Source organism: Streptomyces phyllanthi, from assembly GCF_009377205.1.
GTDB lineage: Bacteria > Actinomycetota > Actinomycetes > Streptomycetales > Streptomycetaceae > Streptomyces > Streptomyces phyllanthi.
The window spans coordinates 1-42,932 of the sequence record NZ_VJZE01000024.1 but is presented as its reverse complement, the minus strand read 5'-3'; the positions used below and the strand labels follow the sequence as shown (position 1 = coordinate 42,932).

The 42,932-nt window shown below is 69.0% G+C and carries 39 protein-coding genes; 30 read left to right on the top strand and 9 right to left on the bottom strand.

Annotated elements, in window-relative coordinates:
* From FNH04_RS06375 to rho, 6 genes are all read left to right on the top strand, one after another.
* Nucleotides 1–242, top strand: a 242-nt coding sequence (locus tag FNH04_RS06375; protein ID WP_265580008.1) for a DALR anticodon-binding domain-containing protein, incomplete at its 5' end; no start/stop codon positions are given.
* Between the two features lie 18 nt (nucleotides 243–260).
* On the top strand, nucleotides 261–1,652 hold the full coding sequence (gene lysA / locus FNH04_RS06370; protein ID WP_152781157.1) for a diaminopimelate decarboxylase: 1,392 nt from the start codon (nucleotides 261–263) through the stop codon (nucleotides 1,650–1,652).
* A gap of 176 nt (nucleotides 1,653–1,828) precedes the next feature.
* On the top strand, nucleotides 1,829–3,127 hold the full coding sequence (locus FNH04_RS06365) for a homoserine dehydrogenase (RefSeq protein WP_152781178.1): 1,299 nt from the start codon (nucleotides 1,829–1,831) through the stop codon (nucleotides 3,125–3,127).
* A 6-nt stretch (nucleotides 3,128–3,133) separates the two neighbouring features.
* Nucleotides 3,134–4,192, top strand: a complete 1,059-nt coding sequence (gene thrC / locus FNH04_RS06360; RefSeq protein ID WP_152781155.1) for a threonine synthase — start codon at nucleotides 3,134–3,136, stop codon at nucleotides 4,190–4,192.
* Nucleotides 4,193–4,629: 437 nt separating this feature from the next.
* Nucleotides 4,630–5,559 carry a homoserine kinase gene (gene thrB / locus FNH04_RS06355; RefSeq protein WP_152781153.1) on the top strand — a complete coding sequence of 310 codons (930 nt, stop codon included), beginning with the start codon at nucleotides 4,630–4,632 and terminating at the stop codon, nucleotides 5,557–5,559.
* 405 nt (nucleotides 5,560–5,964) lie between these two features.
* Nucleotides 5,965–7,977: a transcription termination factor Rho gene (rho, locus tag FNH04_RS06350; RefSeq protein WP_322722655.1), complete on the top strand. Its 2,013-nt coding sequence runs from the start codon at nucleotides 5,965–5,967 to the stop codon at nucleotides 7,975–7,977.
* Nucleotides 7,978–8,088: 111 nt separating this feature from the next.
* Here rho and FNH04_RS06345 read toward each other — a convergent pair whose 3' ends face one another.
* Complete coding sequence (locus tag FNH04_RS06345) at nucleotides 8,089–8,589, bottom strand: hypothetical protein (RefSeq protein ID WP_152781151.1); 501 nt, start codon at nucleotides 8,587–8,589, stop codon at nucleotides 8,089–8,091.
* A gap of 16 nt (nucleotides 8,590–8,605) precedes the next feature.
* Entirely contained in the window at nucleotides 8,606–10,810 is a 2,205-nt protein-coding gene (locus tag FNH04_RS06340; RefSeq protein ID WP_152781149.1) for a hypothetical protein, read from the bottom strand.
* Nucleotides 10,811–11,643: 833 nt separating this feature from the next.
* Between FNH04_RS06340 and FNH04_RS06335 the strand changes: the two genes are divergently transcribed.
* From FNH04_RS06335 to FNH04_RS06245, 19 genes are all read left to right on the top strand, one after another.
* Nucleotides 11,644–13,365, top strand: coding sequence for a trypsin-like serine protease (locus FNH04_RS06335; protein ID WP_152781174.1), 1,722 nt, complete (start codon nucleotides 11,644–11,646; stop codon nucleotides 13,363–13,365).
* A gap of 158 nt (nucleotides 13,366–13,523) precedes the next feature.
* Nucleotides 13,524–14,663: an LCP family protein gene (locus FNH04_RS06330; RefSeq protein ID WP_152781147.1), complete on the top strand. Its 1,140-nt coding sequence runs from the start codon at nucleotides 13,524–13,526 to the stop codon at nucleotides 14,661–14,663.
* Between the two features lie 295 nt (nucleotides 14,664–14,958).
* Nucleotides 14,959–15,180, top strand: coding sequence for a 50S ribosomal protein L31 (gene rpmE / locus FNH04_RS06325; RefSeq protein WP_152781145.1), 222 nt, complete (start codon nucleotides 14,959–14,961; stop codon nucleotides 15,178–15,180).
* A 159-nt stretch (nucleotides 15,181–15,339) separates the two neighbouring features.
* Nucleotides 15,340–16,413 carry a peptide chain release factor 1 gene (gene prfA / locus FNH04_RS06320; RefSeq protein ID WP_152781143.1) on the top strand — a complete coding sequence of 358 codons (1,074 nt, stop codon included), beginning with the start codon at nucleotides 15,340–15,342 and terminating at the stop codon, nucleotides 16,411–16,413.
* A gap of 150 nt (nucleotides 16,414–16,563) precedes the next feature.
* Complete coding sequence (gene prmC, locus FNH04_RS06315; RefSeq protein WP_322722654.1) at nucleotides 16,564–17,403, top strand: peptide chain release factor N(5)-glutamine methyltransferase; 840 nt, start codon at nucleotides 16,564–16,566, stop codon at nucleotides 17,401–17,403.
* Between the two features lie 104 nt (nucleotides 17,404–17,507).
* Nucleotides 17,508–18,155: an L-threonylcarbamoyladenylate synthase gene (locus FNH04_RS06310; protein WP_152781141.1), complete on the top strand. Its 648-nt coding sequence runs from the start codon at nucleotides 17,508–17,510 to the stop codon at nucleotides 18,153–18,155.
* Nucleotides 18,152–18,823 carry an arsenate reductase/protein-tyrosine-phosphatase family protein gene (locus FNH04_RS06305; protein ID WP_152781139.1) on the top strand — a complete coding sequence of 224 codons (672 nt, stop codon included), beginning with the start codon at nucleotides 18,152–18,154 and terminating at the stop codon, nucleotides 18,821–18,823. Before FNH04_RS06310 ends, FNH04_RS06305 begins: the two co-directional genes overlap by 4 nt.
* A gap of 122 nt (nucleotides 18,824–18,945) precedes the next feature.
* Complete coding sequence (locus FNH04_RS06300) at nucleotides 18,946–20,184, top strand: serine hydroxymethyltransferase (RefSeq protein WP_152781137.1); 1,239 nt, start codon at nucleotides 18,946–18,948, stop codon at nucleotides 20,182–20,184.
* A 185-nt stretch (nucleotides 20,185–20,369) separates the two neighbouring features.
* Nucleotides 20,370–21,740 carry an MraY family glycosyltransferase gene (locus tag FNH04_RS06295; protein ID WP_322722653.1) on the top strand — a complete coding sequence of 457 codons (1,371 nt, stop codon included), beginning with the start codon at nucleotides 20,370–20,372 and terminating at the stop codon, nucleotides 21,738–21,740.
* A 295-nt stretch (nucleotides 21,741–22,035) separates the two neighbouring features.
* Entirely contained in the window at nucleotides 22,036–22,473 is a 438-nt protein-coding gene (locus FNH04_RS06290; protein ID WP_152781135.1) for a hypothetical protein, read from the top strand.
* 273 nt (nucleotides 22,474–22,746) lie between these two features.
* Nucleotides 22,747–23,517 (top strand): F0F1 ATP synthase subunit A, encoded by a 771-nt coding sequence (atpB, locus tag FNH04_RS06285; protein ID WP_152781168.1) that lies wholly within the window; start codon nucleotides 22,747–22,749, stop codon nucleotides 23,515–23,517.
* 77 nt (nucleotides 23,518–23,594) lie between these two features.
* Nucleotides 23,595–23,828 (top strand): ATP synthase F0 subunit C, encoded by a 234-nt coding sequence (gene atpE / locus FNH04_RS06280; protein ID WP_143636214.1) that lies wholly within the window; start codon nucleotides 23,595–23,597, stop codon nucleotides 23,826–23,828.
* A gap of 40 nt (nucleotides 23,829–23,868) precedes the next feature.
* Nucleotides 23,869–24,417, top strand: coding sequence for a F0F1 ATP synthase subunit B (locus FNH04_RS06275; RefSeq protein WP_322722652.1), 549 nt, complete (start codon nucleotides 23,869–23,871; stop codon nucleotides 24,415–24,417).
* Nucleotides 24,414–25,229 (top strand): F0F1 ATP synthase subunit delta, encoded by an 816-nt coding sequence (locus FNH04_RS06270; RefSeq protein WP_152781133.1) that lies wholly within the window; start codon nucleotides 24,414–24,416, stop codon nucleotides 25,227–25,229. Before FNH04_RS06275 ends, FNH04_RS06270 begins: the two co-directional genes overlap by 4 nt.
* Nucleotides 25,230–25,352: 123 nt before the next feature.
* Nucleotides 25,353–26,960 carry a F0F1 ATP synthase subunit alpha gene (gene atpA, locus FNH04_RS06265; RefSeq protein WP_152781131.1) on the top strand — a complete coding sequence of 536 codons (1,608 nt, stop codon included), beginning with the start codon at nucleotides 25,353–25,355 and terminating at the stop codon, nucleotides 26,958–26,960.
* A gap of 21 nt (nucleotides 26,961–26,981) precedes the next feature.
* Complete coding sequence (locus FNH04_RS06260) at nucleotides 26,982–27,899, top strand: F0F1 ATP synthase subunit gamma (protein WP_152781129.1); 918 nt, start codon at nucleotides 26,982–26,984, stop codon at nucleotides 27,897–27,899.
* The gene (gene atpD / locus FNH04_RS06255; RefSeq protein WP_152781127.1) at nucleotides 27,899–29,335 is read left to right on the top strand and encodes a F0F1 ATP synthase subunit beta; all 1,437 of its coding nucleotides are present in this window, start codon (nucleotides 27,899–27,901) and stop codon (nucleotides 29,333–29,335) included. The genes FNH04_RS06260 and atpD overlap by 1 nt, the downstream gene beginning before the upstream one ends.
* A gap of 128 nt (nucleotides 29,336–29,463) precedes the next feature.
* The gene (locus FNH04_RS06250; RefSeq protein WP_152781125.1) at nucleotides 29,464–29,838 is read left to right on the top strand and encodes a F0F1 ATP synthase subunit epsilon; all 375 of its coding nucleotides are present in this window, start codon (nucleotides 29,464–29,466) and stop codon (nucleotides 29,836–29,838) included.
* Nucleotides 29,839–29,967: 129 nt separating this feature from the next.
* On the top strand, nucleotides 29,968–30,423 hold the full coding sequence (locus FNH04_RS06245) for a DUF2550 domain-containing protein (RefSeq protein ID WP_152781123.1): 456 nt from the start codon (nucleotides 29,968–29,970) through the stop codon (nucleotides 30,421–30,423).
* A gap of 77 nt (nucleotides 30,424–30,500) precedes the next feature.
* Here the strand turns inward: FNH04_RS06245 and FNH04_RS06240 are convergent, their stop codons facing one another.
* The 3 genes from FNH04_RS06240 to FNH04_RS06230 all read right to left on the bottom strand — a co-directional run bounded on the left by FNH04_RS06240 (nucleotide 30,501) and on the right by FNH04_RS06230 (nucleotide 34,304).
* Nucleotides 30,501–32,336: a glycoside hydrolase family 18 chitinase gene (locus tag FNH04_RS06240; protein ID WP_152781121.1), complete on the bottom strand. Its 1,836-nt coding sequence runs from the start codon at nucleotides 32,334–32,336 to the stop codon at nucleotides 30,501–30,503.
* Nucleotides 32,337–32,460: 124 nt separating this feature from the next.
* Nucleotides 32,461–33,102, bottom strand: coding sequence for a response regulator (locus tag FNH04_RS06235; RefSeq protein ID WP_152781119.1), 642 nt, complete (start codon nucleotides 33,100–33,102; stop codon nucleotides 32,461–32,463).
* Complete coding sequence (locus tag FNH04_RS06230) at nucleotides 33,099–34,304, bottom strand: sensor histidine kinase (protein WP_152781117.1); 1,206 nt, start codon at nucleotides 34,302–34,304, stop codon at nucleotides 33,099–33,101. The genes FNH04_RS06235 and FNH04_RS06230 overlap by 4 nt, the downstream gene beginning before the upstream one ends.
* 149 nt (nucleotides 34,305–34,453) lie before the next feature.
* Between FNH04_RS06230 and FNH04_RS06225 the strand changes: the two genes are divergently transcribed.
* Nucleotides 34,454–35,002, top strand: coding sequence for a hypothetical protein (locus FNH04_RS06225; protein WP_322722651.1), 549 nt, complete (start codon nucleotides 34,454–34,456; stop codon nucleotides 35,000–35,002).
* Between the two features lie 13 nt (nucleotides 35,003–35,015).
* On the opposite strand, the gene FNH04_RS06220 is transcribed toward FNH04_RS06225, so the two are convergent.
* The 3 genes from FNH04_RS06220 to FNH04_RS06210 are packed head-to-tail and all read right to left on the bottom strand — an operon-like array spanning nucleotide 35,016 to nucleotide 37,165.
* Nucleotides 35,016–35,588: a cob(I)yrinic acid a,c-diamide adenosyltransferase gene (locus FNH04_RS06220; RefSeq protein WP_152781115.1), complete on the bottom strand. Its 573-nt coding sequence runs from the start codon at nucleotides 35,586–35,588 to the stop codon at nucleotides 35,016–35,018.
* A gap of 13 nt (nucleotides 35,589–35,601) precedes the next feature.
* Nucleotides 35,602–36,351: an ABC transporter permease gene (locus FNH04_RS06215; protein ID WP_152781113.1), complete on the bottom strand. Its 750-nt coding sequence runs from the start codon at nucleotides 36,349–36,351 to the stop codon at nucleotides 35,602–35,604.
* Nucleotides 36,352–36,382: 31 nt separating this feature from the next.
* A complete protein-coding gene (locus FNH04_RS06210) occupies nucleotides 36,383–37,165 on the bottom strand; it encodes an ABC transporter ATP-binding protein (protein ID WP_152781111.1) in 783 nt (260 codons plus the stop codon).
* Nucleotides 37,166–37,252: 87 nt separating this feature from the next.
* On the opposite strand from FNH04_RS06210, the gene FNH04_RS06205 reads away from it, so the two are divergent.
* Complete coding sequence (locus FNH04_RS06205; protein ID WP_152781109.1) at nucleotides 37,253–37,894, top strand: TetR/AcrR family transcriptional regulator; 642 nt, start codon at nucleotides 37,253–37,255, stop codon at nucleotides 37,892–37,894.
* A 19-nt stretch (nucleotides 37,895–37,913) separates the two neighbouring features.
* Here the strand turns inward: FNH04_RS06205 and FNH04_RS06200 are convergent, their stop codons facing one another.
* Nucleotides 37,914–38,528 carry a dihydrofolate reductase family protein gene (locus tag FNH04_RS06200; protein ID WP_322722650.1) on the bottom strand — a complete coding sequence of 205 codons (615 nt, stop codon included), beginning with the start codon at nucleotides 38,526–38,528 and terminating at the stop codon, nucleotides 37,914–37,916.
* Nucleotides 38,529–38,877: 349 nt separating this feature from the next.
* Between FNH04_RS06200 and FNH04_RS06195 the strand changes: the two genes are divergently transcribed.
* The 3 genes from FNH04_RS06195 to FNH04_RS06185 all read left to right on the top strand — a co-directional run.
* Nucleotides 38,878–39,726 carry a 3-hydroxyacyl-CoA dehydrogenase family protein gene (locus FNH04_RS06195; RefSeq protein ID WP_322722649.1) on the top strand — a complete coding sequence of 283 codons (849 nt, stop codon included), beginning with the start codon at nucleotides 38,878–38,880 and terminating at the stop codon, nucleotides 39,724–39,726.
* Between the two features lie 165 nt (nucleotides 39,727–39,891).
* Nucleotides 39,892–40,215: an STAS domain-containing protein gene (locus tag FNH04_RS06190; protein ID WP_152781107.1), complete on the top strand. Its 324-nt coding sequence runs from the start codon at nucleotides 39,892–39,894 to the stop codon at nucleotides 40,213–40,215.
* A 345-nt stretch (nucleotides 40,216–40,560) separates the two neighbouring features.
* The coding region (locus FNH04_RS06185) for an ATP-binding protein (protein WP_152781105.1) at nucleotides 40,561–42,932 on the top strand (2,372 nt) is incomplete at its 3' end.

Below are 42,932 nucleotides of genomic sequence, written 5' to 3'. Positions count from 1 at the left end.
CCCTCGCCGAATACCCCCGCGCCCTCACCCAGGCCGCCGCGCACCGCGCCCCCGACCGGGTCGCCCGGCAGCTTGTCAGCGTCGCCGATGCCCTGCTCCTCTTCCAGCACACCGTGCTCCCGCGCGGCGACGAGAAACCCTCGGCCGCCCACCGGGCCCGGCTGGCTCTCGCCGAAGCCGCCGGGACGGTGCTGGTCGGCGGCCTGTCCCTGCTCGGCATCGACGCACCCGAACACCTCTGAGAGAGCACAGAACACGCCATGAGCCGTTCCGCACACCCCGCCGGGCCCCGTCACGCCGACGTCCTCCCCGAGGGCCACTACTCCGCGCCGCCCGCCGACCTCAACGCCCTCGACCCCAAGGTGTGGGCCCAGACCGTGAGCCGTACGCAGGACGGCGTCGTCAGTGTCGGCGGGCTGGATGTGAAGGCGCTCGCCGAGGAGTTCGGCACCCCGGCCTACTTCATCGACGAGGCCGACTTCCGGGCCCGGGCGCGGGCCTGGCGTACCGCCTTCGGGCACGACGCCGACGTCTTCTACGCCGGGAAGGCCTTCCTCTCCCGGGCCGTCGTGCAGTGGCTGCACGAGGAGGGGCTCAACCTCGACGTGTGCTCCGGCGGCGAGCTGGCCACCGCCCTCTCCGCCGGCATGCCCGCCGACCGCATCGCCTACCACGGCAACAACAAGTCCACGGACGAGATCCGTACGGCCGTCGAGGCGGGTGTCGGGCGGATCGTGCTCGACTCCTTCCAGGAGATCGCGCGGGTCGCCCACATCGCCCAGGAGCTCGGGACGCGCCAGCGCGTGCAGATCAGGGTGACGGTCGGCGTCGAAGCGCACACGCACGAGTTCATCGCCACCGCCCACGAGGACCAGAAGTTCGGGATCCCGCTCGCCGGAGGGCAGGCCGCCGAGGCCGTACGGCGGGCCCTGCAGCTCGACGGGCTCGAACTCGTCGGTATCCACAGCCACATCGGGTCGCAGATCTTCGACACGTCCGGGTTCGAGGTGGCCGCCCACCGGGTCGTGGGTCTGCTGAAGGAGATCCGGGACGAGCACGGTGTCGAACTGCCCGAGATCGACCTCGGTGGCGGCCTCGGTATCGCGTACACCAGTGACGACGATCCGCGCGAGCCGCACGAGATCGCCAAGGCGCTCACCGAGATCGTCAACCGCGAGTGCGAGGGCGCCAAGCTGCGCGCACCCCGTATCTCCGTCGAGCCCGGACGGGCCATCGTCGGGCCGACGGCCTTCACGCTGTACGAGGTCGGGACCATCAAGCCGCTCGCCGGGCTGCGTACGTACGTCTCCGTCGACGGCGGCATGTCCGACAACATCCGGACCGCGCTGTACGACGCCGAGTACAGCGTCGCCCTCGTCTCCCGTACGAGCGACGCGGAGCCCATGCTCGTCCGCGTGGTCGGCAAGCACTGCGAGAGCGGGGACATCGTGGTGCGGGACGCGTTCCTGCCCGCCGACCTGGCACCGGGTGACCTGATCGCCGTACCGGCCACCGGTGCGTACTGCCGCTCGATGGCCAGCAACTACAACCACGCGCTCCGCCCGCCGGTCGTCGCCGTGCACGAGGGCCGGGCCCGGGTCATCGTCCGCCGTGAGACGGAGGAGGACCTCCTGCGCCTCGACGTCGGGTGAACCAAAGGGCGTCCCGTGAACACGGGGCGCCCGCAAACCGGGTGGAAGATCTCCTGTCTCCACCCCTCAGCGAAATGAAATAGATATCTCACGATCCGGACGAGGGGCAGAAACTCCCGTCCGGTGAGTGAGACTGTTCCCACCGTATTCGGTATGTGAGGAAACGAGGTCGGATGATGCGTACGCGTCCGCTGAAGGTGGCGCTGCTGGGCTGTGGGGTTGTCGGCTCAGAGGTGGCGCGCATCATGACGACGCACGCCGACGACCTCGCCGCCAGGATCGGGGCACCAGTGGAGCTGGCCGGGGTTGCCGTACGGCGGCCCTCCAAGGTGCGTGAGGGCATTCCCGCCGAACTCATCACCACCGACGCCACCGCGCTCGTCAAACGCGGGGACATCGACGTCATCGTCGAGGTCATCGGAGGGATCGAGCCGGCCCGGTCCCTCATCACCACCGCCTTCGAGCACGGCGCCTCCGTGGTCTCCGCGAACAAGGCGCTCCTCGCCCAGGACGGCGCCGACCTGCACGCCGCCGCCGAGGAGCACGGTCGGGACCTGTACTACGAGGCGGCCGTCGCCGGTGCGATCCCGCTGATCCGGCCGTTGCGCGAGTCGCTCGCCGGCGACAAGGTCAACCGGGTGCTGGGCATCGTCAACGGAACCACCAACTTCATCCTCGACAAGATGGATTCGACCGGCGCCGGGTACCAGGAGGCCCTCGACGAGGCCACCGCGCTCGGGTACGCGGAAGCCGATCCCACCGCCGACGTCGAGGGCTTCGACGCCGCCGCCAAGGCCGCGATCCTCGCAGGGATCGCCTTCCACACGCGGGTACGGCTCGACGACGTGTACCGCGAGGGCATGACCGAGGTCACCGCCGCCGACTTCGCCTCCGCCAAGGAGATGGGCTGCACCATCAAGCTGCTCGCCATCTGCGAGCGGGCCGAGGACGGGGCGTCCGTCACCGCGCGCGTGCACCCCGCGATGATTCCGCTGAGCCACCCGCTCGCCTCCGTGCGCGGCGCGTACAACGCCGTGTTCGTGGAGTCGGACGCCTCCGGGCAGCTCATGTTCTACGGGCCGGGCGCGGGCGGCGCCCCCACGGCCTCCGCCGTCCTCGGTGACCTCGTCGCGGTCTGCCGCAACCGGCTCAACGGAGCGACCGGACCCGGTGAGTCCGCGTACGCCGCCCTGCCCGTGTCGGGTATGGGAGACGTCGTCACGCGCTACCACATCAGCCTCGATGTCGCCGACAAACCGGGCGTTCTCGCCCAGGTCGCCACCGTGTTCGCCGAGCACGGGGTGTCCATCGATACGGTGCGCCAGCAAGGACGGCAGGACGGCGGCGGAGAGGCCTCCCTCGTCGTCGTCACCCATCGCGCGTCCGACGCCGCCCTGGGCGGGACCGTCGAGGCGCTGCGCAAGCTCGACACCGTGCGGGGTGTCGCCAGCATCATGCGGGTTGAAGGAGAGTAACCAGCAATGACCCACCAGTGGCGCGGAATCATCGAGGAGTACCGGGACCGGCTGCCCGTCTCCGACACCACGCAGGTCGTGACGCTCCGCGAGGGCGGTACGCCTCTCGTGCCCGCGCAGGTGCTCTCCGAGCGCACGGGCTGTGACGTTCACCTCAAGGTGGAGGGTGCGAACCCGACGGGGTCCTTCAAGGACCGCGGTATGACCATGGCCATCACCCGGGCCAAGGAGGAGGGCGCGAAGGCGGTCATCTGTGCCTCCACGGGCAACACCTCCGCCTCCGCGGCCGCGTATGCCGTACGCGCGGGCATGGTGTCGGCCGTGCTCGTGCCGCAGGGCAAGATCGCGCTCGGCAAGATGGGCCAGGCCCTCGTGCACGGCGCGAAGATCCTCCAGGTCGACGGCAACTTCGACGACTGCCTCACCCTCGCGCGTGAACTGTCCGACAACTACCCGGTGGCACTGGTCAATTCGGTCAATCCGGTGCGTATCGAAGGCCAGAAGACGGCCTCGTTCGAGATCGTGGACATGCTCGGCGAGGCGCCAGACATCCATGTGCTCCCGGTGGGCAACGCGGGCAACATCACGGCCTATTGGAAGGGCTACAAGGAGTACGCCGCCGACAGGATCGCCGGCCGGACCCCTCGGATGTGGGGCTTCCAGGCCTCCGGCGCCGCCCCGATCGTGCGCGGCGAGGTCGTCAAGGACCCGTCGACCATCGCCACCGCGATCCGTATCGGCAACCCCGCGTCATGGAAGTACGCCCTGGCGGCCAAGGAGGAGTCGGGCGGTCTCATCGACGAGGTGACGGACCGTGAGATCCTGCGCGCCTACCGGATGTTGGCCGCTCAGGAGGGCGTTTTTGTCGAGCCCGCGTCCGCCGCGTCCGTGGCCGGTCTGCTGAAGGCGGCCGAGCAGGGCAAGGTCGACCCCGGGCAGACCATCGTGTGCACGGTCACCGGCAACGGCCTCAAGGACCCCGACTGGGCCGTCGCCGGCGCCCCCCAGCCGGTCACGGTCCCGGTCGACGCGGCGACGGCGGCCGAGCGGCTCGGTCTTGCGTAGGCCCGCGCACGGCGCCTCCCGCTCGCGCGGAGGCGCCACCGGTCGCGGGAAGTGCCCACCTCGTACGGAGGTGACCGTCTGTCGCCCAGAAGTGCTCGTATCCCGTTCGGAGACCGGGCAGGGCGCCGCGCTCCGGCGTAAGGAGGGCACTCCTGGGGGATAACCCCGCATGGCACCCGACACGGGTTGCACGGGGGGCTTACGACACGCATCGTGCGCCTCCTGTGCGCCCTATGTCGCCACTGAACCTTCCTTCGATAGGCTGTACTGAACCCGCCCGCCGCATATGCCGCGGTGTCGTGTCGTCGACAGTGGTCCCCGGATCCCGTCGACTGCGGCCTTCGGGTCTCCCGTCACCATCGAACGTCAATCGAATGTCATGAATGCCAACCGAATGGCATTCGGCAATCTCGCAGCTCAAGGAGAGTCATCGAGCGATGGCCGGTCCAGCGTTCCGCGCCGCCGCCGTCAGGGTGCGCGTCCCCGCCACCAGCGCCAACCTCGGCCCGGGCTTCGACGCCCTCGGCCTGTCGCTTGGCCTGTACGACGACGTGGTCGTCCGCGTGGCCGACTCCGGCCTGCACATCGACATCGCGGGTGAGGGCAGCGAGACACTCCCGCGTGACGAGAGCCACCTCCTCGTCCGTTCCCTGCGCACCGCCTTCGATCTGCTCGGCGGGCAGCCCCGCGGCCTGGAGATCGTCTGCGCCAACCGCATCCCGCACGGCCGCGGCCTCGGCTCCTCCTCCGCCGCCATCTGCGCCGGCATCGTCGCCGCGCGCGCCGTGACCATAGGCGGCGACTCCCGGCTCGACGACGCCGCGCTGCTCGGACTGGCCACCGAGATCGAGGGCCACCCCGACAATGTCGCGGCCTGCCTGCTGGGCGGCTTCACGCTCTCCTGGATGGAGCGCGGTACCGCGCGGGCCATCAGGATGGAGCCCGCCGATTCCATCGTTCCGGTGGTTTTCGTACCGGGGAAGCCGGTGCTGACGGAGACGGCCCGCGGACTGCTGCCGCGCGCTGTCCCGCATGTCGACGCCGCCGCCAACGCGGGCCGTGCGGCCCTGCTCGTCGAGGCCCTGACCAGGCGCCCCGAGCTGCTGCTGCCCGCCACCGAGGACCGGCTGCACCAGGAGTACCGCGCCCCGGCCATGCCGGACAGCGCCGCCCTGGTGGAGCGGCTGCGGGCCGACGGAATCCCCGCAGTGATCTCCGGCGCGGGACCCACGGTCCTCGCGCTGGCCGACGGCGAGAGCGCCGACAAGGTGGCCGACCTGGCGGGCGCGGGCTGGGCCGCCAACCGGCTGGAGCTCGACGCCCAGGGAGCGAGCGTGTTGCCGCTCGCCACCTCGGGCGTCGACTGAACGCGCACGGTTGCCGGATTTCGAGAGGGGGAATGTTTGTTGGATCCGGTAGTGTTAACCTCAAGTCTGCACCCGACCCCACCATGGCGAGGTGCTTCGTGTCCCCGTCCGGGACAACCTTTCTTCCGGGAGCCTCCCAAATCGCACCGTGTTTCGTACGTCACGCAGTACGCCGTACGCAGGCACTGAGCGATCTGTCGAGCACGCTCCGGAACCGGCGTGACCGAGCCGCGTGACACCGACACTCAGTGCCACGGCTCAGGGAAGCGCCGAATCACCAGTCACCTCCGCCGCCTTTGGCGGACCACCGCCCCGGCGCGGTCCACACAGCAAGGACCGAAGCCGGACAGCACAACCGGTCGCCGAGCCAGACAGGCCGACGTCCGCTCCAGGGAAGGACCCTTCGTGAGCGACACCACCGATCTGATGGGCGCACGTGTCGAGGAGACCGCTGCCGCGCCCGCCACGGACGCCTCCGCGCCTGCCACCGGTGCCGGGTCCCGGCGGCGCCGCGGTACCGGCCTCGAGGGCATGGTGCTGGCCGAGCTGCAGCAGGTCGCATCCGGCCTCGGCATCAGGGGCACCGCGCGTATGCGCAAGAGCCAGCTGATCGAGGTCATCAAGGAGGCGCAGGCGGCCGGGGGCGCCCCGGCGAAGGCCGAAGCCGCCACCGAGACCAAGCCGAAGCGCCGGACCACCTCACGGGCGCGTACGGGCGAGGAGGCCGCTCCCGCCGCCGACGCGGAGGCCCCCGCCGAGAAGAAGGCCACGAAGGCCGCGAAGGCCAAGGCCGAGGCCCCCGCCGAGAAGGCCGTGGCCCAGCAGCAGATCGAGATCCCCGGCCAGCCGCAGCCCGCGAGCGAGGACGCGCCCACCGAGCGCCGCCGTCGCCGGGCCACCGCCGAGGCCGGCAGCCCCGAGACGGTCGCCGCCGAGGCCAAGAGCGAGCCGAAGGCCGAGACCCCGGCGCAGGCGCAGGGCGACGCCGGTGACCAGGGCGGCGAGGGCCGCCGTGACCGCCGTGACCGCCGCGAGCGCGGCCGTGACCGCGACCGCCGGGGCAAGGGCGACGACCAGCAGGGCGGCCAGCAGCAGCGCGGCCAGCAGCAGGGCGGCGGCCAGCAGCAGGGCGGCGGCCGTCAGGACCGCCAGGACCGTCAGGACGACGGTTACGACGACGACGGCGGCGGCCGCCGTGGCCGTCGCGGGCGCTACCGCGACCGACGTGGCCGCCGTGGCCGCGACGAGATCGGCAGCGAGCCGCAGATCGCCGAGGACGACGTCCTGATCCCGGTCGCGGGCATCCTGGACATCCTCGACAACTACGCCTTCATCCGCACCTCCGGCTACCTGCCGGGCCCGAACGACGTGTACGTCTCCCTCGCCCAGGTCCGCAAGAACGGCCTGCGCAAGGGCGACCACGTCACCGGTGCGGTCCGTCAGCCGAAGGAGGGCGAGCGCCGCGAGAAGTTCAACGCGCTGGTCCGCCTGGACTCCGTCAACGGCATGGCGCCCGAACACGGCCGTGGCCGCCCGGAGTTCAACAAGCTGACGCCGCTCTACCCGCAGGACCGCCTCCGCCTGGAGACGGACCCGGGTGTGCTCACCACCCGCATCATCGACCTCGTCTCGCCCATCGGTAAGGGCCAGCGTGGTCTGATCGTGGCCCCGCCGAAGACCGGTAAGACCATGATCATGCAGGCGATCGCCAACGCGATCACCCACAACAACCCCGAGTGCCACCTGATGGTCGTCCTCGTCGACGAGCGTCCGGAAGAGGTCACCGACATGCAGCGGTCGGTCAAGGGCGAGGTCATCTCCTCGACCTTCGACCGCCCGGCCGAGGACCACACCACGGTCGCCGAGCTCGCCATCGAGCGCGCCAAGCGCCTGGTGGAGCTGGGCCACGACGTCGTCGTCCTGCTTGACTCGATCACGCGTCTGGGCCGTGCGTACAACCTCGCGGCGCCTGCCTCCGGCCGCATCCTGTCCGGTGGTGTCGACTCGACGGCCCTCTACCCGCCGAAGCGCTTCTTCGGTGCGGCCCGCAACATCGAGGACGGCGGCTCGCTCACCATCCTCGCCACCGCTCTGGTGGACACCGGGTCCCGCATGGACGAGGTGATTTTCGAGGAGTTCAAGGGCACCGGCAACATGGAGCTCAAGCTCGACCGGAAGCTCGCCGACAAGCGCATCTTCCCGGCGGTGGACGTGGACGCGTCCGGTACCCGCAAGGAGGAGATCCTGCTCGGCAACGAGGAGCTCGCCGTCGTCTGGAAGCTGCGCCGGGTGCTGCACGCGCTCGACCAGCAGCAGGCGATCGAACTGCTCCTCGACAAGATGAAGCAGACCAAGTCGAACGTCGAGTTCCTGATGCAGATCCAGAAGACGACGCCGACGCCGGGCAACGGCGACTGAGTCCGCCTGCGCACAGGGCTGCCCCGTCTCCGACGGAGACGGGGCAGCCCTGTTGCCCTGAACAGAGAAGTGGCCCCGGTGCATGAATCATGTTCCGGGGCCACTGATGTTCTACTTGGAGGTCAGCTCCACCTCGCAGTCCAGCGTCTGGGTGAGCTCCCTGCCGCCCTGCCGGTAGTCGAACTTGCAGTACCGAACGCTTCTCGTCGGCTCGCCGGTGATTTTCAGCCGGGCCAGATAGTAGATGTCGCTCGACGAGTGGGCGGCGACCTTCACGCCCTCCTTGGCATGGTCCTTCAAACGACCGAAGGCCGGCGTGTACTTGTCGCCTTCCTCCGTGAGCAGGGCCAACCCTTCGGTGTCGTCAAGGCTGTAGGCGCCGTATCTCAGCACCTTTATTCCTTTCGGTACCTCGACAACGGATGCCCCTGTGATCTCGATAGGCTCGTCGGATGTGTTGGCGGGGACAGGGAGAGCGAACCAGAAGATGTCTCCCGCCTTTACGTGCTCGAACCCGACAGTGCCGTTTGACTGGGTGCCGCCTGACAGGGCGGTCCCCTTCCCGCGCTGAGGCTCCTGAGAGGAGCATGCCGCGACAAGGAGGGCGATCATCGCGGTTGCCGCGAGCCTAGTAGGAGTAGAGGACACCGGGCTTCCCCGATACTGGTCCGTTCGCACCCCAGATGTCATGCCGGGCGACCGTGCGCTCTCCAGCGGTGATGCGTTGTTTGTGCTCTCGGTCGAGCTGGGTCGAAGCGCCGAGCGCTATGCCCTCAACTGTCACAGCGGCGGACCACTTGACGCTGCGCCCCTTTGAGAGCTGGAAGTATGCACCGGGCTTGATGTAGGCCCGATTCCGCTTGGGCGACTGGTAGTACCCGCCGGCGCCGTCCTTGTATCTGACGTCCTTACCGTACTTGCCTGTTGCTCCGCCTGCCGGAACCGTGTACCTACCAGCCCTGATCTCCTTGTGGGACGCTGTCCTCCCGCCGCACTTCGTGTACTTCTTGATCTTCTTGTACTTGATCGGAACCTTCCACTGCTTGGCGAAGTACGGTCCTTTTTTGGTGTACCCGGAGGATTGGCCCGTGGATGATCCCAAGTTCACTGAGCCCTGGATCTTCCAGCCACCGGGGGTGGAAACAGCCACTTCGACGTTCGTCGACAACTTCTCGTCGTAGTCCACCGATGCATACGCATCCCAGTTGGCATGGCCCTCAGCCACCGTCGTGTACCGGATGTACTTCTTGAGCGTCTTGGTCCATCTCTCACAGCCACCCATATACGGGGTGATCTTCATGCTGCTGACGTCCGTACCGTCCACGATGTACGGGTTGTAGCCGACGGGTGGAGCCCCGGTCTGGCTCTGCCACTCTGGAAGCGGGGCGTCGCCGAGGGTGTCCACGGATGACTGATCCTGGGCCGAAGCCCAGCTCTGAGCAACAGCTTGTGCGGTCGGCTCGGCTTCCTCCAGGCCATCAGGCGCCTGCGGCAGCAGAGCGACCGAGTGGCCCTCTTCCTCGGCCGCAAAATCGGCGATGGCCATGCGGGCCGCACTCGTCGCCGATTCCGATGCTGCGGTCAAATTGTCGGATGCTTGCATGATCACGCCGTTGGAGGTCACGCCGGTGGCGGTGGCGGTCACATTGACGGCGCCGCCGTTGGCATCCACGGCTTCCTGGACCTCGGCGGGAAGGGTGTTGGGGAGGGTGAGCGACCACGAGCCATCCGCAGCGGTGGTGGTCTTCCCCAGGGTGGGCAGGTCGGCGGTTGCTCCCTCCTCTTCGGGAAGGACGTCACTCGCCTCGATGACCACCTCCAGACCCGCAACCGGATGTCCGTCGCCTCGAGTGAACCGGCCGCTGACCGTTTTGGCGCCGGTCGGACTCGGGTCGGATTCGGGCTCCGGTGTGGCTTCGGGCACTTCGGAGTCGTCCGGGCGAGTACCGAAGTAGGGGCTACCAGGCGCCATGTCCGCCAGACATGTGGCGGTGTCGGCGAAGATCTGGCCGTAGATCCCAGTGCGGATCTCGTCGTTGGCCAGTGTCAGTGCTGTGGTGCCGGTGTACCCCTTGATTGTGCCGGAGTGGTCCTTGCTACCTGTGTGCGTGTGTACGGTGCCTGGGCCCGGGCTCCAAGCCTGCACCGCATCGGTCAGCCCTGTGGCCACCACAGTTGGGGGGGTCAGCCTGGGGTGGACGGACTGCCCTGTGGCTGCCCCGAAATACCTCAACGTGCTGATCTCCCCGTCCGTAAGGACGTAGACCTTGGAGTCGGCCATCCAGACGTCGTCCGCGTTTTTGATCGCGACGGCCGCAGCATGGTCCGCAGGGATCTTGGACGCCATCGACGAGATCGTGCCCGAACCGGTGGCGGGGTCGGACTGCTTGTAGACGGTGATCTCCCCGTTCTCGGCCTGGGCGAAGAGGAGGCTTCCGGAGGCCCAGACCTTCTTGGACGAGCCCCATCCCGTCCCGTACGTCCGCGCGGGCGTCAGCAGAGAGCCGCCGGTGGCCGTCTCGTCGGTGTACGACTTGAGTGTGCCGCTCGCAGTGATCTCGTAGATGACGCCGTTGCCCGCCGTGAAGATGCGGCTGGTACCTGGAACGGGCGCGGTGTGTCCGGTGTCGAAGATGGTGCCGTCGGCGTCGCCGTCCTTGGGGCCCCAGTCCAAGTACTTGCGCAGTGTTCGCGGCTTGGCCGGATTGACGACGCCCGGGCCGCCTTCGAGGACATAGGTCGCGACGCTTGAAGGGCACGCTTCTGCCGCATGAGCCTCGGGCGGGATGGAGACGGCAGGCGCGGTGAGTGCTCCAGCGAGGAGGGCGGTCACGCATAGGGTGCGGACTGTCCCGGCTCTCGGTCTGCTGGGCGTGTGTTTCACGACAGTTGAACCCCCTGAAAGGCGTGCGCAGTAGGAACGCAGAGGTGCACACGTGGTGTGAAAAGCGAGCGGCGGAGGCGCTTTGGTCAACTGGCGCCCGTGAACCGCTTGGCAGAAGGTATTCGCCCTGGTGTTGTAAGTGTGAAGAATTGAGGCAGATCTGAGGATCATCTCTGCCCTGTGAGCGGCCGATCCTTGTTGCGTGTGCTCGGTTGAGCTGCTGGAGGAGTTCGGTAGCGCTGTCGGTCGGCAACGGCTTCGCATCTTCTCGCATCCCAGCAGCACCTTCGGTGTACAACCCCGCGACATGGGTCCTGCACGCATCTGGTCTGGTGGGCAAGGATGAGTTCACCCCAGAGGGCTTCACGGACGTGATCGGCCGCACCTGGACCGGGCTGGAGACGTCAGCGGGACCGGCAAGTCCTGCAGCGCTACCTTCTCCAGCCACATCACCCTTCAGCACCCTTACGGAACACGGTATCGAGGGCCGTTCCCTTCATGGGGTGGCCCTCGACGTCGTGGAAGTGAGGCGCCGGTGGCCGTCGGATGAAGGCGTGCGCGGTGGCGTATGGGACAGGTGTACGATCACGTTCTTCGTGTTGCGTCGAGGGACGTGTCGCCCGATGTTCCGTTCGGTGAGTCCCCGACGTATCAACTCTTGATACTCAGGGGGGACTTGAGTGGGTACACCGCTGTCCGGAAACGGCCGTCACAGACGCCGGATACGGATCGGGCTGCCCGTGGGTGCGGCCGCGGTCGCCGCGGCCGTCGCGGGGGCGCTGATGATGTCGTCCGCGGACGCCGCCACCGCGCTGCCGACACCGACCGCCAAGCCGAACACCAGCGCGCCCTCGCTCGACGAGCTCACCGAGCGCGTCGCGGGCGCGGTCGCCAGTGACGACACCGCCGGGGAGACGGCGCAGAAGAGGGCGTCACTGAGCTCCGGGACGAGCACGTCGTCGAGCGACTCGCCGATCGACGCGAAGATCATCGGTGGCAGCGAGACCACCATCACCTCGGCGCCGTGGATGGCCCAGCTCTGGTACTACGACGAGGACCAGGACCTCGGCTTCTTCTGCGGCGGTGCCGTGATCGCGCCGACGAAGATCCTCACCGCCGCGCACTGCGTCGACGGGTACGACTGGCACGCGAACGGCACGGTCATCACCGGCACCTCGCAGTTGCCCACCACCGTCACGAACGACGACGGGTCCACGAGCACCGACTTCCATGGTGGCACCCTCTCCGGTGTCTGGCGCCAGTGGGACCACCCGTCGTACGACGAGGACACGATCGACAACGACATCGCGGTCCTCACCCTGCCGAACCCCGTCAAGGCCACGCCCATCAAGATGACGACGTCCGGGGACACGGCGTCGTACGCGGAGGGCACCCAGGCCAAGGTCTACGGCTGGGGCCGCACCAGCTCCACCAGCGACGACATCTCCGACACGCTGAAGACGGCGACGCTGCCCGTCCGGACAGACGCCACCTGCGCGGACGCGTTCCTTCCCGGCTGGTTCATCAAGGGCCACATGGTCTGCGCGGGCGAGCCGGCGACCGGCAGTGACGAGGGGACCAACTCGGCCTGCAACGGCGACTCCGGCGGCCCGCTCGTCGTGAACAACCGCGTCGTCGGCGTGGTGTCCTGGGGCGTCGAGGACTGCGTGGCCGCGGGCGCGTACAGCGTGTTCAGCAAGGTCAGCACGTACGTCGGCGTGACCTACCCGCGCGTGGACGACACCGACATCAGCGGTGACGGCAAGGCGGACCTGTTCCTGCGCAAGGACTCCACGAACGTCGGCTACGTGAAGGAGTCCAAGGGCACCTCGTTCACCGCGCGCGAGTCGTGGGGCTCCTGGGCGGGCCTCAACGTCGTCCTGCAGACCGACCTCAACCGGGACGGCTACCAGGACTTCGTGGTCCGCCGCAGCTCCGACGGCGATGTCTTCTGGATGCACTACGTGCCCGCGACGGACTCCTGGGCCAACAAGCAGATCTTCGACAACTGGAAGAGCCGCAAGCGGATCGTCACTCCCGGCGATGTCACCGGTGACGCCCTGCCCGACCTGCTCTCGGTCGACTCCGCCGGTGTTCTGTGGATCTACCCGGGCAAGGGCAACGGCTCCTTCTCGACCCGCGTCAAGGTCGGCTCCGGCTGGAGCCAGTACAACTCGGTGCGCGGCCACGGCGACTTCACCGGTGACGGCAAGGCCGACCTGATCGTCCGCAAGAGCAGCACCTCGGACATCTACCTCTACAAGGGCACCGGCAAGGCCGGCACGGGCGCCTTCTCCAGCCGGGTCAAGGTCCGCAACTGGAGCAGCTACAACGCCTTCGTGGCCCCGGGCGACGTGACCGGCGACGGCAAGGCCGACTTCCTGGCCCGTACGAAGGGCGGCACGCTCTACCTGTACAAGGGCACCGGCAAGGCCACGAGCGAGATCTTCGCCACAAGGATCTCCATCGGTACCGGTTACGACCAGTACGACCTCTTCGGCTGAAACCGCAGGTGAGCGACTGCTCACCGCTACGGTCGATCACACACTGTGCCCATCGCGTTCACGCGGTGGGCACAGTGCCGTGTGCAACGCTTTCTCCGGCCAGGCCTGAGCCTGACAGCAGGGGGTAACCGACCGCAGGAGACAGGACCGAGGAGCCCATGTCCGCCGACAGCACGCAGGACCCCGGAAACCGGGGGAAGACCGGCACCAAGGGCCCGCGCCACCGTGCGACGGGCCGGCGCCGCAAGCCCCGGAGCAGGCGGGGCAAGGGGCTCCTTGTCACGGCCTGGACCGCCGCGGGCATCCTCGTGCTCGGCGGTACGGGCTTCGGCTACCTGTACTTCAAGCTCAACGGCAACATCAAGAGCGTCGACATCAACCAGGTCCTCGGCGCCGAACGGCCCGAGAACGTCGACAACGGTTCGCAGGACATCCTCGTCCTCGGCTCCGACACCCGCGCCGGGAGCAACAAGAAGCTGGGCGGCGGCACCGACGACGGCAGCGCCCGCTCGGACACGGCGATGATCGTGCACGTGTACGAAGGTCACAAGAAGGCCAGCGTGGTCTCGATACCGCGTGACACCCTCGTCGAGCGGCCCGAGTGCACCGACGCGAAGGGCAGGACGTATCCCGCCGCGAAGAAGGCCATGTTCAACTCCGCGTACTCCACCGGCGGCGCGGCCTGCGCGGTCAAGACCGTCGAGTCCATGACCGGCATCCGCATGGACCACTACGTCGAGGTCGACTTCGCCGGCTTCAAGAAGCTGATCGACGAACTCGGCGGGGTCGAGGTCACCACGACCAAGGACATCGACGACCCGGACAGCCATCTCGAGCTGAAGGCCGGCACCCACACCCTCAGCGGCGACAAGGCCCTCGGCCTCGTCCGCACCCGGCACGGCGTCGGCGACGGCTCGGACCTCGGCCGTATCCAGCTTCAGCAGGCGTTCATCAAGGCTCTGGTCTCCCAGGTGAAGGACCTCGGCGTCCTGACCGACCCCAAGAAGCTGTACGACCTCGCCGAAACGGTCACCAGGACGGTCACCACCGACTCCGACCTCGCCTCGGTCACCAGGCTGACGTCGTTCGCGAGCGGCCTCAAGGGCATCAGCCCCTCGAACATGAACATGGTCACGATGCCGGTCCGCTACGACCCCGCCGACGGCAACCGGGTCCTCGTGGACGAGACGAAGTCCCAACAGGTCTGGAAGGCCCTCAGGGAGGACAGGCCGATCCCGAAGTCGGCAACGAAGGACACGGCGGCCGGAGAGGCGGACGGCGTGGTCACGTCGTCCTGAGCTTTCGGGGGCGCTGGGAACTCGGGGGCGATCCCAGGTTTTCAGGGGCGCTGGGCTGTATCGATGTGCGCTTCCGCCGCGTGGGCGCGACCAGCCACATTCGACCCGCGGACGCCCACGGTGACCAAGCGGCGACCCCGACCGCGACCCACCCACCGACCGACCGGGAATAGACGACCGAGCCCCCCGGTTTGGGAGGATGGACCCAGTCCTGGCAGACTGGACCGCTGGCTCCGGTTCACGCTCCCGCACCCCGCGGAAGCGACCCGGCGCCCTCCCGAATCTAGGAGACACCTTGAAGCGCGACATCCACCCCGAGTACGTCGAGACGCAGGTCAGCTGCACCTGCGGCGCGTCGTTCACCACCCGTAGCACGATCACCGCCGGCACCATCCGTGCCGAGGTCTGCTCCGAGTGCCACCCGTTCTACACGGGCAAGCAGAAGATCCTCGACACCGGTGGCCGCGTGGCCCGCTTCGAGGCCCGCTTCGGCAAGGCCGCCGCTGCCAAGAAGTAGCGAGCCCACAGCGCCGGTCCGCGGATGCCCCCACTCGGGGGTTCCGGGACCGGCGTTTTGCGGTACGGCCCCCTTGGGAGCCGGCGCAGCTCACATATTTCGTCGTACGTACGTCCCCGGGCTCATCATGGGAGCGGGGGACAGCCCAGGGAGCCGGAGATGTTCGAGGCGGTCGAGGAACTGGTCGGGGAGCACGCCGACCTGGAGAAGAAGCTCGCCGATCCGTCGGTCCACGCGGACCAGGCCAACGCGCGCAAGCTGAACAAGCGTTACGCCGAGCTGAGTCCGATCGTCGCCACGTACCGCTTCTGGAAGGCGACCGGCGACGACATCGACACCGCGCGGGAACTCGCCGCCGACGACCCGGACTTCGTCGCCGAGGTCAAGGAACTGGAGAAGCTGCGCGAGGAGCTGACGGAGAAGCTCCGCTTCCTGCTGATCCCGCGCGACCCCAGCGACGACAAGGACGTCATCCTCGAGATCAAGGCGGGCGCGGGCGGCGACGAGTCGGCGCTGTTCGCCGGTGATCTGCTGCGCATGTATCTGCGGTACGCCGAGCGCGTCGGCTGGAAGACCGAGATCATCGACTCCACCGAGTCCGAGCTGGGCGGCTACAAGGACGTCCAGGTAGCCGTGAAGACCAAGGGCGGTCAGGCGCCCGAGCCCGGCCAGGGCGTGTGGGCGCGGCTGAAGTACGAGGGCGGCGTCCACCGTGTGCAGCGCGTGCCCGCGACCGAGTCCCAGGGCCGTATCCACACCTCCGCGGCCGGTGTGCTCGTCACGCCCGAGGCCGAGGAGATCGATGTCGAGATCAACCCGAACGATCTGAGGATCGACGTGTACCGGTCCTCGGGCCCCGGCGGCCAGTCCGTCAACACGACCGACTCCGCGGTGCGCATCACGCACCTCCCCACCGGAGTGGTCGCCTCCTGCCAGAACGAGAAGAGCCAGCTGCAGAACAAGGAGCAGGCGATGCGTATCCTGCGCTCCAGGCTGCTCGCGGCTGCGCAGGAGGAGGCGGAGAAGGAGGCCGCCGACGCCCGCCGCAGCCAGGTCCGTACCGTCGACCGCTCCGAGAAGATCCGTACGTACAACTTCCCGGAGAACCGCCTCTCGGACCACCGTGTCGGCTTCAAGGCGTACAACCTGGACCAGGTCCTGGACGGCGATCTCGACGCGGTGATCCAGGCGTGTGTCGACGCGGACTCGGCCGCGAAGCTCGCCGCCGCGTAAGGTCCTAGGACCGTACGCGGCGGCGACAGCCGCCCTCAGCTGTACGAAGCCGTACGAACCTGTACGAAGCTGTACGACGAGACAACTGCTCAGCCCCGGAGGACCAGCGTGCAGCAAAATTTTGGGGAGCGACCCCCAAACCCCCGCAGCGTGCTGCTCGCGGAAGTGGCCCAGGCCACCCAGCGGCTGGCCGACGCCGGTGTGCCCTCGCCGCGCAATGACGCCGAGGAGCTCGCCGCGTTCGTGCACGGCGTCAAGCGGGGCCAGCTGCACACCGTGAAGGACTCCGACTTCGACGCCCGGTACTGGGAGGTCATCGCCCGCCGCGAGGCGCGCGAGCCGTTGCAGCACATCACCGGGCGGGCGTACTTCCGGTATCTCGAACTGCAGGTCGGGCCGGGTGTCTTCGTGCCGCGGCCGGAGACCGAGTCGGTCGTCGGGTGGGCCATAGACGCCGTACGGGCCATGGACGTCGTCGAGCCGCTCATCGTCGATCTGTGCACCGGCTCCGGCGCCATCGCGCTCGCCCTGGCGCAGGAGGTGCCGCGCTCCCGCGTGCACGCCGTGGAGCTGTCCGAGGACGCGCTCCGGTGGACCCGCAAGAACATGGCGGGGTCCAGGGTCGACCTGCGCCAGGGAGACGCCCGCACAGCGTTCCCGGACCTCGACGGCCAGGTCGATCTCGTGATCTCCAACCCGCCGTACATCCCGCTCACCGAGTGGGAGTACGTGGCACCGGAGGCGCGGGACCACGATCCCGAGATGGCCCTGTTCTCGGGGGAGGACGGCCTCGATCTGATCCGCGGCCTGGAGCGCACCGCACACCGTCTGCTCCGCCCCGGCGGTGTCGTCGTCGTCGAGCACGCCGACACCCAGGGCGGCCAGGTGCCGTGGATCTTCACCGAGGAGCGGGGCTGGGCCGACGCGGCCGACCACCCGGACCTCAACAACCGCCCGCGGTTCGCGACGGCCCGCAAGGCACTGCCGTGACGACGCGCGCGTCCAGGACGTTCAGAATCCCAGACCAGCAGCAGTACGGGTACGACGTGTACGAGGCGTACGACGTGTACTCCGTGTACGAGGAGGCTCGCTAAATGGCACGGCGATACGACACCAACGACGCGACCGACCGCGCGACGGGTCTGCGTGAGGCCGCGTCCGCCGTCCGGCGTGGCGAGCTGGTGGTCCTCCCCACCGACACGGTGTACGGCGTGGGCGCCGACGCGTTCTCCTCGGAGGCCGTGGCGGATCTGCTGGAGGCCAAGGGCCGGGGCCGCAACATGCCCACGCCCGTTCTCATCGGCTCCCCGAACACGCTGCACGGCCTGGTCACGGACTTCTCCGAGATGGCGTGGGAGCTGGTCGACGCGTTCTGGCCGGGCGCGCTGACACTTGTCGCCAAGCACCAGCCGTCGCTCCAGTGGGACCTGGGGGACACCCGTGGCACGGTTGCCGTGCGCATGCCACTGCACCCGGTCGCCATCGAACTGCTCACCGACGTCGGCCCCATGGCGGTGTCGTCGGCCAACCTCACGGGCCACCCGGCCCCGGAGGACTGTGACGCCGCGCAGGAGATGCTCGGCGACTCGATCTCCGTCTACCTGGACGGCGGCCCGACCCCCGGCAACGTGCCGTCCTCGATCGTCGACGTCACGGGCAAGGTGCCGGTGCTGCTGCGCGCGGGCGCGCTGTCGGCGGAGGAGCTCCGCAAGGTCGTACCCGACCTCGAGGTGGCGAATTGACGGCCCCTGACGCGGGGCGTGGCATACGCAACGGGGACGAGACGGGGACCTTCGTGGGGCTTCCCCGGGACACCTTCCGCATCCTCCACGTCAGCACCGGCAACGTCTGCCGCTCGCCGATCACCGAGCGGCTGACCCGGCATGCCCTGGCGGACCGGCTCGGCGACCCGCTGTGGGGCGGCCTCATCGTGGAGAGCGCCGGGACCTGGGGCCACGAGGGCGCGCCCATGGAGGCCAACGCCGAGGCGGTCCTCGCGGACTTCGGCGCGGACGCCTCCGGCTTCGTGGGCCGCGAGCTGCTGGACGAGCACGTGATCCTCGCCGACCTGGTGCTGACGGCCACCCGCGACCACCGGGCCCAGGTCATCTCCATGGGCCACTCGGCGGGCCTGCGCACCTTCACCCTCAAGGAATTCACCCGCCTCGTCCGCGCCATAGACCCCACGACCCTCCCTCCCCTGGAGGACGGCGTGGTCGAACGCGCGCGTGCGTTGGTGCGTGCTGCGGCGGCTCTACGCGGGTGGCTTCTGGCGCCGACGGCGGAGGCGGACGAGGTGTATGACCCGTACGGGGCGCCGTTGCCGTTCTTCCGGTCGGTGGGGGATGAGATACATCAGGCGTTGGATCCGGTGGTCACGGCGTTGACGGGGGTTCCGGCGCGGGCTTGAGGGCGCTCCGTTCGCGAGCGCACGCGTGGGCGTGAGGGGCGCCGGGTGGGCGTAACGCCGGGCGTGGCAGGGGGAGCGGTCCTACATTGGTCCTAGCGCCCCGCCGACGTCCGGAGCTCACCATGCCGGTCACACCCACGCTGGAAGCGGATGTCCTGCGCCGTCAGGACCCGGAGCTCGCCGAGATCCTCATCGGGGAGACGGTCCGGCAGTCGACGACGCTGCAGCTCATCGCCGCCGAGAACTTCACCTCGCCGGCCGTGCTGGCCGCGCTCGGGTCGCCGCTCACCAACAAGTACGCGGAGGGGTACCCCGGGGCGCGCCATCACGGCGGGTGCGAGATCGTCGACATGGCCGAGCGGATCGCCGTCGACCGGGCGAAGGCGCTGTTCGGCGCCGAACACGCCAATGTGCAGGCGCACTCGGGATCGTCCGCGGTGCTCGCCGTGTACGCCGCGCTGCTGCGGCCCGGGGACACCGTCCTCGCCATGGGGCTGCCGTTCGGCGGGCACCTCACCCACGGCTCGCCCGCGAACTTCTCGGGGCGCTGGTTCGACTTCGTCGGGTACGGCGTCGAGGCCGAGTCCGGGCTCATCGACCACGAACAGGTACGCACCCTGGCCCGTACCCGCCGCCCCAAGGCCATCGTGTGCGGGTCCATCTCCTATCCCCGCCATATCGACTACGCCTTCTTCCGCGAGGTCGCCGACGAGGTCGGGGCGTATCTGATCGCCGACGCCGCCCATCCCATCGGGCTCGTCGCCGGGGGAGCGGCGCCCTCTCCCGTGCCGTACGCCGACGTCGTCTGCGCCACCACGCACAAGGTGCTGCGCGGCCCCCGCGGCGGCATGATCCTTTGCGGGAGCGATCTCGCCGAGCGCGTCGACCGGGCCGTCTTCCCGTTCACCCAGGGCGGCGCGCAGATGCACACCATCGCCGCCAAGGCCGTCGCGTTCGGCGAGGCGGCGGCCCCGGCCTTCACGGCGTACGCCCACCAGGTGGTCGCCAACGCGCGCGTGCTCGCCGAGGGGCTGGCCGAACAGGGCCTCGCCGTCACCACCGGCGGCACCGACACCCACCTGGTGGCCGCCGACCCCGCGCCGCTCGGCGTCGACGGGCGCACCGCGCGGGGCAGGCTCGCCGCGGCCGGCATGGTCCTCGACACCTGCGCCCTGCCCCACGGAGACGCCCGCGGCCTGCGTCTCGGCACCGCGGCGCTGACCACGCAGGGCATGGGTGAGCTGGAGATGGCGCGGATCGCCGCCCTGTTCGCCGCGGTCCTGCGCGAGGACGTCGACAGCAAGCGGGCACGTGAAGAAGTACGGGAGCTGGCCGGGAGATTTCCCCCGTACCCGGAGTGAGCCCTGGGGGACACGGCGTGAGATGAGGCGGAAGATTTGCGTCGTATCCCGGCCGAGGTGGGGTAGGCGCACCACCGGACACAGCCACCCGTGCAACCATCGTCGCTACCCGGAAGTCCCTACCCGTATGCGCGCATCGCTAGGGTGTGGGGCTGAGATGGCCAGCGAGACCTGTGGGGAAGCCCGTGCGTGAATACCTGCTGACACTCTGCATCACGGCCGCGGTGACGTACCTGCTGACAGGGCCGGTACGGAAGTTCGCGATCGTGGCGGGTGCCATGCCGGAGATCCGTGCACGCGACGTGCACCGGGAACCCACGCCCCGGCTCGGCGGCATCGCCATGTTCTTCGGGCTCTGCGCGGGACTGCTCGTCGCCGACCACCTGACCAACCTCAGCGAGGTCTTCGACAACTCCAACGAACCGCGCGCCCTGCTCTCCGGAGCCGCGCTGATCTGGCTCATCGGCGTCCTCGACGACAAGTTCGAGATCGACGCGCTGATCAAGCTCGGCGGCCAGATGATCGCCGCGGGTGTGATGGTCATGCAGGGTCTGACGATCCTGTGGCTGCCCATCCCCGGTCTGGGCAACGTCGCGCTGACCCAGTGGCAGGGCACCCTGCTGACGGTCGCCCTCGTCGTCATCACCATCAACGCGGTCAACTTCGTGGACGGCCTCGACGGTCTGGCCGCCGGCATGGTGTGCATCGCGGCCGCGGCGTTCTTCATGTACGCGTACCGCATCTGGTACAGCTACGGCATCGAGGCCGCCGCCCCCGCCACCCTCTTCGCGGCCATCCTGATGGGCATGTGCCTGGGCTTCCTGCCGCACAACATGCACCCCGCGCGGATCTTCATGGGGGACTCCGGCTCGATGCTCATCGGGCTGGTGCTGGCGGCCGGCGCGATCTCCGTGACCGGTCAGGTCGACCCCGACGCGATGCAGCTGTTCTCCGGTTCGGAGCGCATCGCCGTGCACCAGATGGTGCCGGTCTACATCCCGCTGCTGATGCCCCTGACGATCATCGCGATCCCCGCCGCCGACCTGGTGCTCGCCATCGTGCGGCGCACCTGGCGGGGCCAGTCCCCGTTCGCCGCCGACCGGGGCCACCTGCACCACCGTCTGCTGGAGATCGGCCACTCGCACAGCCGGTCGGTGCTGATCATGTACTTCTGGTCGGCGCTGATCGCCTTCGGCGCGCTGTCCTACTCGGTCAACGCGGCCTCGATGTGGATCGTCCTCGGCGTCGTGGCGCTCAGCTCCGTCGGTCTGGTGCTGCTCCTGCTGCCCCGCTTCACACCGCGCGCCCCGCGCTGGGCCGAGGCCTTCGTGCCGCCGCGGTACCGCCGTCGCCGGGAGGCGGAGGGCGCCGAGGGCACCGCCGTGGCCCCGGCCGTGTCGACGGCCGCGTACGGGACGACGGACACCGACGCCCCGCAGCAGCCCGCCGACCAGCGCACCCCGGTCGCCGCGGGCGCCTCACGCGTCAACGGCTCCACCGCCCTGGGCGCCCGTCCACACCTCCTGGAAGGACGCAAGGCCGAAACCTCGCGCTGACGCGAAGGTAAGAATCTGACTAACTCTTGACTCAACATCCAGAACGCAAAGCGCCCAATACCAGACAAAAGGGCCTGGATTTTGCACATTCGCGCGGGTTCACTCTCATGTGTGACACCGAGCACACCAAGCAGGTAAAGACCTCATCAAATAGTTTGTGATACGGTTCACGAGAACCCGGGATAGAGCCGAAGGACCGCACTGCGACGGTCCATTGGCGGAGGTTCTCACTCTCGCCCGGGACTACGCTCGTCCATGACGACACCCTGCCCCCTTACTGAGCGGAGTTGCCGCCATGCCGTCCAATGACGCCCGAATGCTCCTTCAGGCCGCCGTGCCCACGGCTGCCGTCGGCGCGATCGCCGCCGTCGTCAGCGGTGTGGTCGTGGGCGGCAAGGGCGCGATCGGTGCCGTCGTGGCGACGGTGATCACGGTCCTCTTCATGGGAATCGGGCTCTACGTTCTGCAGCGCACTGCCAAATCGCTTCCGCATCTGTTCCAGATGATGGGTCTGATGCTCTACGCGGCGCAGATCCTGCTGCTGTTCATCTTCCTGACGGCGTTCAAGAACACCACGCTGTTCCACCCCAAGGCTTTCGCGTTCACGCTCGTCGCCACGACCCTCGCATGGATCACCGCGCAGACGCGTGCCCACATGAAGGCCAAGATTCTTTATGTCGAACCCGACTCCTCCACGAGCGCCAAGTCCGAAAAATCGGGGCACTCGTCGTGAGGAGTAGGGCCGGGATAAATGCGTGTGCGAAGTCCTGCTATCGTCCGGTGCCAACTGCGGCATCGCGGGCGCGGGCATCTGAGCTGACGCCTGCTCAATCGCGAGGCTCGATGCCCCCCAGCCGCCCCCACATCCGTAACACCAGTCCGGTGCCGATCCGCGGCTGCGCGCCGCGCCGACACAACGAGGTTGCCGTACCCATGCGTCACGCCGAAGGAGCCCGCGGTGAGTGCTGACCAGACCCAGCTCGCCTTTGACTGGAGCTGTCGGATCATGTCCGACAACGGCTGTGGCTTCCCGGCTCCGGGCCTCCACTCGTTCCTCTTCAAGCCGATCGCCGATGTCGGCGGGTTCGAGTTCAACAAGGTGATGCTGCTCGCGCTGATCACCACCCTGCTGGTCATCAGCTTCTTCTGGGCCGCCTTCGGCAAGGCCAAGGTCGTCCCGGGCAAGATGCAGATGGTCGGCGAGGCCGGTTACGACTTCGTGCGCCGCGGCATCGTGTACGAGACCCTCGGCAAGAAGGAGGGCGAGAAGTACGTCCCCCTGATGGTCTCGCTGTTCTTCTTCATCTGGATCATGAACATCTGGTCCGTGATCCCGCTGGCCCAGTTCCCGGTGTCGTCGATCATCGCCTACCCGATGGTGCTGGCCCTGATCGTCTACGTGGTGTGGGTCTCGCTGACCTTCAAGCGGCACGGTTTCGTCGGCTTCTTCAAGAACGTCACCGGCTACGACAAGGAACTCGGCGCGGTCCTCCCGCTCGTGATGGTCATCGAGTTCTTCTCGAACCTGCTGGTCCGGCCGTTCACGCACGCGGTGCGACTGTTCGCCAACATGTTCGCCGGCCACCTGATGCTGGTCATGTTCACCGTCGCCTCGTGGTACCTGCTGAACAGCTGGATGATCCCGGCGGCCGGTGTCTCGTTCGTCATGACCATCGTCATGATCCTCTTCGAGCTCTTCGTGCAGGCCGTCCAGGCGTACGTCTTCGTCCTCCTCGCCTGCTCGTACATTCAGGGCGCTCTCGCCGAGCACCACTGAGCCGCGCCGCTCCACAAGCCCCCAGAACGTCCGGTGGCCAACCCCCGCCGGTCCATGAAAGAGAAGGAAGAATCAGCATGGCTGCCCTTGAGACCCTCGCCGCTGTCGAAGGCAACATCGGTTCCATCGGCTACGGCCTCGCCGCCATCGGCCCCGGCGTCGGCGTCGGCATCATCTTCGGCAACGGCACCCAGGCCCTGGCCCGTCAGCCCGAGGCCGCCGGTCTGATCCGTGCCAACCAGATCCTCGGCTTCGCCTTCTGTGAGGCGCTCGCCCTCATCGGCATCGTCATGCCGTTCGTCTACAACTGACGAACCCTGACGAGCAAACCTTTCAACGAAAGGCACTGATGTGATCGCCAACCTGGTACAGCTGGCGGCCGAGGAGGAGCAGAACCCGCTCATCCCGCCGGGCCCCGAGCTGCTCGTCGGCACCATCGCCTTCGCCATCGTGTTCTTCTTCTTCTGGAAGAAGCTGCTCCCGAACATCAACAAGGTTCTCGAGGAGCGCCGCGCGGCGATCGAAGGCGGTATCGAAGAGGCCGACGCCATGAAGGTCGAGGCCCAGAGTGTGCTCGAGCAGTACAAGGCTCAGCTCCAAGAGGCCCGGCACGAGGCCGCGCGTCTGCGCCAGGAGGCGCAGGAGCAGGGCGCCACTCTCATCGCCGAGATGCGGGCGGAAGGCCAGCGGCAGCGCGAGGAGATCATCGCCGCCGGTCACTCCCAGATCGAGGCCGACCGCAAGGCCGCCGCGTCCGCGCTGCGCCAGGATGTCGGCAAGCTCGCCACCGACCTGGCCGGCAAGCTCGTCGGTGAGTCCCTCGAGGACCACGCCCGGCAGAGCCGCGTCATCGACCGCTTCCTCGACGAGCTCGAGGAGAAGGCCGAGGCGACGCGATGAACGGAGCGAGCCGCGAGGCCCTGGCAGCCGCACGTGAGCGTCTCGACGCGCTGACGGACTCCACGTCCGTGGACGCGGCGCAGCTCGCCGACGAGCTGGCCGCCGTCACCGCGCTGCTCGACCGCGAGGTCAGCTTGCGTCGGGTCCTCACCGACCCGGCGCAGGCCGCTGACGCCAAGGCCGAACTGGCCGGACGCATCTTCGGCGGCCAGGTCAGCGGTGCCACCGCCGACCTGGTGAGCGGCATGGTGCGCTCCCGCTGGTCGCAGTCGCGTGACCTGGTGGACGCGCTGGAGGAACTGGCCGACCTGGCCGACCTCACCGCGGCCCAGAAGGCGGGCGCGCTCGACGATGTCGAGGACGAGCTGTTCCGGTTCGGCCGGATCGTCTCCTCGAACACCGAGCTGCGATCCGCCCTGACCAACCGGTCCGCGAGCACCGCGGCCAAGGGCGAGCTGCTGCGCGCCCTGCTCGGCGGTCGCGCCAATGTGACGACCGAGCGTCTGGTGACGCGCCTTGTGACCGCGCCGCGGGGACGTAGCCTGGAGGCGGGACTCGAGTCCCTGTCCAAGCTCGCCGCCGAGCGCCGCAACCGCATGGTCGCCGTCGTCACCTCGGCGGTCCCGCTGAGCGACACACAGAAGCGGCGTCTCGGCGCCGCGCTGGCGAAGCTGTACGGCCGCGAGATGCATCTCAACATCGACGTGGACCCCGAGGTCCTCGGCGGAATCCGGGTGCAGGTCGGCGACGAGATCATCAACGGCTCGATCGCGGACCGACTCGAGGACGCCGGCCGCCGACTGGCGAGCTAGCAGCAACTCCATACGCAGTACTACGGCCCGAGTTGGGCCGTGCAGAGGATGCAGAAGTTCTGGGGGGAGCCCCCAGATCCCCCAAAGAAACTTCGGGCCCAACAAGGAGAGCAGGGAACCCAGATGGCGGAGCTCACGATCCGGCCGGAGGAGATCCGGGACGCGCTGGAGAACTTCGTCCAGTCGTACAAGCCGGACGCGGCCTCGCGCGAGGAGGTCGGTACGGTCACCCTTGCCGGCGACGGCATCGCGAAGGTCGAGGGTCTTCCCTCGGCCATGGCCAACGAACTGCTGAAGTTCGAGGACGGCACCCTCGGCCTCGCGCTGAACCTGGAAGAGCGCGAGATCGGCGCCATCGTCCTCGGTGAGTTCAGCGGCATCGAGGAGGGTCAGCCGGTCACCCGTACCGGCGAGGTCCTGTCGGTCGCCGTGGGCGAGGGCTACCTCGGCCGCGTCGTCGACCCGCTCGGCAACCCGATCGACGGCCTCGGCGAGATCGAGACCACCGGTCGCCGCGCCCTCGAGCTGCAGGCCCCCACGGTCATGCAGCGCAAGTCGGTGCACGAGCCGATGGAGACCGGCTACAAGGCCGTCGACGCGATGACCCCGATCGGCCGTGGTCAGCGTCAGCTGATCATCGGTGACCGCCAGACCGGCAAGACCGCCCTGGCCGTCGACACGATCATCAACCAGCGCGACAACTGGCGCACGGGCGACGTGAACAAGCAGGTCCGCTGCATCTACGTCGCCATCGGCCAGAAGGGCTCGACCATCGCGTCGGTCCGCCGCGCGCTGGAGGAGAACGGCGCGCTCGAGTACACGACCATCGTCGCCGCCCCGGCGTCCGACCCGGCCGGCTTCAAGTACCTGGCGCCGTACACCGGTTCGGCCATCGGTCAGCAGTGGATGTACGAGGGCAAGCACGTCCTCATCATCTTCGACGACCTCTCGAAGCAGGCCGACGCCTACCGCGCCGTGTCCCTGCTGCTGCGCCGCCCGCCGGGCCGCGAGGCCTACCCGGGTGACGTCTTCTACCTGCACTCCCGTCTGCTGGAGCGCTGCGCGAAGCTCTCCGACGACATGGGCAAGGGCTCGATGACCGGTCTGCCGATCGTCGAGACCAAGGCCAACGACGTCTCGGCGTTCATCCCGACCAACGTCATCTCCATCACCGACGGCCAGTGCTTCCTGGAGTCGGACCTGTTCAACGCCGGTCAGCGCCCCGCGCTGAACGTCGGTATCTCCGTCTCCCGAGTCGGTGGTTCCGCCCAGCACAAGGCGATGAAGCAGGTCTCCGGCCGTCTGCGCGTGGACCTCGCCCAGTTCCGCGAGCTGGAGGCGTTCGCCGCCTTCGGTTCCGACCTGGACGCCGCGTCCAAGGCCCAGCTGGAGCGCGGCCAGCGCATGGTCGAGCTGCTGAAGCAGGCCCAGTACGAGCCGATGTCCACCGAGGACCAGGTCGTCTCCGTGTGGGCCGGCACCACCGGCAAGATGGACGAGGTGCCGGTCGCCGACATCCGCCGCTTCGAGAAGGAGCTCCTCGAGTTCCTGCACCGCAAGGAGCAGGGCCTCATGACCTCCATCAAGGAGGGCGGCAAGATGTCGGACGACACCCTCACCGCTGTCGCCGACGCGATCGCCGAGTTCAAGAAGCAGTTCGAGACCTCGGACGGCAAGCTGCTCGGCGAAGAGGCTCCGGCCGCCCCGAAGGCGACCAGCGCCTCCAAGTGACGTAAGGAAGGGACCTGACTCATGGGAGCCCAGCTCCGGGTCTACAAGCGTCGCATCCGATCCGTCACCGCGACCAAGAAGATCACCAAGGCGATGGAGATGATCGCCGCCTCGCGCGTCGTCAAGGCGCAGCGCAAGGTGGCGGCCTCCACTCCGTACGCGCAGGAACTGACCCGCGCGGTCACGGCGGTCGGCACCGGTTCGAACACCAAGCACCCGCTGACCACCCAGGCCGAGACGGTCACCCGGTCCGCGGTGCTGCTCCTGACGAGCGACCGCGGTCTGGCCGGCGCCTTCAACTCCAACGCCATCAAGGCGGCGGAGAAGTTGACGGCGCGCCTGGAGGCCGAGGGCAAGGCGGTCGACGTGTACATCGTCGGCCGGCGCGGTGTGGCCCACTACAACTTCCGTGAGCGCAAGATCACGGACCAGTGGACCGGCTTCACCGACGAGCCCAGTTACGCGGACGCGAAGAAGGTCGCGGCGCCCCTGATCGAGGCCATCGAGAAGGAGACGGCGGACGGCGGTGTGGACGAACTCCACATCGTCTACACCGAGTTCGTCTCGATGATGACGCAGAACGCGCTCGAGGCCCGACTGCTTCCGCTCAGCCTCGACGAGGTCGCGCAGGAGGCACCCTCCAAGGGCGAGATCCTGCCGCTGTACGACTTCGAGCCGTCGGCGGAGGACGTCCTCGACGCCCTGCTGCCGCGCTACGTCGAGAGCCGGATCTACAACGCGCTGCTCCAGTCGGCCGCTTCCAAGCACGCCGCCACCCGTCGTGCGATGAAGTCGGCCACTGACAACGCGGGCGAGCTGATCAACTCGCTCTCCCGTCTTGCCAACGCGGCCCGCCAGGCCGAAATCACCCAGGAAATCAGCGAGATCGTCGGTGGCTCCGCAGCCCTGGCCGACGCGACCGCGGGGAGTGACAAGTAATGACGACCACTGTTGAGACGGCCACGGCTACGGGCCGCGTCGCCCGGGTCATCGGCCCGGTCGTCGACGTGGAGTTCCCCGTCGACGCGATGCCCGACATCTACAACGCCCTGCACGTCGAGGTCAGCGACCCGGCCAACGAGGGCGAGAAGAAGACGCTGACCCTGGAGGTCGCCCAGCACCTGGGTGACGGCCTGGTCCGCACGATCTCCATGCAGCCCACCGACGGTCTGGTCCGCCAGGCCGCCGTCACCGACACCGGCACGGGCATCACCGTCCCGGTCGGCGACTTCACCAAGGGCAAGGTGTTCAACACCCTCGGTGAGGTGCTGAACGTCGACGAGAAGTACGACGGCGAGCGCTGGACCATCCACCGCAAGGCCCCGAACTTCGACGAGCTCGAGTCGAAGACCGAGATGTTCGAGACCGGCGTCAAGGTCATCGACCTGCTGACCCCGTACGTCAAGGGCGGCAAGATCGGTCTGTTCGGCGGCGCCGGCGTCGGCAAGACGGTGCTCATCCAGGAGATGATCTACCGCGTCGCCAACAACCACGACGGTGTGTCGGTGTTCGCCGGTGTCGGTGAGCGCACCCGTGAGGGCAACGACCTCATCGACGAGATGAGCGAGTCGGGCGTCATCGACAAGACCGCGCTGGTCTTCGGCCAGATGGACGAGCCCCCGGGCACCCGTCTGCGCGTGGCCCTCGCCGGTCTGACCATGGCGGAGTACTTCCGCGATGTGCAGAAGCAGGACGTGCTGTTCTTCATCGACAACATCTTCCGCTTCACCCAGGCCGGTTCCGAGGTGTCGACCCTGCTCGGCCGTATGCCCTCCGCGGTGGGCTACCAGCCGAACCTGGCCGACGAGATGGGTCTCCTCCAGGAGCGCATCACCTCGACCCGTGGTCACTCGATCACCTCGATGCAGGCGATCTACGTCCCCGCGGACGACCTGACCGACCCGGCCCCGGCCACCACCTTCGCCCACCTCGACGCGACGACGGTTCTCTCCCGTCCGATCTCCGAGAAGGGCATCTACCCGGCCGTGGACCCGCTGGACTCGACGTCCCGCATCCTCGACCCGCGGTACATCGCGGCGGACCACTACAACGCCGCGATGCGCGTGAAGAACGTCCTGCAGAAGTACAAGGACCTGCAGGACATCATCGCGATCCTCGGTATCGACGAGCTCGGCGAGGAGGACAAGCTCGTCGTCCACCGTGCCCGTCGCGTGGAGCGCTTCCTGTCCCAGAACACCCACGTCGCCAAGCAGTTCACCGGCGTCGACGGGTCGGACGTGCCGCTGGACGAGTCGATCGCCGCGTTCAACGCGATCATCGACGGTGAGTACGACCACTTCCCGGAGCAGGCGTTCTTCATGTGCGGTGGTATCGAGGACCTGAAGAAGAACGCGAAGGAGCTGGGCGTCTCCTGACCCCGTGCTCGTCTGTGGGAGGGGCGGGTGTGCACCTCGTACGGGGTGCGTCCCGCCCCTTCCCTCACTCCCTTTAGAATTGACCCAACACCCGGCAGAACCGCCGGGTGGTGACCCGAGGAGCCACCTTGGCTGCTGAGCTGCACGTCGCGCTGGTCGCGGCCGACCGAGAGGTCTGGTCCGGCGAGGCCACCCTGGTCGTCGCGCGTACCACGTCCGGCGACATCGGCGTCATGCCCGGTCACCAGCCGCTGCTCGGTGTGCTGGAGTCGGGCCCGGTGACCATCCGTACGAGTGATGGCGGAACGGTCGTCGCCGCAGTGCACGGCGGTTTCGTCTCGTTCGCGGACAACAAGCTGTCGCTGCTGGCCGAGATCGCCGAGCTGTCGGACGAGATCGACGTCCAGCGCGCGGAGCGGGAGCTCGAGCGTGCGAAGGCGGAGGGCGACGCCTCCGCCGAGCGCCGTGCGGACGTCCGACTGCGTGCGGTGGCGGCGCGCTGAACAAGCGCGTCATGTGATGCTGTGACTCAGCCGCGGCTGGGACCGGAGCAATCCGGCCCCAGCCGCGGCTGAGGCGAATGTGGGTGTTTTTTCCGTTCCGTTACCTAGGAGACGAGGAGGTCGGTGCCGATGGTCCTCGCTCTGACTGTGTGCGGGCTCGTGATCGTGCTCGTGGTGGTGGGTCTGTTCGTCTTCGGTCTGAGACGGCGGCTGATCCAGCGCTCCGGCGGCACCTTCGACTGCAGCCTGCGCTGGAACGCTCCGGAGAAACCGGGGAACGGCGAGGAGAACGGCAAGGGCTGGGGCTACGGCATCGCCCGCTACAACGGCGACCGCATCGAGTGGTTCCGTGTCTTCTCTTACTCCCCGCGCCCGCGCCGCATCCTGGAGCGCTCGGCGATCGAGGTGGCCGGGCGCCGCACCCCCGAGGGCGAGGAAGAGCTCGCCCTGCTCTCCGACGCCGTGATCCTCGCCTGTCTCCACCGGGGGACCAGGCTCGAGCTGGCGATGAGCGAGGACGCGCTGACCGGTTTCCTCGCGTGGCTGGAGGCGGCCCCGCCCGGACAGCGAGTGAACGTGGCGTAGCCACATTCACTCGCTGGGTGGGGGTCCCCCCGGACGAAGTCTGGGGGAGCGTCAACGTCGCGTGATCGTTCCGATCACTACTTCAGGCCATTGTTGATGGCGCTCACCAGCTCTCCGTTGCCGGTGTCCCCGCTGAACTCCCAGAAGAACGCGCCACCCAAACCCTGGTTCCTGGCCCAGGTCATCTTCGTACCGATGGTGGCCGGGGTGTCGTAGCTCCACCAGTTGCTGCCGCAGTGCGCGTACGCCGTGCCCGCGATCGTGCCGGTCACCGGGCAGGAGTTCTTCAGGACCTTGTAGTCCTCGATGCCCATCTCGTACGTGCCCGTGGCCGCGCCGGTCGCCGTGCCGCCGGGCGCGGACTGGGTGACGCCGGTCCAGCCGCGGCCGTAGAAGCCGATGCCGAGCAGCAGCTTGGCGGACGGGACGCCCTTGGACTTCAGCTTGGCGATCGCGTCGGCGGAGGTGAAGCCGGCGGTCGGGATGCCGGAGTACGAGGTGAGCGGCGAGTGCGGGGCGGTCGGGCCGGTGCCCGCCCAGGCGCCGAAGTAGTCGTACGTCATCACGTTGTACCAGTTCACGTACTGGGCCGCGCCGCCGTAGTCGGCCGCGTCGATCTTGCCACCGGAGGAGCCGTCACCCGTGATCGCGGCGGTGACCAGGTAGTTCGAGCCGAACTCGGTGCGCAGGGCCTGCATGAGATTCCTGAAGGCGGCGGGACCGGACGTGTCGCAGGTCACGCCGCAGGCGTTCGGGTACTCCCAGTCCATGTCGATGCCGTCGAACACGTCGGCCCAGCGCGGGTCCTCGACGACGGCCTTGCAGGACTTGGCGAACGCGGCCGGGTTCTGCGCGGCCTGGCCGAAGCCGCCCGAGTAGGTCCAGCCGCCGAAGGAGTACAGCACCTTGATGTGCGGGTACTTGGCCTTCAGCTGGCGCAGCTGGTTGAAGTTGCCGCGCAGCGGCTGGTCCCAGGTGTCGGCGACGCCGCTGACGGACTGGTCGGCCGTGTACGCCTTGTCGGTGGCGGCGTAGGCGTCGTCCAGTACGCACTGGCCGTTCTTGACGTTGCCGAAGGCGTAGTTGATGTGGGTGATCTTGGACGCGGAGCCCGAGGTCACCAGGTTCTTGATGTGGAAGTTGCGGCCGTAGACGCTCCACTCGGTGAAGTAGCCGAGATTGATCTTCGATCCCGGATCCGGGTCCGGGCCGGTGCCGCCCGTTGTCCGTACGGCGGCCGCGCCGCTCGCCGGGCCGGTCTGGTCGGCGGTGTCGCGGGCCTGGACGGTGTACGAGTAGTCGGTGCCGGCGGTCAGGCCGGTGTCCGTGTACGAGGTGGTCGTCACGGTGGCGACCTTGGTGCCGCCGCGCAGCACGTCGTAGTTCTTGATGCCCTTGTCGTCGGTGGCGGCGGACCAGGAGAGCTTCACCGAGGTGCTGGTGACGTCCGAGGTGGTCGGGGTGCCGGGTGCGGAGGGCGGGTTGTCGCCGGGGACCGAGGGACCGCCGTCACAGCCGCCGCCGTTCAGCTCGCAGTTGGCCGGGGAGCCTGAGCCGCTCCCGTTGAACCCGAACGAGACGGAGGCGCCGGGGGCGAGGGTGCCGTTCCAGGACTTGTTCCTGGCGGTCCAGTGGGTGCCGGAGGACGTGACGTCGGCGTCCCAGGCCGAGGTCACGGACGTACCCGAGGGGAAGTCCCACTCGACGGTCCAGGAGCTGAGGGTGGTGGTGCCGGTGTTCTTGACGGTCCACTTGCCTTCGAAGCCGGTGCCCCAGTCCTGGGTTTTCGTGTAGGTCGCCGTAGCCGATGAGGACGCGGCGGCCGCGTGGGCGGGAGTGGCGAGGCCGACCAGTCCGGTGAGGGGGAGGAGGAGGGTGGTGAGAACTGCCGCAGCTCTGTGCCTGAAGCGCATGTGCGCCTCCTTGAGGGGTGTCGTGAGCATGACGTGGCGCAGTGCAGTGCGGTGAGAATAGAAAGGTCTGGACCAACCGTCAAGAGGTCTGGACCAGACTTCCCGGCTGGTGCGGCTCCACGGGTCACACGCCCAACTCCTGTGCCAGTACGGCGGCTTGGACCCGGCTGCGCAGCTCCAGCTTCCCGAGGAGACGGCTGACGTGGGTCTTCACGGTCGCCTCCGCCATCTCCAGCCGTACCGCGATCTCGGCGTTCGACAGTCCCTCCCCGAGGCAGGACAGGACCTCGCGTTCGCGGCGGGTGAGGGAGTTCAGGACGGACGGATCCGCCGAGGGCTCGCGTACGGGCCCGGCGGCGAACTCGGCGATCAGGCGCCGGGTGACGGCCGGGGCGATGAGCCCCTCGCCCCGGGCCACCGTCCGGACGGCCTCCAGCAGGTCCTTCGCGTCCGTGTTCTTGAGCAGGAAGCCCGACGCCCCGGCCCGCAGCGCCCCGAACACATACTCGTCCAGGTCGAAGGTGGTCAGAACGAGTACGTCGGCCAGGCCCTCCGCGACGACCTGCCGGGTGGCGGACACCCCGTCCAGACGCGGCATCTGCACGTCCATCAGCACCAGATCCGGCCGGAGTTCACGCGCGAGGGCCACCGCCCGCTCACCGTCGCCGGCCTCGCCGACCACCTCGACATCGGGTGCGCTGCGCAGGATCAGGACCAGCCCGGCGCGTACGGCGGACTGGTCCTCGGCGACAAGGACGCGGATCATTCGGGGACTCCTCGGGACGACTGCGGGTTCTCGGTGGCGGGCAGGGTGGCGCGTACGGCCCAGACCTTGCCGTCGGCGGACTCCTCGGGGCCGGCCTCGAAGGTGCCGTCCAGCAGAGCGGCACGCTCCCGCATACCGATCAGGCCGGCGCCCGATCCGGGGGCGAGGGGGCCGTCGCGGTCGCCGTACGGACTGCGGACGTCGATGGCGAGGGTGCCGTCCCGCTGGGCGAGCGTCACCGTGACACGGCCGGGGCAGGCGTGCTTGAGAGCGTTGGTCAGGGACTCCTGGACGATGCGGTACGCCGCCAGCTCCACCGGCGCGGGCAGTCCGTCGCCGTGGGAGGCGTCGAGCGTGACGTCGAGGCCGTTGGTGCGGGCGCCCGCGACGAGTGCGCCGAGTCCGTCGAGGGTGGGCGCGGCGGTGGGTTCCAGATCGCCGCCGGCGTCGCGCAGGAGGCCGATGAGCCGGCGCATCTCGGCGAGCCCCTCGACGCTGTTCTCCCGGATGACACCGAGGGCCTGCCGGGAGGTGTCCGGGTCGTCGAGGGAGAGCGCGGCCGTGGAGTGGATGGCGATCGCGGAGAGGTGGTTGGCCACCATGTCGTGCAGCTCCCGTGCCATGCGCGCCCGTTCGGCGACGACGGCCTGGCTGCGGTCCATCTCGGCGAGCAGGGCGGTCTGTCCGGCACGCAGCCGGGCGGCCTCGGCGGCGTCGCGGTGGTCGCGCACGATCCAGCCGGTGGCGGCGGGCCCGAACGCCACGATGCCGATGACCACCCCGAGGAGCAGTGCCTGCGACACCCGCCACACCGCGAGCGGCACCACCGTTCCGGCCACCGTGAGCAGCCCGGTGATCCAGGGGATGCGGCGGGCCGAGGCGGGAGGGCCGTAGACGACGGCCGCGTAGACCAGGTCCGTGAACATCAGGACGGTGACCAGGCTGCCCTGGGTCATCGTGTCGAGGGTCAGCGCGACGACACCGGTGAGCAGCCCCACGCGCGGGCGCGTCCTCCGCAGCAGCTCGCAGCCGGCCATGACGGCGAGCGGCACGACGATGGGCCACGGCCCCTCCCAGAGCACGATCGGCTCCTGGGCCCGGCGGCTGGCCAGATCGAGGCCCAGCAGGAGCAGTCCACCGAGCAGACCGCCGGCCGCGACGCACACGTCGAAGCGGTGGGGGCGGGGGAGCGTCAGGGCCATGTAACCATCCAACACGGGCCGGGAGCACGGTGCCTGATGCCGGGGGGATCCGGGCTGCATCTTTCGATGTACCGCGACTTCGTCACTGCCGACGACGATCCCCTCGGTTCCGCACGGGAGTCTGAACAGGTGACCGAGAGGAGCGAACCGTGATCGTCGGACTGATCATCGCGTGCGAGGTGGCCTTCTGGGTGCTGCTGGCCGCGGGACTGGCCTTCCGCTACGCGTTCCGGATGCCGCGCCTGGGCCTGGCCCTGCTGCTGTGCGAGCCGCTGCTGGAGGTCGTCCTGTTCGTCGTCACCGCGATCGATCTCAAGAACGGTGCGGAACCCGACTGGAAGCACGGGGCCGCCGCCGTCTACATCGGCTTCACGGTGGGACTGGGCCACTCCACGATCAAGTGGGCCGACGCCCGGGTCGCCCACCGTTTCGCGGGCGGCCCGCCGCCGGTGCGGCCCCCTAAGTACGGCATGGCCCGCGCCGTCCACGAATGGCGTGTCGCCGGCCGCTGGATCCTCGCGGCGGTCGTCGCCATGGCGCTGCTGCAGGCCGCGATCTGGTACGTGGGTGACGACGGCGAGACCGGCTCGCTGCGGACCTGGCAGTCGAGGATGGTGTGGGTGATCGGCATCAACCTGGTCGTCGCCGCGTCCTACACGCTGTTCCCGAGGAAAGGCGAACCGGCCGGCCTGCGATGAGCCCCCATGGGTGCTACCGCTCCCCGCCCGGTACCCACAGCACGTCCCCGGCCTCCTTGTTCGCCGTCCTGGCCAGGATGAACAGCAGGTCCGACAGCCGGTTGAGGTAGGTGGCCGTCAGCGGGTTCATCACCTCGCCGTGCGCCTCCAGCGCCGCCCAGGTGGAGCGCTCGGCCCGTCGTACGACCGTGCACGCCTGGTGCAGCAGGGCCGCGCCGGGCGTACCGCCGGGGAGGATGAAGGAGCGGAGCTTCGTCAGCCCGGCGAGGAAGCGGTCGCAGTCCGCCTCCAGCTTGTCGACGTAGAACTGCTCGACGCGCAGCGGCGGGAACTCGGGGTCCTCGACGACGGGCGTGGACAGGTCGGCCCCGACGTCGAACAGGTCGTTCTGCACACGGGTGAGGACCCTGACGACCTCCTCGTCCAGCTCGCCCAGCGCGATCGCGGTACCGATCACCGCGTTGGCCTCGTTGGCGTCGGCGTAGGCGGCGATGCGCAGATCGGTCTTGGCGACCCGGCTCATGTCACCGAGGGCGGTGGTGCCCTGGTCGCCGGTCCTCGTGTAGATGCGCGTCAGATTGACCATGTGACCAGCCTAGTTACGCCCCGGCCGTCCGGAACACCCGTGTGCCCACCGTCACGGCAAGCGCCGCGAGGCCGAGGGCGACCAGCACGCCGTACAGCATGGACGCCGTCGCGTACTCGCCGACGTACGCGTCCCGCACCGCGTCCACCAGATAGCGGAACGGCATGAGGCGCGAGAGTACGTCCAGCCACCCGGGCGCCAGCGTCATCGGAAGCATCAGCCCCGACAACAGCATGGCCGGCATGGCGACGGCGTTGATCGTCGGGCCGAACACCTGGGGCGTGCTCACCTTCATGGCCAGCGCGTACGACAGGGAGGCCAGCGACACCGTCAGCAGCGCGACGAACGCGAAGCCGATCAGCACGCCGAGGAGCGGGGCCCGCAGTCCCATCACCACGGCGGCGAGCACCAGCAGCACCGCCTGGAAGACGAAGACCGCGGCGTCGCGCAGCACGCGGCCGAGCAGCAGGGCCAGCCGGCTCACGGGCGTCACCCGCATCCGCTCGACCACCCCCTGACCCTTCTCGATGATGACGGCGAAGCCGGCGAACGACGCGCCGAACAGGCCGAGTTGGAGTAAGAGCCCGGGCACGAGGACCTGCCAGGAACTGCCCTGCGAGCTCAGGGGCAGGTCCGTCAGCAGCGGCCCGAAGAAGAGCAGGTACAGCAGCGGCATCAGCACGCCGAAGAGCATCGCGAAGCGGGAGCGCAGGGTCTGGCGCAGATAGCGGCCGAAGACCAGCACGGTGTCGTGGAGAAGCATCGGGTTCCTCATACGGGTCGGGGGGAAGCCGCTATACGGCTACGGGGGTGGAGTCGGCCGGGGCGGGGCCGCGCCCGGTGATCGCGAGGAACGTGTCCTGGAGCGTGGCGTCGATCGAGCCGCCGTACCGGAGCTTGAGCGCGCTCGGGGTGCCCTCGGCGACGACCACGCCCTTGTCGACGACGACCAGCCGGTCGGAGAGGGCGTCCGCCTCGTCCAGGTAGTGCGTGGTCAGGAAGACCGTGGTGCCGTACTCGTCGCGCAGACGGCGGACCAGGTCCCACAGGTCGGCGCGGCTGCCCGGGTCGAGTCCCGTCGTCGGTTCGTCGAGGAAGAGGACCTTTGGGCGGTGGGTGAGCGCCATCGCGATGTCGAGACGGCGGCGCTGACCGCCCGAAAGCGCGCCGCACTTGCGGTCGAGGAGGTCGGACAGGTCGAGATCGTGCGTCAACTCCTCCGCGCGCTCGGTCGCCTGAGTTTTCGTCAGCCGGTAGAGCCGTCCCTGGGTGACCAGTTCCTCCCGGACGGTCACGGTCGGGTCGACGCCGCCGGACTGCGCCACGTAGCCACAGGCCCGGCGCACTCCGGCCGGGTCGGTGGCCAGGTCGTGGCCCGCGACCGTGGCGGCGCCGCCGGTGGGTTCGAGCAGGGTCGTGAGCATGCGCAGGGTCGTTGTCTTGCCCGCGCCGTTCGGGCCGAGGAAGCCGAGGATCTCGCCTGCGCGGACGGTGAGGTCGATACCGCGCACGGCCTCCACCGGGCCGTGCTTCGTCTGGAAGGAGCGGGCCAGGCCGGCCGCACTGATGATTGCCATGCTCACAGAAAAACAGAGTCACTGAAATTTTGCAACAACCCCAAATTTCAAACGAGTGCAAGAATCTGGGGCCCCTACGATGAGGCCATGGCAGAGGGGCTCAGGGAGCGCAAGAAGCGCGAGACGAGGCAGCGGATCTCGGACATCGCCACCGCGCTGTTCGTCGAGCACGGCTTCGTGACCGTGACGATCGCGGAGGTGGCCGACGCGGCCGACGTCTCCGTGAACACCGTCTACAACTACTTCCCCGCCAAGGAGGACCTCTTCCTCGACCGCAGCAAGGACGTCGTCCACCGGCTCTCGCGCTGGGTGCGCGGCCGTGACGCGGGCGAGTCGGCCGCAGCGGCCGTACTGCGCGAGGTGCGAGGGGAGGTCGAGACGGTCTCGCCGCGCGTCGGCCTCACGAAGGACTACAAACACTTCCTGAAGGTCATCCACGAGGCGCCCACCCTGCGCTCCCGGCTCTGGAGCGTCCAGCAGGAGGTCCAGGAGAACCTGGAGGCGGCCCTGCGCGAGGAGACCGGCGCCCCCGACGACGACCCCATGCCCACTCTCATCGCCGGCCAGATCAACTGGCTCCACCAGACGGTGATGGGCGTCATCGGACGTGAGATGGTCGCCGGGCGCGATCCGGAAGAAGTGTCCCGCGAGGTGCTTCTGCTCCTCGACGACATGGAGGAGCTGTTGAGCGAGAAGGTGCTCAACTACGCCGTACGCAGGGTGGAGTGACCCCACTGGCCGTGCCGGGTCACCTCACGAAGCGGTACTTCAGATGGGTGGCGAGGGGCGTGTCGACCACCCTGACCGGTTCGAGGTTCCGCCGCACGGCGCCCAGTCCCTCGAAGAGCCGCAGCCCCTCTCCGAGGAGCGCGGGCACCACGTGCAGCTGCAGCTCGTCGATGAGCCCCTCCCCGAGGTACTGCCGCACCGTGTCCGCCCCGCCCGCGATGTCGACGTTCCCGCCCCCGGCGGCGGCCTTCGCCCGGTCGAGGGCGCTGTGGACGCCGTCGGTGACGAAGGTGAAGGTCGTGCCGCCCTCCCTGACCAGGGTCGGACGGGGGCGGTGGGTGAGCACGAAGACCGGGGCCCTGAACGGCGGGTTGTCACCCCAGAACTCCTCGCCCGTGTCGTACATCATCTGGCCCATGACCACGGCTCCGGTGGCCTCGAACCACTCGCGCATCAGCTCGGAGTCACGGTTCTCCTCCCCGCCGGTCATGCCCTGGCGCTCCCGCCAGCTCGCCAGGTTGTGGATCCACTCGAACAGGGGCTCGGCGCCGTCGCCTGCCGGGTTGTCGAGGGTGACGTCGGTGCCGGCGATGTAGCCGTCGAGGGAGATGGCCAGATCCGCGGTTACGGTCACGAGGGGGTGCTCCTGAAGTCCTGGGAGGTGTTGCCTTCACCCTCACGTCGATCGGGAACCGGCGCATTCGACAGTCCCGGGGAGACTCCCGGCGTCAGCCGGTCCGCTCAGCGCCGACCAGCGCGAACTCGCGAGGATGGTGCGCTCCGGCCGCGGAGGACGGGTACCCGCGGCGACGGTCACGGGAGGGGTGGCCGGGTCCGCCGGACGGGGCGTGCCGCAGCGTGATGACCGTCTCACCCCCTGAGACGTGACACGCATTACCTTCCGGTCACACAGCCCCTCACGAGCGCTAGGGTCCGCCCGAGAGGCAAACATCAACCGTGCGTGAGAGCAGGGGAGTCGCACAGTGACACGGAAGCTCGCCGTCATCGGGGCCGGTCTCATGGGATCCGGTATCGCCCAGGTCTCCGCGCAGGCGGGCTGGGACGTCGTCCTGCGTGACGTCACCGACGAGGCGCTCACCCGTGGCACCGACGGCATCAAGGCGTCGTACGACAAGTTCGTCGGCAAGGGCAAGCTGGCGGCGGACGACGCGGAGGCCGCGCTGGGGCGCATCACCGCGACCACCGATCTCGACGCCGTCGCCGACGCGGACATCGTGGTCGAGGCCGTCTTCGAGAAGCTGGAGGTCAAGCACGAGATCTTCCGCGCGCTCGACAAGATCGTGCGCGACGGGGCCGTGCTCGCCTCCAACACCTCCGCCATCCCGATCACCAAGATCGCGGCGGTCACCGGACGACCGGAGCGGGTCGTCGGTACGCACTTCTTCTCACCCGTGCCGATGATGCAGCTGTGCGAGCTCGTCCGCGGGTACAAGACGAGCGACGAGACCCTCGCCACCGCGCGGGAGTTCGCCGAGTCCGTAGGCAAGACCTGCATCGTCGTCAACCGCGACGTCGCCGGCTTCGTCACCACCCGGCTCATCTCGGCCCTCGTCGTCGAGGCCGCCAAGCTGTACGAGTCGGGTGTGGCCACCGCCGAGGACATCGACCTCGCCTGCAAGCTGGGCTTCGGCCACGCCATGGGACCGCTGGCCACGGCCGACCTCACCGGTGTGGACATCCTGCTGCACGCCACGAGCAACATCTACACCGAGTCCCAGGACGAGAAGTTCGCCCCACCGGAGCTGATGCGCCGGATGGTTGACGCCGGTGACATCGGCCGAAAGAGCGGGCAGGGCTTCTACAAGCACTGACGTCACCGGAGCCACGGGGACCACACGGGTCTCTCGAGCCTCACCCGATGGGGTGAATTCGGTATCGGTTCGCTCACAGACGGCAACCTCGAGGGTTGGCAGACCGTCAGAAGTTGCATCACCAGATAACGACCGGCGTACGAAACGCACTCTCGGGGAGCGCATATGTACATCAGGGGCGACCACGCCGAGCTGGTCGTCGGGGGCCGCCTCGACGTCCGCAGCGCGGCGGACGCCCGTACGGTCCTGCACTCGGCCATCGACGACGGAGTCGGCGACCTGGTGCTCGACCTGTCAGAGCTGGACTCCTGGGATGCCACCGGGCTCGGGGTGATCATGGGGGTCCATCGGCGGGCGGGGCGGTGCGGGCGGCGGCTGGTTCTGCGTGAGGTGCCTCCGCAAATGCAACGCCTGTTGGTGGCCACCCGTCTGCACCGGATCCTCGCCATCGAAGGCGGCATCGGGGTGGAGTCGCTACCCCGTGTGTGACTCCGGACCCCGACTGTGGCGAATCGGTACGCCACCGGGTGGGACGACCCGAAAGTGAACGGACGTGCGGGAATGCACGTCCGTTCACGCGTGTGACCCGTCGTCCACAGGACACCCGGATGTCTGGTGAGTGAAGCGCATCACGCTCGCAATCCTCACGAGACTGTGATGTCTCGGACGGCACGGGACCCCGGCATTCCGTAGATACTGTGCAAAGGTTTAGGGTTCGGCTGCCCGCCGTCCCACAACCCTCGAGCGGGCACCGGACCAGAAGCGACAGCGCGGTGTGCGGCAAGGCCGGGAGGGGACCCAGCACACGACGCTGCTTTTGGGGGGCTAGGACCTATGGACCCGAACCGGGGACCCGAAGAATACGGCCATGACGACGGAGGGCGGGCGCCTCGCACGCGTCCGCCCCGCGACGCCCTGACACCGGATTTCGGCCAGCCCGCTCCGGCGCTCGCCCGCACCGTGCAGCTCGTCTCGGATGACTTCCTGCTCACCGTCAACCCCGTCGACGGCAGCGAGATAGAGAACTGCCCCCCGCACGAGCGCCCCGGCCGGTCCGGGAAGCACACGGCCGACGAGCGGGCCGAGGTCGACCGCGCCGCCAGGCCTCCCGTCCCACCGGGCCCCGCACAGCCCCGGCTGCCGCTCCTGGCCCGCGACGACGAGCGCGAACGGCTCGTACGACTCCTCGCGCGCGGCCGCTCCGTCCGCCTCACCGGCCCCGCGGGCTCGGGCCGCACCGGGCTCCTCGACCTCGTCGCCGAGGACTGCGCGGACCTCGCTCCCGACGGCGTCGTACGCCTCTCCGGCTACCGGCGCACCACCGCCGACCTGCTGCACGACCTCTTCACCACCGTCCACAAGGCGCCCCTGCACCGGCTCGGGCAGGACGAGCTCCTGGAGTTCGTCCGGGAGATCGGCGCGGTCGTCGTCCTCGACGACCTCGAGTTCGGCGGCGGCGCGCTCGACGAGCTGCTCGACGCGACCCCCGAGTGCGCCTTCCTGCTCGCCGCCACACCCGACGTTCCCGCGCCGTCCGCCGACTCATCCCTCGAAGAGGTGTTCCTGGGCGGGCTCGACCGCGCCGACAGCCTGGAACTGCTGGAGCGCGCCGCCGGACGCGTGCTCACCGAGGAGGAGTCGAACTGGGCGGGCGACCTCTGGTTCGAGTCCGAGGGCCTGCCGCTGCGGTTCGTGCAGGCCGGGGCGCTGCTGCGGCAGCGGGACCGGCTGCGAGCCGACGCGGACGCCTTCGACGAGTTCGGAGTGTTCCAGGAGGCCCGCGTCGACGCACCCTTCGACGCGGGGGACGGCCACGACGTACCGCTGCCGTCGCTCGCCGAGGGGGCCGCGCCGGCCGCGCTGCTCGCGTCCCGGCTGAGCGCCTCGGCGCGGGACACGCTGCGCTTCGCGGTCGCGCTCGGCGGTGAGGTGCCGCACCAGGCCCATCTGCCCGCGCTGGTGGGGGACACCCACGCGGACGCCGCCCTCGCCGAGCTGGCCGACTGCGCCCTCGTGACCCCGGTCGGCTCGCGTTACCGGCTCGCCGCCGGGGTGCCGGCCCAGCTGGAGGCCGCCGGGTACGCGGACGACGTCGAGGAGCGCGCCGTCACTGCCGCACGGCACTACGCGTGGTGGGCCGGGCACCCCTCGGTCACCCCCGAGCGGGTCGCGGCCGAGGCGGACGCCCTGCTGGCCGCGCTGACCGTCGTCGTTCCGCTGACCACCGCCGAGCCTCCGCCTCCGGCCGACGAGCAGGAGGGCTCCTCGGCCTTCGCCGAGGACGAGGAGAGCGCCGCCGTGCGACTGGCCCGCCAGGCCGCGCCCGCGTTCGCCGCGGGGCTGCACTGGGGCGCATGGGAGCGGGCCCTGCGCTCCGGCGCCGAGGCGGCCCGGCTCGCCGGGGACGTCGGTGAACAGGCCTACTTCCACCACGAGTTGGGGATCCTCGCGCTCTGCCTGGGGCAGCTCGACCGGGCCCGTGCCGAACTGGAGGCCTCCATCGGGCTCCGCGGCGCCCTCGCTGACAAGCGCGGCACGCTCGCGGGCCGCCGCGCGCTGGCCCTGGTCGCCGACCGCTCCGGGGCCACCCCGCCCGGCGGGCGTACCGCGGCCGGGGAGGAGGTGCCGGACGCCTGGCACGAGGAGTCGGCGTCCCCTCCCGGAGGCGTACCGTCCGGCTTCGTCTCCGGGTTCGGCCCGCCCGGCCCCGTGGACGACACCTCGACGCCGGGCACTCTTCCCCACGTGATCGGCTCCGCCCGGACAGGGGCGACCCCTGTGGCGGGAGGCGGCCCGGCCAAGGGCGGCATCAAGGGCCGTCTGGTGGACGGAACCCGGCGCAATCTGGTGGCAGCGGGCGCGGGCGTCCTGCTCGCCGTTCTGCTGGGCACCGTGGTGACCCTGGGGGCGACCTCCGACAACAGCGACAACACCCCGTCCGAGAAGGTCGGGGTGAACCCGTCGGCCAGCGCCGGCGTCGACGACGGGGACCTGGACGCGGAGCGTCCGAAGAAGGGCTCCGACGACGACCCCGCTGCGGTGTCCGGCCCCACGGATCCGGGACCGGACGGGACGTACGGCACGGTGGACGACCCGACGCCGACGAGGAGTTCCGAGCCCTCGGACAGGGCGAGCGGTACGGACAAGCCGGGCAAGCCGACGAGGTCGCCGTCCAGGTCGCCCTCGAGGTCGCCGTCCAGGACCCC

Bases quoted from the DNA above. Each gene is read 5' to 3' on its own strand.
- lysA (WP_152781157.1), top strand. From the start codon at position 261: ATGAGCCGTTCCGCACACCCCGCCGGGCCCCGTCACGCCGACGTCCTC.
- FNH04_RS06365 (WP_152781178.1), top strand. From the start codon at position 1,829: ATGCGTACGCGTCCGCTGAAGGTGGCGCTGCTGGGCTGTGGGGTTGTC.
- thrC (WP_152781155.1), top strand. From the start codon at position 3,134: ATGACCCACCAGTGGCGCGGAATCATCGAGGAGTACCGGGACCGGCTG.
- thrB (WP_152781153.1), top strand. From the start codon at position 4,630: ATGGCCGGTCCAGCGTTCCGCGCCGCCGCCGTCAGGGTGCGCGTCCCC.
- FNH04_RS06345 (WP_152781151.1), bottom strand. From the start codon at position 8,589: ATGATCGCCCTCCTTGTCGCGGCATGCTCCTCTCAGGAGCCTCAGCGC.
- FNH04_RS06335 (WP_152781174.1), top strand. From the start codon at position 11,644: ATGATGTCGTCCGCGGACGCCGCCACCGCGCTGCCGACACCGACCGCC.
- FNH04_RS06330 (WP_152781147.1), top strand. From the start codon at position 13,524: ATGTCCGCCGACAGCACGCAGGACCCCGGAAACCGGGGGAAGACCGGC.
- prfA (WP_152781143.1), top strand. From the start codon at position 15,340: ATGTTCGAGGCGGTCGAGGAACTGGTCGGGGAGCACGCCGACCTGGAG.
- FNH04_RS06310 (WP_152781141.1), top strand. From the start codon at position 17,508: ATGGCACGGCGATACGACACCAACGACGCGACCGACCGCGCGACGGGT.
- FNH04_RS06300 (WP_152781137.1), top strand. From the start codon at position 18,946: ATGCCGGTCACACCCACGCTGGAAGCGGATGTCCTGCGCCGTCAGGAC.
- FNH04_RS06290 (WP_152781135.1), top strand. From the start codon at position 22,036: ATGCCGTCCAATGACGCCCGAATGCTCCTTCAGGCCGCCGTGCCCACG.
- atpB (WP_152781168.1), top strand. From the start codon at position 22,747: ATGTCCGACAACGGCTGTGGCTTCCCGGCTCCGGGCCTCCACTCGTTC.
- atpE (WP_143636214.1), top strand. From the start codon at position 23,595: ATGGCTGCCCTTGAGACCCTCGCCGCTGTCGAAGGCAACATCGGTTCC.
- FNH04_RS06270 (WP_152781133.1), top strand. From the start codon at position 24,414: ATGAACGGAGCGAGCCGCGAGGCCCTGGCAGCCGCACGTGAGCGTCTC.
- atpA (WP_152781131.1), top strand. From the start codon at position 25,353: ATGGCGGAGCTCACGATCCGGCCGGAGGAGATCCGGGACGCGCTGGAG.
- FNH04_RS06260 (WP_152781129.1), top strand. From the start codon at position 26,982: ATGGGAGCCCAGCTCCGGGTCTACAAGCGTCGCATCCGATCCGTCACC.
- atpD (WP_152781127.1), top strand. From the start codon at position 27,899: ATGACGACCACTGTTGAGACGGCCACGGCTACGGGCCGCGTCGCCCGG.
- FNH04_RS06245 (WP_152781123.1), top strand. From the start codon at position 29,968: ATGGTCCTCGCTCTGACTGTGTGCGGGCTCGTGATCGTGCTCGTGGTG.
- FNH04_RS06240 (WP_152781121.1), bottom strand. From the start codon at position 32,336: ATGCGCTTCAGGCACAGAGCTGCGGCAGTTCTCACCACCCTCCTCCTC.
- FNH04_RS06235 (WP_152781119.1), bottom strand. From the start codon at position 33,102: ATGATCCGCGTCCTTGTCGCCGAGGACCAGTCCGCCGTACGCGCCGGG.
- FNH04_RS06230 (WP_152781117.1), bottom strand. From the start codon at position 34,304: ATGGCCCTGACGCTCCCCCGCCCCCACCGCTTCGACGTGTGCGTCGCG.
- FNH04_RS06220 (WP_152781115.1), bottom strand. From the start codon at position 35,588: ATGGTCAATCTGACGCGCATCTACACGAGGACCGGCGACCAGGGCACC.
- FNH04_RS06215 (WP_152781113.1), bottom strand. From the start codon at position 36,351: ATGCTTCTCCACGACACCGTGCTGGTCTTCGGCCGCTATCTGCGCCAG.
- FNH04_RS06210 (WP_152781111.1), bottom strand. From the start codon at position 37,165: ATGGCAATCATCAGTGCGGCCGGCCTGGCCCGCTCCTTCCAGACGAAG.
- FNH04_RS06205 (WP_152781109.1), top strand. From the start codon at position 37,253: ATGGCAGAGGGGCTCAGGGAGCGCAAGAAGCGCGAGACGAGGCAGCGG.
- FNH04_RS06190 (WP_152781107.1), top strand. From the start codon at position 39,892: ATGTACATCAGGGGCGACCACGCCGAGCTGGTCGTCGGGGGCCGCCTC.